Source organism: Cupriavidus pauculus (assembly GCF_022179805.1).
In the GTDB taxonomy this organism is placed as follows: Bacteria; Pseudomonadota; Gammaproteobacteria; order Burkholderiales; family Burkholderiaceae; genus Cupriavidus; species Cupriavidus pauculus_E.
The window spans coordinates 281114-336935 of the sequence record NZ_BPUO01000002.1 but is presented as its reverse complement, the minus strand read 5'-3'; the positions used below and the strand labels follow the sequence as shown (position 1 = coordinate 336935).

55 protein-coding genes (2 of these 55 cut by a window edge) are annotated in these 55822 nt (G+C 66.2%); 25 read left to right on the top strand and 30 right to left on the bottom strand.

Going from position 1 to position 55822, the window contains the following annotated elements; genetic code table 11:
- The 7 genes from MFF62_RS05165 to MFF62_RS05135 form a co-directional block, all read right to left on the bottom strand.
- Positions 1-557, bottom strand: the 5' portion of a protein-coding gene (locus MFF62_RS05165; RefSeq protein WP_238260861.1) for a 3-hydroxyacyl-CoA dehydrogenase. Its footprint begins 202 nt before the window's first position; 557 of the gene's 759 nt are visible here — the first part of the coding sequence; the start codon lies at positions 555-557; its stop codon lies beyond the left edge, outside the window.
- Between the two features lie 190 nt (positions 558-747).
- Complete coding sequence (gene adk, locus MFF62_RS05160) at positions 748-1413, bottom strand: adenylate kinase (protein ID WP_238260859.1); 666 nt, start codon at positions 1411-1413, stop codon at positions 748-750.
- Between the two features lie 404 nt (positions 1414-1817).
- A complete protein-coding gene (gene kdsB / locus MFF62_RS05155; RefSeq protein WP_238260857.1) occupies positions 1818-2627 on the bottom strand; it encodes a 3-deoxy-manno-octulosonate cytidylyltransferase in 810 nt (269 codons plus the stop codon).
- 69 nt (positions 2628-2696) lie between these two features.
- Positions 2697-2897, bottom strand: a complete 201-nt coding sequence (locus MFF62_RS05150) for a Trm112 family protein (protein ID WP_101680194.1) — start codon at positions 2895-2897, stop codon at positions 2697-2699.
- Positions 2878-3996 (bottom strand): tetraacyldisaccharide 4'-kinase, encoded by a 1119-nt coding sequence (gene lpxK, locus MFF62_RS05145; protein WP_238260855.1) that lies wholly within the window; start codon positions 3994-3996, stop codon positions 2878-2880. Before lpxK ends, MFF62_RS05150 begins: the two co-directional genes overlap by 20 nt.
- Positions 3997-4133: 137 nt before the next feature.
- Complete coding sequence (locus tag MFF62_RS05140; RefSeq protein WP_238260853.1) at positions 4134-4565, bottom strand: ExbD/TolR family protein; 432 nt, start codon at positions 4563-4565, stop codon at positions 4134-4136.
- Positions 4566-4583: 18 nt separating this feature from the next.
- Positions 4584-5204 carry a MotA/TolQ/ExbB proton channel family protein gene (locus MFF62_RS05135; RefSeq protein WP_238260851.1) on the bottom strand — a complete coding sequence of 207 codons (621 nt, stop codon included), beginning with the start codon at positions 5202-5204 and terminating at the stop codon, positions 4584-4586.
- A 1012-nt stretch (positions 5205-6216) separates the two neighbouring features.
- Between MFF62_RS05135 and xseA the strand changes: the two genes are divergently transcribed.
- Both xseA and sodB read left to right on the top strand, forming a co-directional pair.
- Complete coding sequence (gene xseA / locus MFF62_RS05130) at positions 6217-7602, top strand: exodeoxyribonuclease VII large subunit (protein WP_238260849.1); 1386 nt, start codon at positions 6217-6219, stop codon at positions 7600-7602.
- A gap of 180 nt (positions 7603-7782) precedes the next feature.
- A complete protein-coding gene (gene sodB / locus MFF62_RS05125; protein ID WP_238260847.1) occupies positions 7783-8361 on the top strand; it encodes a superoxide dismutase in 579 nt (192 codons plus the stop codon).
- A gap of 84 nt (positions 8362-8445) precedes the next feature.
- On the opposite strand, the gene MFF62_RS05120 is transcribed toward sodB, so the two are convergent.
- The 6 genes from MFF62_RS05120 to MFF62_RS05095 form a co-directional block, all read right to left on the bottom strand.
- A complete protein-coding gene (locus MFF62_RS05120) occupies positions 8446-9390 on the bottom strand; it encodes a tripartite tricarboxylate transporter substrate binding protein (RefSeq protein WP_404990675.1) in 945 nt (314 codons plus the stop codon).
- Positions 9391-9486: 96 nt separating this feature from the next.
- The gene (eno, locus tag MFF62_RS05115) at positions 9487-10785 is read right to left on the bottom strand and encodes a phosphopyruvate hydratase (RefSeq protein ID WP_238260843.1); all 1299 of its coding nucleotides are present in this window, start codon (positions 10783-10785) and stop codon (positions 9487-9489) included.
- 10 nt (positions 10786-10795) lie between these two features.
- On the bottom strand, positions 10796-12214 hold the full coding sequence (gene pyk, locus MFF62_RS05110; protein ID WP_238260841.1) for a pyruvate kinase: 1419 nt from the start codon (positions 12212-12214) through the stop codon (positions 10796-10798).
- Positions 12215-12226: 12 nt separating this feature from the next.
- A complete protein-coding gene (locus MFF62_RS05105) occupies positions 12227-13498 on the bottom strand; it encodes a glycerate kinase type-2 family protein (protein WP_238260838.1) in 1272 nt (423 codons plus the stop codon).
- Between the two features lie 11 nt (positions 13499-13509).
- Positions 13510-14865 (bottom strand): dicarboxylate/amino acid:cation symporter, encoded by a 1356-nt coding sequence (locus tag MFF62_RS05100; RefSeq protein ID WP_238260837.1) that lies wholly within the window; start codon positions 14863-14865, stop codon positions 13510-13512.
- A 184-nt stretch (positions 14866-15049) separates the two neighbouring features.
- On the bottom strand, positions 15050-16138 hold the full coding sequence (locus MFF62_RS05095; protein ID WP_238260835.1) for a tartrate dehydrogenase: 1089 nt from the start codon (positions 16136-16138) through the stop codon (positions 15050-15052).
- Positions 16139-16283: 145 nt separating this feature from the next.
- Between MFF62_RS05095 and MFF62_RS05090 the strand changes: the two genes are divergently transcribed.
- Positions 16284-17219: a LysR family transcriptional regulator gene (locus tag MFF62_RS05090; protein WP_238260833.1), complete on the top strand. Its 936-nt coding sequence runs from the start codon at positions 16284-16286 to the stop codon at positions 17217-17219.
- On the opposite strand, the gene MFF62_RS05085 is transcribed toward MFF62_RS05090, so the two are convergent.
- Positions 17216-18127: a LysR family transcriptional regulator gene (locus tag MFF62_RS05085; protein WP_238260829.1), complete on the bottom strand. Its 912-nt coding sequence runs from the start codon at positions 18125-18127 to the stop codon at positions 17216-17218. The two genes, MFF62_RS05090 and MFF62_RS05085, sit on opposite strands and share 4 nt — an antisense overlap.
- A 157-nt stretch (positions 18128-18284) precedes the next feature.
- On the opposite strand from MFF62_RS05085, the gene MFF62_RS05080 reads away from it, so the two are divergent.
- Positions 18285-18935 (top strand): DsbA family protein, encoded by a 651-nt coding sequence (locus MFF62_RS05080; protein WP_238260828.1) that lies wholly within the window; start codon positions 18285-18287, stop codon positions 18933-18935.
- A 74-nt stretch (positions 18936-19009) separates the two neighbouring features.
- Here MFF62_RS05080 and MFF62_RS05075 read toward each other — a convergent pair whose 3' ends face one another.
- The 7 genes from MFF62_RS05075 to MFF62_RS05045 all read right to left on the bottom strand — a co-directional run bounded on the left by MFF62_RS05075 (position 19010) and on the right by MFF62_RS05045 (position 26218).
- Positions 19010-19987: an LLM class oxidoreductase gene (locus tag MFF62_RS05075; protein WP_238260826.1), complete on the bottom strand. Its 978-nt coding sequence runs from the start codon at positions 19985-19987 to the stop codon at positions 19010-19012.
- Complete coding sequence (locus tag MFF62_RS05070) at positions 19968-20162, bottom strand: hypothetical protein (RefSeq protein ID WP_238260824.1); 195 nt, start codon at positions 20160-20162, stop codon at positions 19968-19970. Before MFF62_RS05070 ends, MFF62_RS05075 begins: the two co-directional genes overlap by 20 nt.
- 9 nt (positions 20163-20171) lie before the next feature.
- Positions 20172-21161 (bottom strand): enoyl-CoA hydratase/isomerase family protein, encoded by a 990-nt coding sequence (locus tag MFF62_RS05065; protein WP_238260822.1) that lies wholly within the window; start codon positions 21159-21161, stop codon positions 20172-20174.
- A gap of 285 nt (positions 21162-21446) precedes the next feature.
- Positions 21447-22745: a DUF1254 domain-containing protein gene (locus MFF62_RS05060; protein ID WP_238260820.1), complete on the bottom strand. Its 1299-nt coding sequence runs from the start codon at positions 22743-22745 to the stop codon at positions 21447-21449.
- A 26-nt stretch (positions 22746-22771) separates the two neighbouring features.
- Complete coding sequence (locus MFF62_RS05055; RefSeq protein WP_238260818.1) at positions 22772-23785, bottom strand: Bug family tripartite tricarboxylate transporter substrate binding protein; 1014 nt, start codon at positions 23783-23785, stop codon at positions 22772-22774.
- A gap of 12 nt (positions 23786-23797) precedes the next feature.
- Positions 23798-25051, bottom strand: coding sequence for an alkyl sulfatase dimerization domain-containing protein (locus MFF62_RS05050; RefSeq protein ID WP_238260816.1), 1254 nt, complete (start codon positions 25049-25051; stop codon positions 23798-23800).
- Positions 25052-25252: 201 nt separating this feature from the next.
- Positions 25253-26218 carry a LysR family transcriptional regulator gene (locus tag MFF62_RS05045; RefSeq protein ID WP_238260814.1) on the bottom strand — a complete coding sequence of 322 codons (966 nt, stop codon included), beginning with the start codon at positions 26216-26218 and terminating at the stop codon, positions 25253-25255.
- Positions 26219-26413: 195 nt separating this feature from the next.
- On the opposite strand from MFF62_RS05045, the gene MFF62_RS05040 reads away from it, so the two are divergent.
- From MFF62_RS05040 to MFF62_RS05015, 6 genes are all read left to right on the top strand, one after another.
- Positions 26414-27631, top strand: coding sequence for a CaiB/BaiF CoA transferase family protein (locus MFF62_RS05040; RefSeq protein WP_238260812.1), 1218 nt, complete (start codon positions 26414-26416; stop codon positions 27629-27631).
- On the top strand, positions 27628-28344 hold the full coding sequence (locus MFF62_RS05035) for an enoyl-CoA hydratase/isomerase family protein (RefSeq protein WP_238260810.1): 717 nt from the start codon (positions 27628-27630) through the stop codon (positions 28342-28344). Before MFF62_RS05040 ends, MFF62_RS05035 begins: the two co-directional genes overlap by 4 nt.
- Positions 28337-29542: an acyl-CoA dehydrogenase family protein gene (locus MFF62_RS05030; RefSeq protein ID WP_238260808.1), complete on the top strand. Its 1206-nt coding sequence runs from the start codon at positions 28337-28339 to the stop codon at positions 29540-29542. Before MFF62_RS05035 ends, MFF62_RS05030 begins: the two co-directional genes overlap by 8 nt.
- Before the next feature lie 8 nt (positions 29543-29550).
- Positions 29551-30723: an acyl-CoA dehydrogenase family protein gene (locus MFF62_RS05025; protein WP_238260806.1), complete on the top strand. Its 1173-nt coding sequence runs from the start codon at positions 29551-29553 to the stop codon at positions 30721-30723.
- Positions 30724-30816: 93 nt separating this feature from the next.
- Positions 30817-31824 (top strand): Bug family tripartite tricarboxylate transporter substrate binding protein, encoded by a 1008-nt coding sequence (locus tag MFF62_RS05020; RefSeq protein WP_238260804.1) that lies wholly within the window; start codon positions 30817-30819, stop codon positions 31822-31824.
- Between the two features lie 151 nt (positions 31825-31975).
- Entirely contained in the window at positions 31976-33022 is a 1047-nt protein-coding gene (locus tag MFF62_RS05015) for a porin (RefSeq protein ID WP_283205314.1), read from the top strand.
- A gap of 41 nt (positions 33023-33063) precedes the next feature.
- Here MFF62_RS05015 and MFF62_RS05010 read toward each other — a convergent pair whose 3' ends face one another.
- Both MFF62_RS05010 and MFF62_RS05005 read right to left on the bottom strand, forming a co-directional pair.
- Positions 33064-33942: a DMT family transporter gene (locus MFF62_RS05010; protein ID WP_238260800.1), complete on the bottom strand. Its 879-nt coding sequence runs from the start codon at positions 33940-33942 to the stop codon at positions 33064-33066.
- Positions 33939-34997, bottom strand: a complete 1059-nt coding sequence (locus MFF62_RS05005; RefSeq protein ID WP_238260798.1) for a LysR family transcriptional regulator — start codon at positions 34995-34997, stop codon at positions 33939-33941. Before MFF62_RS05005 ends, MFF62_RS05010 begins: the two co-directional genes overlap by 4 nt.
- A gap of 168 nt (positions 34998-35165) precedes the next feature.
- Between MFF62_RS05005 and MFF62_RS05000 the strand changes: the two genes are divergently transcribed.
- Positions 35166-36830, top strand: a complete 1665-nt coding sequence (locus MFF62_RS05000; protein WP_238260796.1) for an FAD-dependent oxidoreductase — start codon at positions 35166-35168, stop codon at positions 36828-36830.
- On the opposite strand, the gene MFF62_RS04995 is transcribed toward MFF62_RS05000, so the two are convergent.
- Both MFF62_RS04995 and MFF62_RS04990 read right to left on the bottom strand, forming a co-directional pair.
- Positions 36815-37576 carry a sensor histidine kinase gene (locus MFF62_RS04995; RefSeq protein ID WP_238260794.1) on the bottom strand — a complete coding sequence of 254 codons (762 nt, stop codon included), beginning with the start codon at positions 37574-37576 and terminating at the stop codon, positions 36815-36817. The two genes, MFF62_RS05000 and MFF62_RS04995, sit on opposite strands and share 16 nt — an antisense overlap.
- A 2-nt stretch (positions 37577-37578) precedes the next feature.
- On the bottom strand, positions 37579-38193 hold the full coding sequence (locus MFF62_RS04990; protein WP_238260791.1) for a flavodoxin family protein: 615 nt from the start codon (positions 38191-38193) through the stop codon (positions 37579-37581).
- A 505-nt stretch (positions 38194-38698) separates the two neighbouring features.
- Between MFF62_RS04990 and MFF62_RS04985 the strand changes: the two genes are divergently transcribed.
- From MFF62_RS04985 to pdxR, 4 genes are all read left to right on the top strand, one after another.
- Positions 38699-39670, top strand: a complete 972-nt coding sequence (locus MFF62_RS04985) for a GlxA family transcriptional regulator (RefSeq protein ID WP_238260789.1) — start codon at positions 38699-38701, stop codon at positions 39668-39670.
- 198 nt (positions 39671-39868) lie between these two features.
- Positions 39869-40621: an SDR family oxidoreductase gene (locus MFF62_RS04980; RefSeq protein ID WP_238261216.1), complete on the top strand. Its 753-nt coding sequence runs from the start codon at positions 39869-39871 to the stop codon at positions 40619-40621.
- Between the two features lie 11 nt (positions 40622-40632).
- A complete protein-coding gene (locus tag MFF62_RS04975) occupies positions 40633-41133 on the top strand; it encodes an Ohr family peroxiredoxin (RefSeq protein ID WP_238260788.1) in 501 nt (166 codons plus the stop codon).
- An 18-nt stretch (positions 41134-41151) separates the two neighbouring features.
- Positions 41152-42699, top strand: coding sequence for a MocR-like pyridoxine biosynthesis transcription factor PdxR (gene pdxR / locus MFF62_RS04970; RefSeq protein WP_238260786.1), 1548 nt, complete (start codon positions 41152-41154; stop codon positions 42697-42699).
- Here pdxR and flgE read toward each other — a convergent pair.
- Positions 42656-43879 carry a flagellar hook protein FlgE gene (gene flgE / locus MFF62_RS04965; RefSeq protein WP_238260785.1) on the bottom strand — a complete coding sequence of 408 codons (1224 nt, stop codon included), beginning with the start codon at positions 43877-43879 and terminating at the stop codon, positions 42656-42658. The two genes, pdxR and flgE, sit on opposite strands and share 44 nt — an antisense overlap.
- Positions 43880-44288: 409 nt before the next feature.
- On the opposite strand from flgE, the gene MFF62_RS04960 reads away from it, so the two are divergent.
- The 4 genes from MFF62_RS04960 (at position 44289) to MFF62_RS04945 (ending at position 47580) form a co-directional block, all read left to right on the top strand.
- Positions 44289-44768 (top strand): carboxymuconolactone decarboxylase family protein, encoded by a 480-nt coding sequence (locus MFF62_RS04960; protein WP_238260783.1) that lies wholly within the window; start codon positions 44289-44291, stop codon positions 44766-44768.
- A 4-nt stretch (positions 44769-44772) separates the two neighbouring features.
- The gene (locus tag MFF62_RS04955) at positions 44773-45180 is read left to right on the top strand and encodes a cupin domain-containing protein (RefSeq protein WP_238260781.1); all 408 of its coding nucleotides are present in this window, start codon (positions 44773-44775) and stop codon (positions 45178-45180) included.
- Between the two features lie 162 nt (positions 45181-45342).
- Positions 45343-46551 (top strand): NAD(P)/FAD-dependent oxidoreductase, encoded by a 1209-nt coding sequence (locus MFF62_RS04950; RefSeq protein ID WP_238260779.1) that lies wholly within the window; start codon positions 45343-45345, stop codon positions 46549-46551.
- A gap of 282 nt (positions 46552-46833) precedes the next feature.
- Positions 46834-47580 carry a response regulator transcription factor gene (locus MFF62_RS04945; protein ID WP_238260777.1) on the top strand — a complete coding sequence of 249 codons (747 nt, stop codon included), beginning with the start codon at positions 46834-46836 and terminating at the stop codon, positions 47578-47580.
- Positions 47581-47625: 45 nt separating this feature from the next.
- Here the strand turns inward: MFF62_RS04945 and MFF62_RS04940 are convergent, their stop codons facing one another.
- Genes MFF62_RS04940 through MFF62_RS04930 form a run of 3 tightly spaced genes read right to left on the bottom strand, consistent with a single transcriptional unit; the run spans position 47626 to position 50463 of the window.
- Positions 47626-48846, bottom strand: a complete 1221-nt coding sequence (locus tag MFF62_RS04940) for a DUF3734 domain-containing protein (RefSeq protein WP_238260776.1) — start codon at positions 48844-48846, stop codon at positions 47626-47628.
- A 57-nt stretch (positions 48847-48903) separates the two neighbouring features.
- The gene (locus tag MFF62_RS04935; protein ID WP_238260773.1) at positions 48904-49686 is read right to left on the bottom strand and encodes a 3-hydroxybutyrate dehydrogenase; all 783 of its coding nucleotides are present in this window, start codon (positions 49684-49686) and stop codon (positions 48904-48906) included.
- Between the two features lie 33 nt (positions 49687-49719).
- Positions 49720-50463: an acetoacetate decarboxylase gene (locus tag MFF62_RS04930; protein WP_238260771.1), complete on the bottom strand. Its 744-nt coding sequence runs from the start codon at positions 50461-50463 to the stop codon at positions 49720-49722.
- 299 nt (positions 50464-50762) lie between these two features.
- Here MFF62_RS04930 and MFF62_RS04925 point away from each other — a divergent pair, with 299 nt between their 5' ends.
- The 6 genes from MFF62_RS04925 to MFF62_RS04900 all read left to right on the top strand — a co-directional run bounded on the left by MFF62_RS04925 (position 50763) and on the right by MFF62_RS04900 (position 55439).
- A complete protein-coding gene (locus MFF62_RS04925; RefSeq protein WP_238261214.1) occupies positions 50763-51290 on the top strand; it encodes a GNAT family N-acetyltransferase in 528 nt (175 codons plus the stop codon).
- 785 nt (positions 51291-52075) lie between these two features.
- Positions 52076-52972, top strand: coding sequence for a hypothetical protein (locus tag MFF62_RS04920; RefSeq protein ID WP_238260769.1), 897 nt, complete (start codon positions 52076-52078; stop codon positions 52970-52972).
- A 13-nt stretch (positions 52973-52985) separates the two neighbouring features.
- The gene (locus MFF62_RS04915) at positions 52986-53543 is read left to right on the top strand and encodes an AAA family ATPase (protein ID WP_238260767.1); all 558 of its coding nucleotides are present in this window, start codon (positions 52986-52988) and stop codon (positions 53541-53543) included.
- Positions 53540-53758 (top strand): DUF6434 domain-containing protein, encoded by a 219-nt coding sequence (locus MFF62_RS04910; protein WP_238260765.1) that lies wholly within the window; start codon positions 53540-53542, stop codon positions 53756-53758. Before MFF62_RS04915 ends, MFF62_RS04910 begins: the two co-directional genes overlap by 4 nt.
- 197 nt (positions 53759-53955) lie before the next feature.
- Entirely contained in the window at positions 53956-54984 is a 1029-nt protein-coding gene (locus tag MFF62_RS04905; protein ID WP_238260763.1) for a CAP domain-containing protein, read from the top strand.
- A gap of 149 nt (positions 54985-55133) precedes the next feature.
- Positions 55134-55439 (top strand): putative quinol monooxygenase, encoded by a 306-nt coding sequence (locus tag MFF62_RS04900; protein ID WP_238260761.1) that lies wholly within the window; start codon positions 55134-55136, stop codon positions 55437-55439.
- Between the two features lie 66 nt (positions 55440-55505).
- On the opposite strand, the gene MFF62_RS04895 is transcribed toward MFF62_RS04900, so the two are convergent.
- Positions 55506-55822: the 3' portion of a 3-hydroxybutyrate dehydrogenase gene (locus MFF62_RS04895; RefSeq protein ID WP_238260759.1), read on the bottom strand. The gene runs 460 nt beyond the window's last position; the window shows 317 of its 777 coding nt (coding positions 461-777); the start codon falls outside the window, past its right edge; its stop codon occupies positions 55506-55508.

The following is a 55822-nucleotide window of genomic DNA, read 5'->3' as shown; positions in this document are numbered from 1 at the left end:
ATCGTCATGCAGCGCACGCCGTCGCGCGACAGGTCGCGCGCGATGGCCAGTGTCATGCCGACCACGCCGCCCTTCGACGCCGCATAGGCAGCCTGGCCGATCTGGCCGTCGAATGCCGCCACCGAGGCGGTATTGATGATCACGCCGCGCTCGCCTTCGGCGTCGGGCGTGTTCTGCACCATGGCCGCTGCGGCCAGGCGCGTCATGTTGAACGTGCCGATCAGGTTGACGCGGATGGTCTTCTCGAACGCGTCGAGCGGATGCGGGCCGTTCTTGCCCACCGTCTTCGATGCCACCGCGATACCTGCACAATTGATCAGGCCGGACACCCTGCCAAGCTTCTGTGCCGCTTCGACCACGGCTTGCCCGTCGGCTTCGGAGGCGACGTCGCACTTCACGAACTGGCCGCCCAGTTCCTGCGCCAGTGCCGTGCCGGCTGCCTCGTTGAGGTCGGCGATGACCACCTTGCCGCCGGCCTGCGCCAGCATGCGTGCCGATCCGGCGCCCAGTCCCGACGCGCCGCCGGTGACGATGAATACGTTGCCCTGGATGTCCATCCGTCTGTCTCCTTGTTGGTCTGTTTTGATCTCGATGATGCTGAGTGCCGTTTACGTTAACGTAAATCAGTGGCGCTTGTCAGCCCTTGTTCACCCCCATACGTCCCCATTTGGCCCTCATCGGACCGCAAAAACAAAAACGGCCCAGGATATTCCTGAGCCGTTTCCGGGGTACTGCCTGGCAGGGAGATTACTTCAGCGCTTCGAACACGCTGGCCGTGATCTTGTCCACATCGCCGACGCCCGCGATCTTGCGGTACTTCGGCGGTGCCACCTTGGCCGACGCGTCGCCCTTGTTGGCCCAGTCGGAGTAGTAGTCCACCAGCGGACGCGTCTGCTGCGAGTACACGTCCAGGCGCTTGCGTACCGTTTCTTCCTTGTCGTCGTCACGCTGGATCAGCGCTTCGCCGGTCACGTCGTCAACGTTTTCCACCTTCGGCGGGTTGTAGCGCACATGGTACGTACGGCCCGATGCCATGTGCACGCGGCGGCCGCTCATGCGCTCGATGATGGCGTCGAACGGCACATCGATTTCCAGCACGTAGTCGATGGCCACGCCGGCTTCCTTCATGGCCTCGGCCTGCGGGATCGTGCGCGGGAAACCGTCGAACAGGTAGCCCTTTTCGCAGTCGCATTCCTTAAGACGGTCCTTCACCAGGCCGATAATGATGTCATCCGACACCAGCCCGCCGGCATCCATCACCTTCTTGGCTTCGATGCCCAGCGGCGTACCGGCCTTCACCGCAGCGCGCAGCATGTCGCCCGTGGAGATTTGCGGAATGCCGAACTTCTCGCAGATGAACTTGGCTTGCGTGCCTTTGCCGGCGCCAGGCGCGCCCAACAGGATCAAACGCATTTACGGGTCCTCAAGGTATTTGAATTCGGTCTGGCGGGAGCTATGGAAGGAGGGTACCGCCGCAAGTTGACGCGGGACTTACGCCCGGCCATACCCGGCGTGAAGGCCAGGGCACATGCCGGCGTCCGCTCATGCGCGGTGCCCGAAGCGCGGCGTCGGCTGCCTGTCGTGCGAGTTGCGGCGATGAAAGCTGGCGGCCATGCAACTGGCGACGAAGGTCGGCGGCGCGCATCCGGGCGGGCTCGATCTCTATCTCCCCACCGAGCCTTTACAGTCGTGGGTTGCACGGCTGCGGGCTCTGTATCGGCAGGCATTATGCCATGGGCAAAGCCGGTTCGGCCTTCGTCCAGGTTGCAGCAGTATGAACTCCAGCGTGAAACTGCGGTCTACGCCGCCCCCCTGGGTCAGGGGCCGTCCTGCGCCATGCCTTGGGCCCACAGCGCGCGCACGCGCTCCAGGTCCGCCGGCGTGTCCACGCCAGGCGCCGGCGCGGCGGCCGTAACCATCACTCCGATCCGCTCGCCGTGCCACATCGCGCGCAGCTGCTCCAGCGCCTCGACCTGTTCGATCGCCGAGATGGCCAGCGTGGGGAATCGGCGCAGGAAGCCGGCACGATAGGCGTAGATGCCGACATGCCGCAGCACGGGCATGGCCGGCATCGGCACCTGGGCCGACGCGGCGGGTTGCGTCGGCACGGTGCTCCATGCGTCGCGTGCCCACGGAATCGGCGCGCGAGAGAAGTACAGCGCGCGGCCCGCGTTGTCGCACACCACTTTCACCACGTTGGGATTGAAGACGTCGGCCACGTCATCGAGCGGATGGGCCGCCGTGGCGATGGCGCAGTCCGGGTGCGCGGCCAGATGCAGCGCCACCTCGTCGATCAGGCTCGGCTCGATCAGCGGTTCGTCGCCCTGCACGTTGACGACGATCGCGTCGTCGGCCAGGCCCAGCAGCGCCGCTACTTCCGACAGCCGGTCAGTGCCCGAAGGGTGGTCGGCGCGCGTGATCACGGCTTCCACGCCGCGCGCGGCGCAGGCAGCCGCCACTTCGGCGGCATCCGTGGCCACAACGGTGCGCTGGGCCGACGACGCATGCGCACGTTCGGCGACGCGCACGATCATCGGGTGGCCGCCGATGTCGGCCAGCGGCTTGTTCGGCAGCCGGGTGGAGGCCAGCCGGGCCGGGATGACGACGGTAAATGCGGGAATGCTCATGATGATTGCCTGACTGCTTGCCGGCCGATGGGCGGGTTGTCGCGCTATCGGCGGCAGGTCATTGGTCCGTCAGTTGCCAGACGGTTCCACGGGCACCACGCGGCCCGGCACCGACTGGCGCGCTTCGTCGGCCAGCATGACCGGAATGCCGTCGCGAATCGGATAGGCCAGCTTGTCGGCGTGGCAGATCAGTTCCTGGGCGGCGCGGTCGTATTCCAGCTTGCCCTTGCACAGCGGGCAGACGAGGATTTCAAGCAGCCGGTTGTCCATCCTGGTGTTCCTTGTCGAGACCGGTCGTCGTGCCCGTGGCACTGGATTGCCCCGTGGTAACGGGCGTGGCGACGGCCGGATTGCGCGCCATCACGGCGCGGCGGATTTTATCGATCAGGCCCGCGTCGATCACGGGCGTGGTGGGGACGACCCAGATCCTCGGGTCGTCGAAGCGCTCGCATTTTACGGCATCCTTCTCGGTGATCAGGATCACGTCGGCGTTGAGCGCCTGGTCATTGCCGGCGAACGGGTCTTCGGCAAAGTCATAGTGGTCGGGCAGCGGCAGTGTGGCCGGCGTCAGCCCCGCATGGCGCAGGCTGGCGAAGAACCGCTCCGGATTGCCGATGCCGGCCGCCGCCAGCACGCGTTTGCCCGCGAACTGCGCAACCGGGCGTGCCATCGTCGGGTCGTTGAGCTGCCAGGCATCGTCGAGTTCGAGTCGCATGCCGTAGACGTCGGGCTTGTCGGGCGTGGCCTTGAAGTTCGGATCGTTGATCAGCGTGGCGTCGCGCGGCCGGCTCAGCGGCTCGCGCAGCGGGCCGGCCGGCAGCAGCATGCCGTTGCCGCCCATGCGGGCGTCGAACATCACGATCTCGAAATCGCGCTGCAGCCGGTAGTGTTGCAGGCCGTCGTCGAGCAGCAGCACATTGACGCCCGGATGCGAGATCAGCATCGTCTGTGCGCACAGCGCGCGGTCCGGGAAGACCCACACCGGTACATCGGTGGCGCGTGCGATCAGCAGCGGTTCGTCGCCCACATCCGCCGCCTTCGACGTCGGCTTGACCCGGCGCGGGTGTGTCAGCTTCACGCCATAGCCGCGCGACACCACACCCGGACGCAGGCCCGCTTCGGATAATGCCTGCGCCAGCGCGATCACGGCGGGCGTCTTGCCGGTGCCGCCTACGGTCACGTTGCCGACCACGATCACGGGCATGGGCAGGCGCGTCGACTTGAACCAGCCTTGGGCGTAGCCAAGCCGGCGGATGCGCGCGATCAGGCCGAACACCAGCGACAACGGCCACATCAGCCAGGCAAACCAGCCGCGGCGCTGCCACTGATCGGTGACGAAGTCGGCTAGGGCGTGTCGGGAAGCGGGCATGAGCGGAGGGAGAAAAGGGCAGTGCCACCCTGGGGTGGCACCGGCCGGATGCAGACATTATGGGCATTGCCCAGCGCATGGGGCAAGCTTGCCGCCCGATCCGGCCTATTCGTACGCCGGCGGCGCCGGCGCACGCTTCAGCGCTGCTGCGAGCTTTGCGTGGCGAAGGTCAGGCGCGACAGGCCGGCCACGCGCGCGGCCTCCATCACGTTGATCACCGCCTGGTGCGTGGCCTGGGCGTCGGCATTGACGATCACCACGGGCTGCGGCCCGCTGCCGGCGGGGCCAGCCGCGCTACGCAGCTGGTCCGCCAGGCTGGTCACGTCCTTCTGCTCCAGCACCTGCTTGTTGACGGAATAGACCCCACGGGCCGACACCGATACGACGATTTCGGTCGGATGCTGCTGCGCCCGGTCGGAATCGGCGGTGGGCAGCTGGATCTGCAGTTCGGTAAAGCGCGAGTACGTGGTCGTGATCATCAGGAAGATCAGGATCACGAGCAACACGTCGATGAGCGGGATCAGGTTGATCTCCGGCTCCTCGCGCCGCTGGCGGGAACGGAAACGCATGGCGTGCTCCCGGCCGCGTCAGGCCCGCCGCTGCGGCAGGATGGCGTCGAGGAACGCCGTGGCACGGAATTCCAGCTCGGCCACGTAGTCGTCCACCAGCCGGCGGAAATAGCGCCAGAAAATCAGTGCCGGAATCGCCACGATCAGGCCGAAAGCGGTGTTGTAGAGCGCCACGGAAATGCCGTGCGCCAGCTGTTCGGGGTTGGCGCCGGTGCCGCCCTGGTTGCCGAAGATCTCGATCATGCCGATGACCGTGCCCAGCAGGCCCATCAGCGGCGCCACCGAGGCAATCGTGCCCAGCGCGTTCAGGTAGCGTTCCAGCTCGTGCGCCACGACGCGGCCGGCTTCTTCCACCACGTCCTTGGCGGCGTCACGCGACGTCTGCGGCTGCAACACCACGTGGCGCAGGCCGGCGGCCAGCACGCGGCCGAGCGGCGAATTCTTTTCGAGATTGTTGACGACCTCGGGCGTGGCCTTGCGCTGCTGGGCGGCGGAGAGCGCCTCCTCGTACAGCTTGGGCGGCAGGATCTTGCTGCGCTTGAGGGAAATGAAACGTTCGACGATCAGCGCCAGTGCGATGACCGAGGCGAGCAGCAGCGGCCAGATCGGCCAGCCGGCCGCTTGAATGATGGAAAACACGTGGACCCCCGAGATTCTACGAAAGCGACAGACCCGAAATGGAAAAGCTGGAACAACAACGCGGCAGCCTTGGCGCACGCTGGTTGCCGCGCACGCACTGGCAATGCTCGAAAAAATTCAGGCGCCACTCTAACCCGCGCGCCGGGCACGCGGCAAGCCGGGCAAGTGTGCCGTGTCTGCGGCTTTCCACACTGACGCGGGACAGGATTGTGGACGGTTTGTGGAAAGCTGTCTGAAAAGCCACCTAACCCCTTGATTGCAAAGGGTGCATCACGCGCTGCCTGTTTTTTGTGCAATCGGGCTGCACCAGGCCGGTTCTGCGATTTTGCCCATGCCCGCGTCGATTCGGGCGCCTGGTGGCACCTGTCGCAACCGATCTTTCCACAATCAACCGGGACAGTGCTGTGGATCGGCTGTGGAAAGATGCCGAAGAATTCAGGCAAGTCATTGATCCATAAGGGAATGCAACTGGTTGCCTAAAAAACGGGCAAGGCGGGCGGCTTCGGTGCCCTGCAAAGCCGGCGCAGCGCCGTGCATTTTCCACATCAAATCCGGAAAGGATTGTGGAACGGCTGTGGACAACCCGGGGAGAAGGCGCCTAACCCCTTGATTCGTATCGACGTATACGTACTTGCTCAGAAATCGGGCAATTTGCCGGGCCGGGCGGCCGGTGTGGCAAGGTCGACATTCGATGCCCAGGTCGTTGCTCCAGCGGTGGTCGGGGCGCGACGTATACGTTGTCCACAGGCGAGACGCTTGACAAATCCATTATCCAAAGCTTCTGTGGATAACTTTGTGAACAAGCGCCGGGTGGTTTTGGTAAGTCGTTGACGCGTAAGGTTTTCTCTTACATTGCCTGTTTTTTGGTCCCATCGGAAAATTCAACAGAATCAAAGGCTTGTACCGGTTTATGCGGATCGGGGGGAAGCATGGGTGCGTTACCGGTTGCCTCTTGACATAGCGGTTATGCTGTGGACATGTCCATCTCACGCCGCCTGTGCGGCCGTGCCCCATGCCAGAGAACGAGAACCTTTCGCGTTTTGCGCCGTCGCAGCCGCCCACCCGTACGCGCGAAGTGATCCCGGTCAGCGAACTCAACCATGCGATTGCCGGCGTACTGGAACGCAGCTTTCCGCTGGCCTGGGTGCGAGGCGAAATTTCCAACTTCACGCGCGCGGCCAGCGGCCACTGGTACTTCTCGCTGAAGGATGCGCGTGCGCAAATTCGCTGTGTGATGTTCCGGGGGCGCAACCAGCATGTCGACTTCACGCCGCGCGAAGGCGAGGCCGTCGAAGTGCGTGCTGTGGTGTCGATGTACGAGGCGCGCGGCGAGTTGCAACTGGGCGTGGAAGCCATGCGCCGCGCGGGACTCGGCAATCTCTACGAGGCATTCCTGCGACTCAAGGAAAAACTTGCGCAGGCCGGTCTGTTCGATACCGAACGTAAACGACCGATTCCGAGCCATCCACGCACGATCGGCGTGGTGACGTCGCTGCAAGCAGCGGCCATGCGCGATGTGCTGACCACGCTGCAGCGCCGCGCGCCGCACGTGCCGGTGGTGGTATACCCAGTGCCAGTGCAGGGCGCCGGCGCGGCCGAGAAGATTGCGGCCATGCTGGACCTGGCTAGCACACGCGACGAATGCGACGTGCTGATCCTGTGCCGGGGCGGCGGCAGCATCGAGGACCTGTGGTCGTTCAACGAGGAAGTGGTGGCGCATGCGATTGCGCGCAGCCGCGTGCCCGTGGTGTCCGGCGTGGGTCACGAAACCGATTTCACGATTGCCGACTTCGTGGCCGACGTGCGCGCGCCCACGCCCACCGGCGCGGCCGAACTGGTCAGCCCGGACCGCGCGCACCTGCTGCAGGCGGCACGCCGCGCGCGCGACGCGCTGGCGCAATCCATGGACCGCCAGCTCGAACGCCGCGCGCAGCACCTGCAATGGCTGGCGCGGCAGTTGCGCAGCCCGCAGGCGCAGATCCAGGAGCGCCGCGCCAACGTCGACAATCTGGCGCGACACTTGCGTGCGGCATTGCGTGACACGGTGTCGGCCCAACGCCATCGGCACGATGTGCTGGCCATGCGCTGGCGTGCCTGCAAGCCCGATATCGGCGCGGAACGCATCACGCTGGACCGCCTGTCGGCGCGCATGGACGCCGCGCTGGAGCGGCGTCATGAACGCGAAACCCAACGGCTGGCGCGCGCCGCCGGGGCGCTGGAACTGCTGGCCCCGCAGCGCACGCTTGAACGCGGGTACGCGGTGCTGCTGGACCAGCGCGGCCGGGCGCTGCGGTCGCCCAATGAATTGCGGGCCGGCAGCATTGTCGAGGCCCATCTGGCGGACGGCACGGCCGACATCGAAATCGCCGGCGTACAGGCCAAACTGGCCGCATTCTGAGCGGATTCGGAGCCGATTCGCATGACTCGGTTGCGACTGATTCTCACTCGATAACAATGGTCCCCTGAGCGGCCGCAGGGGAAACTAACATGAGGTCAGGGGGCTTTCCGGCGCCGTTTGCGCGGGTCTGGCAAGTCACCTACAATCGGCCATTCTCCCCACCAAAACCGAGACAGAACAATGGAACACACGCTCCCTCCTCTCCCGTACGCGCATGACGCCCTGGCTCCGCACATCTCCAAGGAGACCCTGGAGTTCCATCATGACAAGCACCACCAGACGTACGTCACGAACCTGAACAACCTGATCAAGGGCACCGAGTTCGAGAACTCGACGCTGGAAGAAATCACCAAGAAGTCGTCGGGCGGTATCTTCAACAACGCAGCCCAGGTCTGGAACCACACGTTCTACTGGGAATCGATGAAGCCGAACGGCGGCGGCCAGCCGACCGGTGCCCTGGCTGACGCGATCAACGCCAAGTGGGGTTCGTTCGACAAGTTCAAGGAAGAATTCACGAAGACGGCCGTCGGCACCTTCGGTTCGGGCTGGGCCTGGCTGGTCAAGAAGACCGACGGCTCGCTGGACCTGGTGTCCACCTCGAACGCCGCCACGCCGCTGACCACCGACGCCAAGCCGCTGCTGACCTGCGACGTGTGGGAACACGCCTACTACATCGACTACCGCAATGCCCGTCCGAAGTACGTCGAGGCATTCTGGAACGTCGTGAACTGGGACTTTGCTGCGAAGAACTTCGCCTGAGTCTAGCTATTGCAGACAGCGTCTGCAAGGCAGTGAAAAAAGCCCTCCTAGCGAGGGCTTTTTCTTTGTGGGTTGGCGCGTCGCCTACTCGATGGTGACGTTGCCCTCCTTGACCAGCACGGCAAACTTGCCCGTCTCGTCGTTGATCCGTTTGGCGAACGCCTCGGGCGTGCTCGACATTGGCTCTGCCCCTGCAGCGATCATGCGCTGCTGGAAGTCTGGCGAACTGACGATGCGGACGATTTCGGCGTTCAGTCGGGTCACGATTGGCTTGGGTGTGGCGGCCGGTGCGAGGACGCCGAACCAGGTGCCGATGTCGAAGCCCTTGAGACCGGATTCTTCCATCGTGGGTACGTCCGGTAGCGCGCTGGACCGCTTGGCTGTGGTCACCGCCAGTGCCTTGAGCTTGCCGCTCTTGATATGCGGCAGCACCGTCGTCAGCGTGTCGAACGACATCGTCACTTGCCCGCCCAGCAGGTCGGTGGTCAGCGGGCCGCTGCCCTTGTAGGGCACGTGCAGCAGCTTGGCGCCGGTGGTGGCCTGGAACTGGGTGCCGATCAGGTGTTGCGCCGTGCCGTTGCCGTTCGAGCCGTATGACAGTTCGGGCGACGCCTTCTTTGCCAGTGTCACCAGTTCGGCTACGTTCCGGGCCGGCGTCTTCGCGCTGTTGATGACGAGCACGTTGGGCACCATCGCCAGCGTGGATACGGGCACCAGATCCTTCTGGAAGCTGTAGGGCAGCTTCTTGTAGACCGACGTGGCGATCGTATGATGCAAGGCGCCCATCAGCAGCGTGTAGCCATCGGGTTTGGCCTTGGCGACATAGTCGGCGCCCACGGTGGCACCGGCACCGGGCCGGTTCTCGACGATGACTGGCTGGCCCAGCGCCTTCGACAACTGGTCGCCGAGCGTGCGCGCCAGGATGTCCGTGGTGCCGCCCGATGGGAACGGCACCACAAGGCTGATGGGTTTGGCCGGCCAGTCCTGCGCCATGGCCGTGGATGCGCCGCAGACGCCGGCGGCAAACATCGTGAGGCCCAGGATGCGGCCGACGGTGCGGTTGGTGATGGTACGCATGGTTGTCTCCTCTGGTTGTTGTGGTGGGAATGCGTGTGGTGCCTATGCCTAGACCGATACCGGGAACGCGGCGCGGCCCGCGAAGGTGGCCGCGCAGCCGAGTTCCGCTTCGATGTAGAGCAGCCGGTTGTACTTGGCGACACGATCGGAGCGCGACAGCGAGCCCGTCTTGATCTGCGTGGCGGCCGTGCAGACGCTGAGGTCCGCGATCGTCGTGTCTTCGGTCTCGCCGGAACGGTGCGACATCACCGACGCGTAGCCCGCCCGACGGGCCATCTCGATGGCGGCCAGTGTCTCGGTCAACGTGCCGATCTGGTTCGGCTTGATCAGGATGGCGTTGGCCACGCCGCAATCGATGCCTTCCTGGAGGATGGCGGTGTTGGTGACGAACAGGTCATCGCCTACCAGCTGCACGCGCTGGCCCAGGCGCTCGGTCAGCAGCTTCCAGCCTTGCCAGTCGCCTTCGGCCATGCCGTCCTCGATCGTGACGATCGGGTACTGCGACACCCAGCCGGCAAGCAGGTCGACAAAGCCGCCAGCGTCGTAGCTGCGCTGTTCGGCGTGCAGCGCATAGCGCCCGTCGCGATAGAACTCAGAACTGGCGACGTCGAGCCCCAGCGCGATGTCGCGCGCGGGCTGGAAGCCGGCGGCCTCGATGGCCTGCATGATGACCTCCAGCGCCTGTTCGTTCGACTTCAGGTCGGGCGCAAAGCCGCCTTCGTCGCCCACGGCGGTGGAGAAGCCGCGCTGCTTCAATAACGCCTTGAGCGTGTGGAAGACTTCGGCGCCCCAGCGGACGGCTTCCGAGAGCGACGGTGCACCCACGGGCACGATCATGAATTCCTGCATGTCGACGCTGTTGTCGGCATGCGCGCCGCCATTGATGATGTTCATCATCGGCATGGGCAGGCGCATGGTCTGACTGTCGCCGCCGATCGAACCACCAATCGATCGATAGAGCGGCACACCGGCCGATGCCGCCGCCGCTCGCGCAGCAGCCAGCGAGACGGCCAGCAGCGCGTTGGCGCCCAGGCGCGACTTGTCGGGTGTGCCGTCGAGCCGGGTCAGGCATTGGTCGATCTCGGCCTGCTCCGCTATCTGCATGCCGGCCAGAGTGCGCGCGATATCGACGTTGATATGGCCAACGGCCTTGCGCACACCCTTGCCGGCATAGCGCTGGCGGTCACCGTCGCGCAGTTCGATGGCTTCGCGGGCACCGGTGGAGGCGCCGGACGGTGCCGCCGCAAAGCCTTCGCTGCCGTCGGCCAGCAGCACCTGCGCGGCCACGGTGGGGTTGCCGCGCGAATCGAGGATCTCGTAGCCGCGCACTTCCTGGATCACTGACATGTTGTGTCCCTTACTGGACCTGCGCGATGCGCAGCAGGTTGGTGGTGCCGGCAACCGTGAACGGCAGGCCGGCGGATATCACGATCGACTGGCCGCGCTCGCCAAAGCGTTCCTTCACCACGGTGCGGCTGGCCAGTTCGGTCATCTCCAGTACATCGACCACTTCGTGGCAGAGCACGGCGTGAACGCCCCAGGCCAGCGCGAGCCGGCGCGCCGTGGCAATGCGCGGCGTCATGCCGAGGATGGGCACCTCGGGGCGCTCGCGCGCCATGCGTAGCGCGGAATAGCCCGAGCTGGTGTAGGCCACCGTGGCCGGCACCTTGAGCAGCCCCGCCACATGGCGCACCGCATAGCCGATGGCGTCCGCGGCCTCGGCGCGCGGCGGGGTGTGCGATGCCTGGATGGCGTCGTGGTACAGGGGGTCGGATTCGGTGCGCGTGATGATGCTGTTCATCATCGTCACGGCCTCCACGGGAAAGCGGCCCGAAGCCGATTCGGCCGACAGCATCACGGCATCGGCACCGTCGTAGACCGCGGTGGCCACATCGGAGGCTTCCGCGCGTGTGGGCACCGGCGCGGCGATCATCGATTCCAGCATCTGCGTGGCCACGATGACCGGCTTGCCGGCCTTCCGGCAGGCGCGCACAATCTGCTTCTGCAGCGACGGCACCTGCTCGGCAGGCATCTCCACACCCAGGTCGCCCCGCGCAACCATCACCGCATCGGCCTCGGCCACGATGGCGTCGAGGCTCTGGATCGCGGCAGGCTTCTCCAGCTTGGCGACGATGCCCGCGCGATCCCCCACGATGGCCTTGATCTCCTGGATGTCCTCGGGGCGCTGCACGAACGACAGCGCAATCCAGTCCACGCCAAGCGTGAGCCCGAAGTCGAGGTCGCGGCGGTCCTTTTCCGTCATGGCCGAGAGCGGCAGCACCACGCCAGGCACGTTGACGCCCTTGCGGTCGGATAGCTGGCCGCCGTTGACGACCGTGGTTTCGGCAAAGTCGCTGCCGCAACGGATCACACGCAGACGGATCTTGCCGTCATCGAGCAGCAGTTCCGCGCCTTCGCGCAGCGCGGCGAAGATCTCGGGGTGGGGCAGGCTGACGCGGGTGGCGCTGCCCGGCGCATCCTTGTCGAGGTCGAGGCGGAACGATGCTTCCGCCGCAAGCTGGATCGGGCCATCGGCAAACGTGCCGATGCGCAGCTTGGGGCCTTGCAGGTCCAGCAGCACGCCGATGGGGCGGCCACGCTGCTGCTCGATGGCGCGGATCGTATCGAGCCGCTGGCGGTGGTCGTCGTGGCTGCCGTGGCTGAAGTTCAGGCGGAACACATCGGCACCCGCGTCGAACAGGGCATCGATGGTCTCGGGTGACGTGCTGGCGGGACCCAGCGTAGCCACGATCTTCGCATTGCGAAGGCGTCTCATGGTGATACTCCATCAGGGCGCGATCAGGATCGCGCGGAAATCGTTGACGTTGGTCAGGGTGGGGCCGGTGATGACGGCGTCCCCCAGTGCTTCGAAGAAACCGTGTCCGTCGTTGTTGGCCAGCGCGTCCTGGGGGCGGATGCCCAGGGCCCAGGCGCGCCGCAACGTGTCGGGTGTCACGATGGCGCCGGCAATCTCTTCCTGGCCGTCCACACCATCGGTGTCGCCAGCCAGCGCATGAATGCGCGTGTCGCCGCGCAGTGCCAGCGCCAGGGCCAGCAGGAATTCGACGTTGCGGCCCCCGCGCCCCTTGCCACGAACGGTGACGGTGGTTTCGCCGCCGGACAGCAGCACGCAAGGCGTGGGAAACAACTGGTGGCTGGCCGATTCCAGCGCCAGCGACCCGAGCACGAGCCCGACATCGCGCGCCTCGCCCTCGATGGCATCGCCCAGCAGATGCACGGACAGTCCCGCGTCTTGCGCAACGCAGGCCGCCGCCTGCAGTGCCATGCGCGGTGTGGCGATCAGCGTGGTGTCGATGCGCGGCAACCTGGCATCGCCGGGTTTGACGGTTTCGGCCACGTCCGACTCCAGTACACGCATGACGTGCGCGGGCAGCGTCAGGCCGTAGCGGCGGACCACGTCGAGCGCGTCATGGCGCGTGGTGGGGTCCGGCACGGTGGGCCCCGACGCGATATCGATCGGATCGTCGCCGGGGACATCGGACAGCAGCAGGTTGCAGACGCGCGCCGGGTAGCAGGCGGCCGCCAGGCGCCCGCCCTTGATGGCCGACAGATGGCGCCGCACGCAGTTCATCTCGGTGATCGTGGCGCCACACTTGAGCAGTGCCCGATTGACGGCCTGCTTGTCTTCGAGCGAGATGCCCGCCAGCGGCAGGGGCAGCAATGACGATCCGCCGCCGGAGATCAGGCTCACCACCAGATCGTCGCCGGTTAGCCCGGACACCAGTTCGAGCATGCGGCGCGCGGCGTCGTGGCCGGCGGTGTCGGGCACCGGATGCGCGGCCTCGACGATCTCGATGCGCTCGCATGGCACGGCATACCCGTAGCGTGTGACCACCAGACCTTCCAGCGGCCACGGCCAGGCGGCTTCGAATGCCTGCGCCATGGCTGCCGATGCCTTGCCGGCACCGATCACGATCGTGCGTCCCTTTGGGCGTTCGGGCAGATGGCGTGCCAGCGTTTGCGACGGCTGCGCGGCGGCGATGGCGGCGTCGAACATGCGGCGCAGCAACGCGCGGGCCTGTGTGTTGTCGATGGTCATCGTCGTCGGCCTCAGTGCATCAGTCCGGCGTGGGCATCAGCGGCGCGAGACAGGCGCGTTCCCAGCGAGGGTGCTTCCACGGGCTCCACCAGCACTTCAGGGTCGTCCACGAGCTTGCCGTCGAGCGCGTCTTCCAGTTGCTTCTGGTCGATGGCGCCCACCCAGCGGGCGATGGCCAGTGTCCCTACCGCATTGCCGATCGTGTTGGTGAGGGCACGTGCTTCGGACATGAAGCGGTCCACGCCGAGCAGCAACACCATGCCCGCGACAGGAATCTTGCCCATCGATGCCAGCGTCGCCGCCAGCGTGATGAAGCCGGAGCCCGTGACGCCGGCCGAGCCCTTGGACGTCAGCAGCAACACCCCTAGCACCACGAGCTGGTCGGTCATCGTCAGCGGGGTGTTGGTCGCCTGGGCAATGAAGATGGCGGCCATCGTGTAGTAGATGCACTGGCCGTCGGGATTGAACGTGAGGCCGGCCGGTACGACCAGGCCCACGACGGGCTTCGACACGCCCGCGTTTTCCAGCTTGCGCATCAACTGCGGCACCACCGATTCCGACGAACTGGTGCCCAGCACCGTGAACAGCTCGTCGCGGATGTAGCGCAGGAATTTCCACAGGCTGAAGCCCGCCAGCCGCGCTACCCCGCCCAGCACGATCACCACGAACAGGAAGCAGGTGAGGTACATGGTGCCCATCAGCTTGCCCAGCGACACCACCGACCCCAGGCCGTACTTGCCGACTGTGAAAGCCATGGCGCCGAACGCGGCCAGCGGCGCCAGGCGCATCACCATGCCCACCACCGAGAAGATGCCGTGTGTGAACGAATCGAGAAAGTCGACCACGGGCTTGGCGCGTGGGCCTATATGCGACAGGGCGATGCCGAACAGCGTGGCAAACACCAGGATCTGGAGGATGTCGTTGCGCGCCAGCGAATCGATCACGCTGGTCGGCACCATGTTCATCACGAAGTCGATGAACGAGTGCGGCTTCTCGGCAGCATGGGTGTAGTTGGCAATGGCCTTGGCGTCCAAATGCGCCGCGTCGACGTTCATGCCGGCACCCGGCTGCACGAGGTTCACGACAATCAGGCCAAGGGCCAGCGCAAACGTGGAGAGAATCTCGAAGTAGAGCAGCGCGCGAACGCCCACGCGGCCCAGTTCCTTCATGTTCTCCATGCGGGCGATGCCGAGCACCACGGTGGCGAAGATTATCGGCGCAAAGACCATCTTGATGAGCTTGATGAATACGTCGCCAAATGGCTTGAGGCTGCTGCCGAGATCGGGGTAGAACACGCCCAGCGCAATGCCGGCCGATACGCCGAGCAAGACTTGCACGTACAACTTGCCCAATAGCCGCTGAATCATGGCTGTCTCCTGATGATTCGAGGGATTCGCCTGCGGTCGAAGGCTCTGCTGGCCGTTGTCGATTACCCGCAAGGGCGCAGACGCATGCACGGGACGCGCGTCTGCCAGCGCCCGGCGATGGCCGGGCGCGAAGGGTGTGGCAGGTAGAGTGGCGGGTGGCCGCCTGATGGCGGCCGCCTCCGCCTTAAGCTGCCTTGGCCTGCTTGGCTGCAGCCAGGAAGTCGCAGACCGCCTTGGTGACGTCAACCGTCTTGGCCTTGCCGCCGAGATCGCCGGTGTGCAGCGCCGGGTTGGCGGTCACGGCTTCGATGGCGGCCATCACGCGCTGCGCGGCGGCGTTCTCGCCCAGGTGTTCGAGCAGCATGACCACCGACCAGAACGTGCCGACCGGGTTGGCCAGGCCCTTGCCCATGATGTCGAAGGCCGAGCCGTGGATCGGCTCGAACATCGACGGATAGCGTCGCTCCGGGTCGATGTTGCCGGTGGGCGCGATGCCCAGGCTGCCGGCCAGCGCCGCAGCGAGATCGCTCAGGATGTCGGCGTGCAGGTTGGTGGCGACGATGGTGTCCAGCGTTTTGGGCCGGTTCACCATGCGTGCGGTGGCGGCGTCAACGAGTTCCTTGTCCCACGTGACGTCGGGGAAGTCCTTGGCTACCTGCACGGCCACTTCGTCCCACATGACCATGGCATGGCGCTGGGCATTGGACTTGGTGATGACCGTCAGCAGCTTGCGCGGACGCGACTGCGCCAGCTTGAACGCGAAGCGCAGGATGCGCTCGACGCCGACGCGCGTCATCATCGATACGTCGGTGGCGGCCTCGATCGGATGGCCCTGGTGCACGCGTCCGCCCACGCCCGAGTATTCGCCTTCAGAGTTCTCGCGCACGATCACCCAGTTCAGGTCTTCCGGCGCGCAGCGCTTGAGCGGGCCGTCGATGCCGGGCAGGATGCGCGTCGGGCGTACGTTGGCGTACTGGTCAAAGCCCTGGCAGATCTTGAGTCGCAGGCCCCACAGCGTGATGTGATCGGGAATCTGGTTGTCGCCGGCGGAGCCGAACAGGATGGCGTCCTTGTCGCGCAGGGCGTCCAGGCCATCGGCCGGCATCATCACGCCGTGCTGGCGATAGTAGTCGCCGCCCCAGTCGAAGTTCTCGAACTCGAAGCGGAAGTCGGCGCCAGCGGCCGCCAGCGCTTCCATGACTTCACGGCCGGCGGGAACCACTTCCTTGCCAATGCCGTCACCCGGGATGGTTGCAATCTTGTACGTCTTCATCTTTCGTCTCCTGTCTTGCTGTCTGGTCTGTCGATCTGGTGCCTTCACCGCTGCTGAGAGCGTTGGACGGATTCTGGACGGTGGACGAAGTTTTGGATCGCGACTAAAGTTAAACCATTATTAACCTGCAGGTTGAAAGTGAGACATGGCTGCCCCTAGCGCTATCCAGCCCGCCGAGCTGGGCTTCTTCACGACATTGGCGACGGCCGGCAGCCTCAGCGCTGCGGCACGGGACCTTGGCATCACGACGGCAGCCGTCAGCAAGCGGCTCGGGCAGATGGAAACCCGCATCGGCATGCCGCTGGTGACACGTACCACGCGGCGCATGAGCCTGACGCCGGAAGGGGAGGTGTTGCTGGAACATGCCCGGCGCATCCTTGGTGAACTGGACGACCTGCAGCAGTTGCTGACCAGCGCCAAGGGCCGGCCGAGCGGCCTGCTGCGCGTCAATGCCACGCTGGGGTTCGGGCGCATGCATGTGGCGCCGGTTATCGCCGAGTACAGCCGGATGTACCCGGAGGTCGACGTCCAGCTACAACTTTCAGCAGACCCGCCGCCGCTCAGTGAAGACGCGTTCGATGTCTGCGTGCGATTCGGCGAGCCTCCCGACGCCCGCATCGTGGCGCGCAAACTGGCCCCGAACCGGCGCCTGCTGGTGGCCTCGCCGCGTTATCTGCGCGAGCACGGCACGCCGCAAACGCCCGACGACCTGCGGCGCCACAACTGCATTGGCATCCGCCAGGGCAGCGACGCCTACGGGGTATGGCGGCTGACGCCGGTGAAGGGCTCGAAGGCGCGCACCGAAGCGATCCACGTTCGCGGAAACCTCACCACCAACGATGGCGAGATTGCTGTGAACTGGGCGTTGGAGGGGCACGGCATCGTGCTGCGCGCCGAATGGGATGTCGACCGCTATCTCCGCAGCGGACGGCTGGTGCAGGTGCTGCCGCAGTATGCGACGCCGGAAGCCAACATCTACGCGGTCTACCAGCAGCGGCACCAGTTGTCGTCGCGCATCAGGCTGTTCGTGGATTACCTTGGCAAGGCATTCGCGGCGTTCGGCCAGACGGATCCGGCCTAGTCCTCGAACTTCTCCACCAGAAAATCCACGAACGCCCGTACCCGCGTCGACATGTGCCGGGCGTGCGGGTACAGCAGCATGAACGGGCGCGAGCTGCCGCCGAAATCCATCATGATTTCCACCAGCGAGCCGTTGCGCAGGTCTTCCTCCACGACGAAGCGGTAGGTCTGGAACAGTCCGGCGCCGGCGCGCGCCAGCGTGGCGCCGCCCAGCACGTCTTCCGATGCCGAGTACGTGCCGGTGGTCACCACTTCGGTATCCTCGCCGTCCACGCGGAACTGCCACGGTATGCGGCGGCCGCTGCTTGGGAGTTCGAACTGGATGCAGTCGTGCGCGAGCAGTTCTTCCAGTGACTTCGGTGTGCCATGGCGCTTCAGGTAGGCCGGGGTGGCCACGACGACCAGTTCGGCATCTTCCAGCTTGCGGGCGATCAGTCCCGAGTCGTCCGGGACGCGGCCACGGATGGACAGGTCATAGCGGTCGTCGGAGAAATCCACGTTCCGGTTGCTGATGTGCACGTCGAGCTGGACTTCGGGATAGCGCTCCCGGAACGCCGGCAGTATCGGCAACACGCGATAGTGGGCATACGGCGTGGGCATGCTGATGCGTAGGCGCCCGGCGGGCGTTGCATGCTGGCCGCTGATCTGCCGCTCGGCTTCCACCAGTTGCGCCAGGGCCGTGCGGCTTTGCTCGAAATACGTCCTGCCTTCGTCCGTCAGGCGGATCTGGCGTGTGGTGCGCACGAACAGCCGCACGTTGAGACGTTCTTCCAGCCGCGACACGCTGCGGCTCACCGCGGCGGGCGTCACGCCGGCGGCGACGGCCGCCGAGGTGAAGCTGCTGAGTTCGGCGGCCAGGCAGAACAGTTCGATGCTGCCAAGCTGGAGATCGTCAAATTGTCGCTTCATGGTTTTTTGACACCGTGTAATGACTGTTGTTGGCGCTGCGTTCTTCAATGCCAGGCCCGACGTCGCCAGAATCCTCCGGTCGATGTTCGGACATTGTAGTGAAAACGCGTCACCGGTCGCACTGTCGCCGATGACCTCCCATGAAATGAGAAAAAGAATGGAATTGATTTATATCGGCGATCCGATGTGCTCGTGGTGCTACGGATTCGGCAAGGAAATGACGGAAGTACAGGCGCGCCACCCCGAACTGCCCATGCGGATCGTGGTGGGTGGCCTGCGCGCTGGCGCCACCGACGTGCTGGACGACGCCGGCAAGCGCTTCCGGCTGCAGCACTGGGCCCGCGTGGAGCAGGCCAGCGGGCTGCCGTTCAATCGCGACGCACTGATGGCCCGTCAGGGCTTTGTCTACGACACCGAGCCAATCTGCCGGGCCGTGGTGACCGCGCGCCGTCTGACGCCGGAGGCCGATCTGCTGGCCGTATTCCGCGCATTGCAGCACGCGTTCTACGTGGATGGCCTGGTCACTACCGATGGCGAAGTTCTCGCGCAGGCGGCGACGGCAGCCCTGGCGAAGCAGGGCCAGCAGATCGACGTGGCAGCGTTTGTGGCGGAATGGGCCAGCCAGGACGCCATCGCCGAAGCCGCCGCGGATTTCCGTACGGCACGGTCCTGGGGGATCAACAGCTTCCCCGCGCTCGCGCTGCGCAACGGCAACGAGCTGTATGAGGTGGTGGGCGGCTACGCTTCCGCCGACGCCATCGATGCGGCGCTGCAGCGCGTTGTGGCGAAGATCAGCGCCACGGCCTGACGCTGCGTAGAAATAAAGAGGCTCTCCCGCCGGCGGTGCCGGCGAGGAGAGCCAGAAGTCTCAAGCCAGAAGGATCAATCCGTTCCCAGGGCCGGAAAGCGCGGAACGACATGCGTTGCCAGTTCCTCGATCACGGCTTCCGCAGGGCGATTGCCATACTTGAGGTTGAACAGCACGTGGTTGGCACCCGCCCGTTCCAGCACTTCCAGATGCCGCATCAGCCAGCTCCGTCCCAGGCGATGGCCGCCGTGGATCGGCGTGGGCGAGATATCGGGATCGGCCGTCAGGTCGATGTGATAGGGCTGGGCAAACGGCTTGAACGCACCGGGCGACACCGTTTCGACCGTGCTGTGCCATTGGCGGATCAGGTCCACCTGGATGTCCATGCGACGCGGATACGTGATCCAGCCATCGGACTTGCGGGCAATCCAGTCGACCGACTGCTGGCTGTTGCCGGTGACGATCAGCGGCACGCGGCTGGCAACTGGCTTGGGCACGACATCCGCGTCACGCAGCACGCCATAGGTCCCGTTGATCTGCGGATACTGGTTGGCCCATGCGGTCCGCAGATAGGCCACCTGTTCCTGGAACAGCGCGCCGCGTTCGGCGTGTTCCACGCCAAAGGCCGGGAATTCCACTGCGCGGTCGCCCGAGGCGATGCCCATCACGAGCCGTCCTTCGGACAGGCGGTCGATGCTGGCAGCCGCCTTGGCCGTGTGCAGCGGATGACGTAGCGGCAGCACGATGGCGGCGGTGAACAGTGCGATGTCGGTCGTCTGGCCGGTGACATACCCAAGCCAGGCCCACGGATCATGGATCTGACCGAGGTCACCGAACGATGGGTCCCGCAGCGGCACGTCGCGAACGCCGAGTGCCGCGAATCGCGCCTGCTCGGCGACTTTGGCCAGGCGGATCTGGTCGGCCATCGTCGGCGCATCGCCCTGGTAGGACTCGATCGCGAACAGCACACCCAACGTCAGCCGGCCGGGCGCGAACATCCGCGAGAAGCCGGGGTTGGCCTGAGGCCGGATATCAGCGGCTGGATTCAGCATGGCGGCCTCCGTGCGTGGGTGCGTGGGCGTGGGTGTGTTCGACGGCTCCCTTGCGCCACACGAACGTATAGGGGATCTCGTTCAGAGCCGCCGCGTCGAGCGATGTGCCACGCGGCAGTTCGTCGGCCCAGTGGTCTTGCGACAGACCGGAATTATTGGAGGCTATGGTGGTCATGGCTGCGCCTTACTTGCCGAGGTTGCCAGTGGCCTGGCCCAGGTTCTTCTCGATGTCGCCGGGCTTCTGCAGGCCCTGCTCGACAAGCTTCTTCAGGCGGGCTTGCGTTTCGGGGCGGCCTACCGATGCGATGAAGGCATCCCAGATCGGCTGCATTTCCGCGTCGGGCGGCAGGCTGGCCACATCGACCAGACGCTTGGTGTCGACGATGGCCTGCCGGTCGAACGATGCAATGCGGCGCGCCAGGCCATCCACGAACTTGTCGAGCTTGGCATCGGGCAGGGCGCGATTCACATAGCCGTAGCGCTCGGCGATGTCGCCATTGATGTCGTCGGAGCCAATCAGGATTTCGATGGCGCGGCCGCGACCGACGAGTCGCGGAAGCCGCGCCTGGGGTCCGCCGCCGGCCACGAGCCCGGCGCCGACTTCCCATTGCGACAGCACCGCCTTCTCGCGGCTGGCAAAGCGCATGTCGGTTGCCAGGATCAACTCGCTGCCGATGCCGGTGGCACGGCCGCGAATCGAGGAAATCGTCACCACGGGCAGACGGGCAATGCGCACCATCATGTCGGGCACCGGGTGCATGCCCGTGGGGCCAGGCTTCATGCCTGTGGATTCTTCCAGCGGGGTGAGCAGGTCGTAGTGCGCGGAGAAATAGCCCGGTACCGCGCTATCGAACACCACTACCTTGACCTCCTTGTCCGCCTCGATCTGCCCGACGATGGCGGCCAGTTCGCGCACCTCGTTCGGGCCGATGATATTGAGCGGGGGATTTGCGAGGGTGACCTTCCAGTAAGCCGGCGTGACGCGCGTCAGGCGAACGTGCGCTTTCGCCGTTGCCGTGGCGGCCGGTGCGGCTGCCGTGGCGGCGTTCGCCGGTGCGGAGCCGGCCGCGTGGGCATGTGGCGCATACGCACCGGCGCCGATGATCATGGAGGCGGCCGCGACGGTAATGGCTCGGGCGATGCTGGTGCGTGCTGCAAGTTGGGAAGTACGCATGATGGTCACCTTTTTCTGGATGGATACGGGCATCCGGCAGCGCTTGTTCGGAACGTTTTCGTTCGCGTGCTGCCGTTTGAGAACAGCCTATATGGCGGGATGCCACCCAAACAGATGTGAACCAGTACAAGACTTTTGCGTCTTGAGAACGTATCCGGCCCGGCAAGCGATGCTGTGTGGTCCGAGCCACCACCCGGACATCACACGTCACCGTTCTTCGGGTCTAGCGGCAGCCGGGATTGTCGACAAAGACGAAATTCGTCGACGGGCTGCACGCTGGCCGTCTTATCCAGACAGGCGTTCGGTATCCGGCATGACAAAGCGGTGCTCGATCAGGTCGGATTGCGGATGGTAGTACCGCAAGGCCATGGCAAATCGTCCGCGTGGCGCGGGTAGCCAGTTGGCCGCGCCTTCCGCGGGGGGCTCGCACTGGATGCTGAGATCGAGGGACCCGTCGGCGTTGCGCGTCAGGCCCGGCGTGCGGTCGCCAATGGCGTAGCGCTGGATCGGATTGGCGGTGAAGAAGCGTCGTCCGTCCGGCTCGAATTCGTACATCGACAGCGACCAGAACGCGTTCACGGGCATCTGGGCCGGCACATGCAGCCGGTAGCGGTGGGCGCCGTCGAGCGTCTGGCCATCGCCATCGGTCAAGGCGCTGGCGTAGATGGCTTCCGCACGTTCAAGCGCGCCCAGGCCCACCAGCGAGATGTAGGCGCGATACACGTAGTCGTCGCCAAAGTTGCCGATATGGTCCATGCCGCTGAACCACGACCCACGTGGCCCGCTTCGGCGGATGCTGCCCTTGGGCGGATGCTCCAGGTCGTGGCGCAGCGCGGGCCACAGGCGCGTCCATGCCTCCTGCATCGCTGGCGACAGCCTGTCCCACGCGGCAAGGTCGCCGGCGCGGATGCCCAGGTCGTCGAACGCGGCCACCATCGCGGCTTCATGCGCGGGCACGCGATTGCGCGCCAGGGCCTCGTTGACCAGGGACAGGTACGCGGCAGGACGGGTCTCGTCGGGCGTGGTCTGGAAGCGCGTGGCCGGGGCCGGGTCGGTGGCGAGCGTCATGTCGGCCTGAAGGGCGTGCACGCGCGCAAGGTCTTCGGGACCATCGACGAGTACGCGGGCCAGCAGCCAGACGTCATTGCACGGCGCGCGCACCAGGGTGGCGTGCTGGGGCAGATTGGCCGTTGCATGAGCGTGATGGTCGGGGCCGGCGATGACGAACACATGCGCGCCCGGGCCATTGGTGCGCGGCCCCAGGCAGGCAAAGTTGTTGGTGAAGGCATCCATCAGTGCCACGCTGTAGTAGCGCTCGCCCATGTCGGGCACGGTCAGCGTGGCGGGTCCGTTGGACAGGTCGAGCCACGCCGATGAGTAGAGCGTGTCGTTGTTGGGCATCGTCACCTGGCGGGCGCGGTCGTCCAGCAGTTGCCGGTTGTGATGCAGCTGGTTGGCCGGCTTGCCGCGTGTGGTCTCGTGCTGGGTGAAGCGCCAGCGGGTGCGTGCCAGGTCGTGCAGCGGAAACGTGTAGATGAAGGCGTCATGGATGCGCTGGTCCAGCGCGGTGCGGCTTGTCGTCATGCGGGGTCTTCCTTGACTTTGAATGGTCAGTCCACAGTGATGTGGTTGGTGCGAATCACGTTGCCCCAGGCCAGGACATCGTCGCGAACCGTCTGTGCAAACTGTGCGGCGGTCTTGATCGGCGGATCGGCCATGTTCATCTGCACGAATCGCTCGCGCATGTCGGCGCTGGCCAGTGCGCGGTTCACCTCGGCGTTGAGTCGCTGGACGATGGCATCGGGCGTGCCCGCCGGTGCGAACAGGCCGTACCAGCTATTGGTGTCGAACGGGTAACCCTGCTCGGTCATCGTGAGTACGTCCGGCGTGGCCGAGCCGCGACGTGTGCCGCTGATGGCCAGCGCCCGCAGCTTGCCGGCGCGGATCAGCGGCAGTGACGATGATGTATCCACCCATCCCACCTTCACGATCCCGCCCTGCATGTCGTTCAGGATCTGCGGCACGGTCTTGTACGGCACGTGGCGCATGCGGATGCCGGTCTGCATGCGCAGCGCCTCCATGGTCAGGTGGCCGCCGGAACCGATGCCCCACGACGCGTAGTCGTAGGCATCGGGCCGTGCCCGCACGTGCGCGACGAATTCCTTCAGGTTGCGCGCCGGAAAGTCGGGCGTCACCACCAGGAAGTTGCCGCCCGCGCCCACTTGCGCGATGGGCGCGAGGTCGCGCAGCCCGTCGTAAGACATCTTCGGTTGAAGGGTCTGGTTGATGACCACGGTGGCGGCGTAGGTGAACAGCAGCGTCTGGCCGTCCGGCGCCGCCTTGGCGACGATGTCGTTGCCGATGATGCCGGTGGCGCCGGGCTTGTTGTCGATCACGAAGGGCTGGCCCAGCCGCTTGCCGATGGCTTCCGCCAGTGGCCGGGCGAAGAGGTCGGGGCCACTGCCGGCCGATGCCGGCACCACCAGCCGGATCGGACGCGCGGGCCATGTGGCCGTGGCGTGGGCCGGGCGCAGCGCAAGGCCCGCGCCCATCATGGCGAGCAGCCGCAGGGCATCGCGCCGGCTGCGAACGGATGTGTCGTCGAGATGCGTAGGCAGGGTCATGACGGGCGCGCCTCAGTGAATGCCGAAGTTGTCGTCCGACCCGGCTTCCAGCACCATCGCCGCCGCCACGAACAGGCTGCGCGACACGTAGCTGCGAACCTGTTTGGCGCGCACGCGCAGCCACTCGGCCTTGAGCTGGCGCGCCTCCTGCACGTGCGGCGAATCCCCGGACGCCTGCGCCAGCAGGTCGATCACATGCAGGGCTAGCTGGGTGTCGCCGCGTTCGGCCAGCGCGCGGGCGTGGCGCACCACGGCGGCGTGATCGGAGATGGCCGCCGCAATCTCGCTGGCCACCGCCGTGGGGCTGGCCGGATGCAACGTGGTGGCGTTGCGGTCCCACCAGCCGTTCTCGGAGCGGTAGATATCGCGCGCGATATAGCTGGGGTCGCCGTAGGTGGGCTGCATCCATGGCTGTTCGAACAGATCGGCCGGCGGCTGCAGCGCGGCAAGCATTTCGCGCTCGTTGCACCCCGCATTCATCAGCCGCACCACTTCCTCGCGCATCCAGCGCAGGGCCGCCGCCGTGTGCAGCAGCACGTGCTGGCAGGTTTCCTCGCCGTGCAGCGTGGCGCCAAATTCGCGCACCACGGTCTCGGGCTGCAGGCTGGCCAGGCGTTCCAGCGTCTCGGCCCAGCGCACGGTGTCGCGCATGGTGCGGAACGGTGTGCCGATATTGGGGATGGAATCGATGATCGCCGGGCCGCCGTACAGCAGCCGGATACCGGGCAGCCACACGGCTACGGCGTCATCGGTCTCCGAAGGCGCCCACAGGATCTCGGCACGGCGGCTGCCGTGTCCCACGGTGATGCCGTCGTCGAACGTCTCGGTGGGCATGCTCTGCCGCAGCTTGCCGGCCAGCACACCGCTGCCGTGGCGGAACTGCACCTCGGCCATGCGTTCCTGCATGCGCATCGTTTCGCCATAGCGACGCTGGCGGGCCAGTACGTTGACGTGGGCCAGGATGCGTGGCGCCGCATCGCCGCGCTTTGCCGCGTGGTCGATCCATTGCTTCACGCCGGCGTTGTAGCCCAGGTGCCCGTGGCTGTAGCAGATCGCCAGCACGGGCAGGTCGGTCTGGGTGCGCAGCACGTCGATCATGCCGGCCGTCACGCCGCCGCCGGGACCGCTGTCGACGACCAGCAGGCCGCCGCCCACATCGGCCACGAAACTCTGGCCCTGGCCGTGCAGCAACCAGATACCGTCTCCAATGGCGTCGATGCCGCGGCCCGTGATCAGCGCGGCGGGACGATCCTCGATTGCGTTCATGTGCTTCCCCCTCCCAGTTGGCGAAGGGGTATTCACGCGCAGATGCAGGACTATAGGCAGTGGGGAAAATCCCGGCGCGGCCCGGCGCTGCACCCGCCGGCGCAATGCTGGCGCGCCCTGGCGGGTGTTACGGAATTTCAGGTGTGAACCAGCGGTTAACGCCCGCTGCTGGCAGGGAGTTCCCGCCGGGGCAACGCTGCGTTAGCTGGCCAATGCCGGCACCGGCGGCACCAGCGGCGTTTGCCGGCGCAGCGGGCTGTCGGGCATCTTGCTCAGGTAGTGCACTTCGCGGCGCAATAGTTTGGCGAACTGTTCGGCGACGGGCGTCATCGGCGAATCGGCGCGGTAGATCAGGCTGACGGCGTGGCTGGGCAGCGGGTCTTCGATCGGCAAGGCCACCAGGTTGGCATTGGCCAGGCGGCCGGGCACCAGCTGGCGCGGCAGCAGGCACAGCAGCGCGCGGTCTTCGAGCAGCGTCTGGATCATGCCGATGGTGTCGCAGCGCACGGCCACGCGCGGCAGCGGTAGGCCGCGGGCCCGGAAGGCGTCCATGATGGCGGCGCCGGGACCATGCATGCGCTGCCCCGTCAGCACCCACTCCGAGCCCACCAGCTCGCGCAGGGTTCGGGCATCGCGCAGCGGATGTTCGCGATGCGCCACCACCACCGAATCATTGTTGTAGAGCGGTTCGCTGACGAATTCCCGCTCGATGCCCTCGTCGGGAATGGGGCTCAGGGCCATGTCCATCGCGCCGGCACGCAGGTCCGTCAGGTGGGCGGGATACACGCCGCTTTCGATGCACACCTGCACGTCGGGATGCTGCGTCCGAAAGCGCTTGAGCACCGCCGGCAGCAGCAGATGTGCCGGCCCGCCCGTGGCGCCGATGCGCACCACGCCGTTACGCGTGCCAAGCATCTGGGCCATTTCATCGGCGGCCTTGCGGGCCTCGCTGGCAATCAGTTGGGCGCGGCGCAGGAACGCCTCGCCGTAGCGCGAGAGCACGATGCCACGCGTGGTACGCGTCAGCAGTGGCACATGCAGCTCTTCCTCAAGCTGGCGGATGCTCTTGGTGATGGCCGGGGCCGACACGTCGCGCGCCTTGGCGCCGGCACGGATGCTGCCGTGCTCGGCCACGGCGATGAAGTCCTGAACCTGGCTCAGTCGCATGGTGTTGTCTCCTGTCGCTAGGCGCTCGTGGTGACGCCCTGCGCGCCAGCATAGCGCCAACCGGACGCCTGCGGGATAACCCGTGGTGCTAACCACTGGTTTACGCCGCAGCGATCTGGGGAGCTGCCGCATCCGATGCACGTGCCGCATGATCCGTTTCCATCGATGCCCACACGGCATGCATACGGAAACAGGATGCACACCCATCAAGACTTGCCGCTGGCCGGCATTCGCGTGGCGGAATTCGGCCAGTTCATCGCGGCACCCGGCGCGGCGATGTTGCTGGCGGACCTGGGCGCCGACGTCATCAAGGTAGAACCGCTGCGTGGCGACAGCGCGCGGCGTTTCGACGGCACCAGCAACCAGAGCCCGATGTTCCTGGCCTACAACCGGGGCAAGCGCGCCATCGCGCTCGACCTGCGCCAGCCGGCGGGCGCGCAGGCGGCGCGGCAACTGGCGATGTCGTGCGACGTGGTGCTGCACAACGCGAGGCCCGGTTCGATGGAGTCGCTGGGCCTGGACGCCGCCACGTTGCGCCAGGCGCGTCCCGAGCTGGTGCACGCCAGCGTGACTGGCTTCGGCACGCGTGGCCCGTCGCGCCTGCGGCCCGGGCTGGACATCGCCGCGCAGGCGGAAAGCGGCATGATGTCGGTGACCGGCGAGGCCGGCGGCCAGCCGCTGAAGGCCGGCTTTGCGCTGATCGATGCCGCCACGGCGCTGGCCACTTCCAACGCCATCGTGGCGGCATTGTTCCGGCGCTTTCGTACCGGCCTTGGCGATACGATCGAAACGTCGCTGCTGACCGTGGGCGTGCATCTGCAGGCCCAGCTCTGGGCGGAATACCAGTGCTCCGGCGCGCTGCCGGTGCGTAGCGGCAACAGCCAGCCCAAGGCCGCACCGGCGGCCGATGTCATCGCCGTGGCGGACGGCCACCTGGTGCTGTCCGCCTACCTGGACGAACACTGGGCGCGGTTGTGCACGGCCATCGGCCAGCCCGCGCTGGCCACCGATGCCCGCTTCGCCAGCAACCCGCTGCGGGTGCTGAACCGGCCGGCCATGCTGGCCATCCTGCACGACGCCCTGCGCGGCCATACCGGCGAGGAAGCGCGCGCGTTGCTCGAACGGCATCAGGTGGTGGTGGGCGTGGTGCGCGACTACCGCCAGGTCGAAGCCAGCGCTGACGTGCGCGCCAACGACCTGCTGATGGCCGTGGCCGATGGACTCGGCGGCCAGCTCACCCTGCCGAGCCTGCCGTTCCAGATGGGATCGGTACCTCGTGCAACGGACCCCGTGGTGCCGCGTCTCGGCCAGCACACGGTAGAAGTGCTCGGCGAGCTGGGCTACACCGCCGATGCCATCGACGCGATGGCCGCCGAGGGTGCCGTCGGCGTCGAGCAAGGAGCACAGGCATGACAAATTCATCTTCCGTGCTCGTGTCCCGCCACGAAGGCTGGGCGGAAATCATCCTGAACCGCCCCGAGACCCGCAATGCCATCGACATGTCCACCGCCGAAGCGCTGGCCGAAGCCATCGCGTTGCTGGAAGCCGATGCCGAGGTGCGGGCCATCGTGCTGCGCGGCGCGCAGGGCGCGTTCTGCTCGGGGCTGGATCTCCAGGCGCTGAAGCAGCATCCGGATGGCATGGCCGGCTTTGCCGCGCGCTGGGATCGCGTGCATGCCGGGCTCATCTCCAGCCGCAAGGCGTGGATCGTTGCGCTGGAGCGCCATGCGGTCAACGGCGGCGCGGCGTTGGCACTGGCGGGCGACCTGCTGGTGTGTGGAGAGGGGGCATTCATGCAGATTGCCGAGATCCGCATCGGCATGAATGCGCCGCGCAATATCGCCTGGCTGGCCTTGCGGCACGGCGAAGCGGTGGCTGCCCGGCTGTGCCTGCTGGGCGACCGGGTGCCGTCGGCGGATCTGCTGCGCCTGGGCATCGCCACCGAGGTGGTGGCTGACGCCGACGTGGTCGAGCGTGCGCGAGCGATGGCGGCAACCGTGGCCGGCTGCGCGGCCGGCACCGTGCGCGAAATCAAGGGCACGCTGCGCGCCGCCAGCGCGCGCATGGCGGCGGCGCAATGGTTCGATGCCTGCCGCGATACCGGTGTGGAGGTGCGGCATGGATGATTTCGATACGTTGCGCCAAGAGGTGCGTGCCTTCGTCGCCGAGGCGCTGCCGCATCGCGTCCGCGAGAAGGTCCGGCTCGGGCTTGAAGTGGGCAAGGAGGAAATGGTGGACTGGCAGCGCCGTCTGGCCGAACGCGGCTGGCTGGCGCCGCACTGGCCGCGTGCATGGCAAGGCCAGGACTGGAGCGCCGCAAGGCGCGCGGTGCTGCAGGAGGAGCTGGTGCTGGCGCATGCACCGGAGACCGGCGGGATCTCCATCGAGATGATCGGGCCGATCCTGATCCGTCACGGCACGCCCGCCCAGCAGCAGCATTTCCTGCCGCGCATCCTGAGCCAGGAACACTGGTGGTGCCAGGGGTACTCCGAACCGAACGCGGGGTCGGACCTGGCGTCGCTGACCACGCGCGCCGTGCGCAAGACTCGTGCGGATGGCTCGGCGTACTACGTGGTCAATGGCAGCAAGATCTGGACGTCGTACGCGCAATACGCGGACTGGATCTTCTGCCTCGTGCGTACCGACGTGGATGCCCGCGCGCAGGAGGGCATCAGCTTCCTGCTGATCGACATGCGTAGCCCGGGCGTCAGCGTGCGGCCCCTGATCGGCATCCATGGCTGGCACCTGTTCAACCAGGTGTTCCTCGATGACGTCGAGGTGCCGGTGGAGATGCGCGTCGGCGAGGAAAACGCCGGATGGTCCATCGCCAAGTCGCTGCTGGAACACGAGCGGCTGAACCTGTCGCGCGTGGCCGAGAACCGCAGGCGGCTGGCCAAGGTGCGGGCCATCGGCAATGAGGTCGAGGAGGCTGGCGAACCGCTGATGCAACGCCCGTGGTTCGCACGGCGCTTCCATGCGCTGGAAGTCCGGCTGGAGACGCTGGCGGCCACGGTGCTGCGTTTCCGTCGGCTGGAACGGCAGGGCGCGGCGCTGGGGCCCGAGACCGGCATGCTCAAGCTGATCGGCAGCCAGTTGATCCAGGACATCGAGAACCTGGCCGTCGATGCATTGGGACCTGACACGCTGGCCTACGACAGGATCGCGCATTTCGAGCCCGCCGAACCCGGCGCGCAGGAGACGGGGCGGTCGCCCTATGCGGCGGCGGCATCGGCGCGGCGCTTTGTGACGCGCGGCTACACGATTGCCGGCGGCACCAGCGAGATCCAGCACGAGTTGCTGGCCAAGCAGGTGCTCGGGCTCTGAGCCCATCAATGATGACGACACGGACAACCATGGTGGAAGACGACGATATCGAGGCACGTCGCATGTTGCTGGACAGCGTGCGGCGCTACGTGGAACGCGACTACCGCTTTGCGCAGCGCAAGGCGGCCATGGACGCGCCGCAAGGCTTCTCGCGTGCGGCGTGGCGGCAGTTTGCCGACATGGGCTGGCTGTCGCTGGGGCTGCCGGAAGCCTGCGGCGGGGCCGGCAGCGTGATGGACCAGGTGGCGCTGGCCGAGGCCCTGGGCCGGGCCTTGCCGGTGGAGCCGTGGTTGCCCAACACGGCCTTGTGCGCCCCGCTGCTGGCGGCATCGGACCTGGCGCCGCAACGCGTGCTGGCGCAGGACATCGTCGAGGGCCGCTTGCTGGCGGCGTTGGCGGGATACGAGAGGCAAGGGCGTCACGATGCGTTCGACATCGCCACGCAGGCGCGTCAGCGGCCGGACGGCCAGTGGCAGATCGATGGCGCCAAGACGCTGGTGCTGGGCGGGGGCTGCGCCGACCTGCTGCTGGTGCTGGCGCGCACGGGCGGCGAGCGGCGCGACACGCTGGGCCTGACGCTGTTCGCGGTGCCTGCTGGCACGCGGGGCCTCAGTGTGCAGGCGCTGCCCACGTACGACGGTCGCCAGACCGCCACGGTGGCATTGCGACGCGTGATGGTTGCCGACGACACGCGCGTCGGCCCGGTCGATGGCGCGTGGCCACTGGTCGAGGCGGTCATCGACCGCGCCACGGTCATCGCTTGCGCGGATGCCGTGGGCGCCATGGCGCGCGCATTGGAGCTGACGCGCGACTACGCGGTGACGCGCCGGCAGTTCGGACGCGCCTTGAGCGCCAACCAGGTGGTGCGCCATCGGCTGGTGGACCTGTTCGTGAGCATCGAGCAGTCGCGGGCAATCACCGAGGTCGCCGCGGCGGCTCTGGATGGCGATGCTGTCGCGCGCCGGCACGCGGTGTCCTGCGCCAAGGCCTTCGTTTCCACGGCGGGTCGGGCGCTTGGCGAGGACGCCGTGCAGCTGCACGGGGCCATCGGCATGACCGAGGAAGTGGAAGTCGGGCACTGCTACAAGCGGCTCGCCGCGCATGCCAACCTGTTCGGCGATGCCGACTGGCATCTGGCACGGCTGTCGGCCATCGAATCCGTGGCGCAGGCAGTCGCCTGAGCCGCATCACACCAGGCGCGCGAGACGCCTGTTCATGACGTGCCGGCCATGTACCGGCAATAACGGCCAATGTGCCGTGACGGAGACAGCAACATGCACAGCCAGACATCCGGTGTCCGCGTGGCCTTGCCGGCCATTGCCGCGACGCTGGCGGTGTTGTCCGGCGTGAGCCCCGCTCATGCCGAGACCGCACCCGCGCCCTATCCAACCCGTCCGATTCGCCTGCTGGTGCCGTCCGGTGCAGGCAGCGTGACCGACCAGACCGCCCGGCTGGTGGCCGAGCGGCTGACGGCTTCGCTGGGCAAGCCGGTGGTGGTGGACAACCGCCCCGGCGCCAACGGCATCATCGCCAGCGAACTCGCGGCACGCGCCGAACCCGATGGCTACACGCTGCTGTTCACGTACTCGGCCACGATGACCGTGAACCCGTGGACCACGGCCAACTTGCCGTATGACCCGGTGAAGGATTTCACGCCCATCGCGCGGCCCAGCGCGCCGGGCGGCAACCTGCTCGCGGTGACCTCCACGGTGCCGGTGCGCAACCTCAAGGAACTGATTGCCTACGTCAAGGCCAGCCCCACCGAACTGGCGTACTGCTCCTGGGGCGTGGGCTCGGGCGGGCACCTGGCGATGGAATACCTGAAGGCGAAGACCGGCATCCGCGTACGGCACGTGCCGTACAAGACGGCCGTCCAGTGCACCAACGACCTGGCGGCCGGACACGTGACCATCGCCTTCACCGACTCGGCATCAGCCATTCCGCATCTCAAGTCGGGCCGGATTCGCGGCATCGCCGTCTCGGGCCCCGAACGCATGCTGCCCGCGCCCGATGTGCCGACCATGAGCGAGCAGGGCGTGCCATTCGACCAGGCGAGCTGGCTGGCGCTGTTCGGTCCCAGGGGTCTGCCCGCACCCATCGTCGCGCGGCTCAATGCCGAGGTGAACCGCATCCTGCAGTCCCGCGAGGAGCAGCAGCGCTTTGCCACGATGTACCTGCGGCCCGGCAAGCCCTCTACGCCGGAGGAACTGGGGCAACTGGTGCGTGCGGACCTGGCGGCGTGGGGCGACGTGGTCAAGCTCGCCGGCGTGACACCGCAATAGTCCGGCAGCCGGACCGGCCGGATCACCCGGCACACAGGCACATACGACACACATAAAGAAAACAAACAGAACGGGAGACAGCAGCGTGAGCAATCGGAGCAGCAGCGAGAGGAGCAGTGACGCAAACAGTGGGAAGGGCAGCCGGCGCGGTATCGCGCGATACGTCGTCGGCGCGGGTCTGGTACTGACCTGCGGCAGCGCGATGGCCATGACAATGCAGTTGTTCGGCGTGGTCGACGCATCGATCGAATATGCCAAGGGCTCGCAAAGCGTGGTGCGCATGCGCGAGGGCCAGCAGGCGGCATCGCGCTGGGGCCTGCGCGGCATCGAGGACCTGGGCGGTGGCACCAAGGCCAACTTCCTGATCGAGTCCGGTTTCAATATCGATACCGGCGCCGAATTCTTCGGCAATGGCCGGCTGTTTGGCCGGCAGTCGTGGTTGGGGCTGTCCAACGACACCTGGGGCGAAATCCGCCTGGGCCGACAGTACACGCCGTCGTTCTACGCCTTGCTGAGGCTGGACCCGTTCCTGCTGAACGGCATGGTCTCGCCATTCAACCTGCTCAGTGCCACGGCATCGCAGGGGACCGGGCATGTCGCCTATGGCGCGCGCTTCGACAATGCCGTGCAGTACTTCTCGCCAAGCTGGGGCGGGCTGACGGTAGGTGCCGCCGTGGCGCCCGGCGAGGTGCCGGGCAACCCGCGCTCGGGCACCAACTTTGGCATGAACGCGATGTACGAGGCCGGCAACGCCTACGCGTTCTACAGCTACCAGGGCATGTACACCGGCACCAACGTGCCGCAGGTGCCCACGGCGCTGACGTCGAACCACTTCCTGGGCGGGTCCTACCGGTTCAAGCCGGTGGAGTTGGGGGTGCTGTTCGCGCAGGCCAGCAGCCGGCTGGCCAATACGCGGGTGGCCCGCCACTACGGCGTGACCTTCAGCTGGAACGTGACGCAGAAGGACACGTTCAAGGCGGTGGCGATCAAGCGCCAGATACTGGGCGGCGGCGAACGGCCGTGGAGCATGACGCTGGGTTGGGATCACGACCTCAGCAAGCGCACCACGGCCTACCTGCGTGCGGTCTACGTCCATAACAGCCCGGGCGGCAGCGTGACCAACAACAGCATCGCCATCGATCCGGGCAGTGGTGATGACGCGCGGTCGATCAGCATCGGCCTGCGGCATCGCTTCTGATCGCTGGCCATCCCGGGGCGGGTGCATCCCGCCCCATTCCCCTAGCCTTGCCGCACCGTCCGGCGCCACAGCACCGGCCCCACCGATGCCAGCGCCACGCCGGCCACGATCAGCGTGCAGGCGACGAAGATCGGCGACCAGTCGCGTCCGGTGACCTTGCCGGCCAGCGCCAGGCACAGCATCGACAGCACCGGGGTGCTGTAGCCGAGAATGCCGATCTGCGCGGCGTTGCCCAGGCGCATCGCGCGATCCCACAGCACGAACGAGATGCCGAGCGGACCCAGGCCGATGGCCAGCACCCATGCCATGTCATTGCCCGTGAGCGCGTAGCGCGGCTCGAACAGGAAGTGGCTGGCGATGGCCAGCAGGCCGGCGCCCAGGCAGAAGCCGCCGACGGCCCACGACGAGAACGGCGGCAGCCAGCGCGCGCCCAGCGAGTAGACCGCCCATACGATGGCGGCCAGCAGTGCCATGCCATAGCCGGCCAGATGAGTGGCGTGGGCCGCGTTGAACGTGAGCGTGCCGGTGCCGGAGGTAATGGCGATCAAGCAGCCGCCAAAGCCGAGCAGGGCGCCCGCGAGCTTGGCCGCGCAATCGACGCCGCGCCACACCGTGGTGCCCAGCAGCACCAGGATCAGCGGCCAGAGGTAGTTGATCAGGTTGGCCTCGGCAATCGGGGCCAACCGGAACGCCATGATCAATCCCGCGTTGTAGACGAACAGGCAGGCCACGCCGAAGGCCAGCGTGCGCGGCGGCACGCGCCAGTCGCGCACGCGATGCAGGCACGTGGCACTGCCCAGGCATAGTGCCAGCCCCGTGAGCAACATCGGCGGCACGTCGGGGGCATGCGACACCAGCGTCGCGAACGACGCCCACAGTACGATTGCGCCAGCGGCGCACAGCCAGGCGGCCAGCGTCATGCCACGGCTCCCAGCGCCGGTGCAGCGTCGTCGTTGGCGTCGGCTTCCACGTTGAAATCGGTCATGCAGTTCAGGTTGAGAGCGCGGATGTGTTCGGTCATGAAGTCGATGAAGACCCGGATGCGGGTGGGTAGATGCTGGCGGCTCAGGTAGCAGATGTAGTGGCCGCGGTCGTCGGGCGCGTGCCGCGCCAGCGCGCTGACCAGTTCGCCGCGCGCCAGGTGATCGCAGATCTGGTAGCTGGCCATCTGGGCGATGCCCCAGCCTTCAAGCACGGCGTGCAGCACCAGGTCGGCGTCGTTGAACGTCATGCGGGCGCGCGGCATGAACTTGCGCACGATGCCGTCCACCTTGAACTCCCATTCGAACACGCGCCCGCTGGCAAAGCGGAAGTTGATGCATTCATGCTGCGCCAGGTCGTCCAGTGTCTGCGGCAGCCCGTGCCGGGCCACGTAGGACGGCGCCGCGCACAACGCCATCTGCATCGGGATCAGCTGCTTGGCGATGATGCTGGAGTCCTCGTTGCGGCCGTTGCGGAACGCCACGTCGATCTGTTCCGACGCGAAGTCGGTGGGCCGGTCGTCAAGCAGCAGGTCGATGGCGATGTCCGGATACGCCTTCACGAACTTGTCCAGCAGCGGTGCCACGATCTTCCGGCCGAAGCCGACCGTGGAGCTGATGCGCACCAGGCCGCGCGGCGGGCCCTGGCGCAGCTCCAGCATGTCGTTCATCGCCTCGACGATGTGCGTGACGCCCTGGTGGCAGTTGTCGAAGAAGCGCTGGCCCTCGCGCGTCAGCTGCGTGGTGCGCGTGGTGCGCAGGAACAGCCGGGTGCTCAGTTGCGTTTCCAGCTTCTGCACGTTGCGGCTGACCGCCGAGCGGCCGATCCCCAGGCGCTCGCCGGCTTTTGCGAAGCTACCCTCGCTGGCCACGGCCATGAACGCCATGATGCCCGCGTAGCTCGCGGCAAAGCTGGTCGACAGCGCATCGGCGCGGTTCGGCAGGCTGAGCCGGAAATTGCGGTCCGACTGGTCGTCCGGCGGCGTCGCTTCCATTTCTACTTTCCCCATGGCATTCCCCAAGATCGGCACTTCCCTCTATCGTTCATTCGGCCCATGCCGTCATACCCAGGTCGTATGCGGTCAACCCGTGGCATGACTGAAGTTTCCCGGTGCCGGCTGCTACGCTGCAGTCCAGTAAAAACCACCACGGCATCGTCAGTCATGCAACCCTCCGAACACGCTCCCGCCGCCGCGCCGGTGGCGCCGATGAACCGGCTCCAGATGTACCCGCGACTCTCCGACGCCGACATCGCGCGTATCGCGCCCTATGGCCGCGAGCAGTCGTGGCGCGCGGGCGAACTCGTGGTGCGCACCGGCGATCCGGCCATGGGCCTGATCCTGGTGCTCGAAGGCCGCGTGCACATCGTGCAGCGCGACGGCATCGGTGACAGCGCGCTGGTGGTGGAACACGGCCCCGGCAACTTCCTGGCCGAGATCGGCCAGCTTTCGGGCACGCCCGAACTGGTCGACGGCATCGCGGTGGAGGACGTGCGCGCGCTGGTCGTGCGTCCGTCGTGCCTGCGTTCGCTGGTGGTGGCCGAAGCCACGCTGGGCGAGGTCATCATGCAGGCGATGATGCAGCGCCGTACCGCGCTGATCCAGCGCGGGCGCGGGCCCACGCTGATTGGCCGGGGCGGCGATCCGGCCATGCTCGACCTGCAGGCGCTCCTGCGCCGCAACAACTACCCGTATTCCATCGTCGACATCGACGCCGATGCCGAGTCGGCCGCCGTGCCGGCCAGGTTCGACGCCCACGATGCGGACCTGCCGCTGGTCATCTGCCCCAATGGCACCGTGCTGCGGCGCCCCGACACCATGCAGGTGCTGTCGTGCCTGGGCCTGCTGCCACGGATCGACACCAGTCACATCTATGACGTGGCGATCATCGGCGCCGGCCCGGCTGGCTTGGCGTCGGCGGTGTACGCGGCGTCGGAGGGCCTGCGCGTGATCGTGCTCGATGCACTGGCGCCCGGCGGCCAGGCTGGTGCCAGCGCGCGCATCGAGAACTACCTCGGTTTCCCGGCCGGCATCTCGGGTCATACGCTGACCACCAATGCCTACGCGCAGGCGCAAAAGTTTGGCGCGCACATCGCGTGTCCGGTCGAGATCGAACGGCTCGACTGCGGTGCGGTGCACCGGCTGCGCACGCGTGCCGGCGATACCGTGCAGGCACGCACCGTGATCGTCGCCAGTGGCGCCGCGTACCGCCGGCCACCGATTCCGCGCCGCGCCGAATTCGAGGGCCGAGGCGTCTACTACTGGGCCTCGCCGGTGGAAGCGCGGCTCTGTGCCGGGCGCGAGGTGATCCTCGTGGGCGGCGGCAACTCGGCGGGCCAGGCGGCGGTGTTCCTGGGCACCCATGCCGCGCACGTGCATGTGGTGATCCGGGGCGAGAGCCTGGACGCCAGCATGTCGCGCTACCTGATCGACCGCATCGGCGCGCAGCCCAATATCACCGTGCATGCGCGCACGGAACTGACGAGCCTGACCGGGGATACCCAACTGGACGGCGCCGTGCTGCGGCATCGCGACACTGGCGTGGAGACGGCCATGGCGGTACGGCATGTGTTCCTGTTCACGGGCGCGGAGCCGAATACGGCATGGCTGGGCGGTTGTCATGTCGGCGTCGATGCCAAGGGCTTCGTGTTGACCGGCATGCAGGCCGGGCTGGCCACCCATACGCTGGAAACCGGCGTGCCGGGCATCTTTGCCATCGGCGACGTGCGGTCGGGCTCCACCAAGCGCGTGGCAACGGCGGTTGGCGAGGGCGCGGCGGTGGTGTCGCAGATCCACGGCTATCTGGCCGCCGCTCAGGACGCGGCCTGAGCGGTGCGGGGCAGGCGCACCACAAAGCGTGCGCCGCCTCCCGCGCAGTGCTCCGCGTGGATGCCGCCGCCGTGTTCGGTCGCGATCCGGTGGCAGATCGCCAGTCCCATGCCCATGCCTGCTTCCTTGGTCGTGTAGAACGCTTCGAACAACAGCGGCGCGGCGTCCGCCGCGATGCCGCAACCGTGATCGCTGATGGCCACCACATACGCATCCGCGTGCGCCGACAGCGCTACCGTCAGCTGGCGCGCGTCGGGCGGCGTGTCGGCCATGGCCTCGATGGCGTTGACCACGAGGTTGACGAACAACTGCTGCAGCGCGGCACGTTCGGCCATGACGGCACCGCCGTCGTCGTGCAGGTCTGCCGAGACGTCGATGCCATGCGTACGCAGGTCGTCGTCGAGCCAGTGCAGCGTGTCGCGCAGCAGCGCAGCCAGCGGCACTGCTTGCCGTGGCCGGGCCACGGGCGACGCCAGCGCGCGCAGTTCGGCCAGCAACGCGCCCGCGCGCTCGGCGTCGGCCACCAGCCGTTCCAGTGATGCCACCGCCGCGTCGATGTCCGGCGGATCGTGCCGCAGCCAGCGCAGCGCCGACTGGCCCCGTGTGGCCACCGATGCCACCGGTTGCGCCGCGTCGTGGACGATCATGGCCACGCAACGTCCCAGCAGCGCCAGCCGGTTGGCGTGCGCCGGGTCGCTTTGGTCGCTTTGGTTGCGTTGGTCGTGCGGATCGTCCCCGGCTTGCATGGCTAGACGGTCAACACGGTCTTGGCCAGTTCGGAGCGTCCCGCCGCCAGTTGCAGCGCCACGCGGGCCACGCGTGCGCCCAGGTAGGCGGATGTCTTCAGGTCGGCAGCGGTGGCGCCCTGGTCGGCATTGACGTCGGCATCGGACTGGGCGGCGGCGCCAAGGAAGTAGCCATGGCGATTCATGGAATCTTCGTTCGACGTCGAATTGTTGTGTCCCGGCGGCAGGCCCAGGTTGACCCAGTGCATGCCCTGCTGCGCGGCGAAGATCGCCAGTTGCTGCAGCGTATTGAGCTTGTCGCCCGAGCGCGATGCCGCATTGGTGAAGCCGGCGGCCACCTTGTCCTTCCAGGCGCCCCGGGCGAACACCGTCTGCGCCGAGGCGTCCATGAACGCCTTGAACGGTGCCGACGCGCTGCCCATATAGGTGGGCGCGCCAAAGATGATGGCGTCCGCGTGGTCGAGATGGTCCCAGTGGGCGTCGACATCCTCCACCGGGACCAGCGTGCTTTGCACTCCCATCACGCTGCCAGCGCCGGCGTGCACCGCTTCGGCCTGTTTGCGCGTGTGGCCATAGCCGCTGTGGAACACCACGGCTACGCGTACTACGTGAGTCATTTTTTTCTCGCTGTTGGATTGACTGCCGGCATGCACAACACCCCTTGGCCGGACTCCAAAGGATGTTAATAAGCGCTTAATATGCAGTAAATGACGACGTTCCCGTTTTTTCTGCCAGACTGCCAGCCCGGTGCTGCCCACCGCACCACCGCTGTACGCGATTGGTGCGTTTGGGGAAACTTCGTCGCTCCGTTTGCCGTCTTGTGACAAGGCCGCCGGCTCACTAGACTCGCTCCCCTTGTCTTGTCGCTGACATACGGGAGCCGAACGATGACCGCATTGCCCACGCCTCGCTGCATGCCGCAGCGCTTGTCCGGCTTACAGCGGGCGCGACGGGCAAGGACCGGGGCCGCTGTTGCAATGCAGCAGCGCGCGCGCGTCGTGCTGACACGGCTGGAGTGCAAACTTGCGTGCGATTGCCCCATTGACTTAGCATCGCTCGATTACTGCACGACCTTCCATGCTTCAGAATCCATCGCCCCCTCCTTCGGGAAACATTGAAGACATGCCGCGCAACATCCTGTTCGTGGCATATCCCGACGTGAGCCTGCTCGACCTCGCCGGGCCCCAGACCGTGTTCTGGGCCGCCTCCAACTACGCGCGTGCCCGTGGCATGGCCGGCTACCGGTGCCATACCACCAGCTTCGGCGGCGGCATGGTGTCGACCGTGGAAGGCACGGCCATGGATTCGGTGTCGCTGCAGTCGTTCGACATGCGGCTGATCGATACCGTGATCGTGCCGGGGTCTCCCACCATCCTCGAAGTGGCGAAGAACGAGACCGCGCTGATCGACTGGCTGGCCGGGGCGTCCACGCGTATCCGGCGCATGGCGTCGGTGTGCAGCGGCGCGTTCCTGCTGGCGTTCGCCGGCCTGCTCGACGGACGGCGCGCCACCACCCACTGGGCCATGCTGGACCGGTTCCGCGAACTGTTTCCTACCGTGGACCTCGATCCGGACGCCATCTTCGTGCGGCAGCAGAACCTGTGGACGTCGGCCGGCGTGACCACCGGCATCGACCTGGCGCTGGCCATGGTGGAGGCCGACTACGGCCACGAGGTGGCGCTCAACGCGGCCAAGGAACTGGCGGTCTATATGAAGCGGCCTGGTGCCCAGCCGCAGTTGAGCGAGATCCTGATCTCGCAGAGCCGCCAGGTGCCCGTGTTCGAGTCGCTGCACCTGTGGATCGTGCAGAACCTGTCGAAAGAGGAACTGTCGGTCGAGCAACTGGCCGAGCACGTGGGCATGAGCCCCCGCAACTTTGCCCGCGTCTACAAGGAAAAGACCGGCCGCACGCCGGCCAAGGGTGTCGAGCATTTCAGGATGGAAGCCGCACGGCGCCAACTGCAGGACCTGAGCCGCCCCATCGAAGTGATTGCGCGCGACTGCGGCTTTGGCAGCGAGGAGCGCATGCGTGTGACGTTCCAGCGCCATTTCGGGCTGTCGCCCAGCGAATACCGCCTGAAGGTCAACCGCTAGGCCCCCGCCTGCACCCCGCGCACCGGTGTCCGGTGCGTCCCGCCCTGGCCCGCCGCGGCCCGTTTCAGCCCCGCCGATTCGATTGATGCAAAACAGGAAACATTGTGCGTTCGGCGCCGGTCTGGTGCCGGCGGGCGGTGGGACCTAGCATGCAAGCATGTGGAAATACATCCACAACCTGAGCATGGAGATTGCATGATGAAAATCGTTGTCATAGGGGGCACCGGCCTGATCGGCAAGAAAGTGGTGGCGCTGCTTGCCGCGCAGGGACACGAAGTACTGGCCGCCTCGCCGGGCACTGGCGTGAACGCGCTGACGGGCGAAGGCCTTGCGCCGGCACTGGCTGGCGCGCAGGTAGTGGTGGACGTGGCCAATTCGCCGTCGTTCGAAGACCAGGCCGTGCTGCACTTCTTCGAGACCTCGGGCCGCAACCTCGCGGCAGCCGAGAAGGCCGCCGGTGTGACGCACCATGTGGCGCTGTCGGTGGTGGGTACCGACAAGCTGGAGCAGAGCGGCTACTTCCGCGCCAAGAACGCGCAGGAAGCGCTGATCCGCAACGCGGGCATTCCGTACACGATCGTGCGCTCCACGCAGTTCCTGGAGTTCCTGGGCGGCATCGCGCAGTCGGCCGGAGAGGCCAACACCATCACGCTGACGACGGCGTCCATCCAGCCGATATCCTCCGACGACGTGGCGCAGGCCGTGGCCGATGCCGCGCTGGCCGCACCGGTCAACGGCAAGTTCGACATCGCCGGCCCCGAGCGTTTCCGCATGGACGATCTGGTGCAGCGCTACCTGGTGGCCATGGGCGACCCGCGCAAGGTCGAGGGCGACGCCGCCGCGCCGTATTTCGGTGCCACGCTGCAGGAAGGCACGCTCGTGCCGGAAGGCGAGGCTCGCCTGGGACACATCCGTTTCGAGGACTGGGTACGCCAACAAGCAAAAAAGTAGACGGAGACAACATGGATAACGAGAGGTTGCAACCTCCGCCGCTGTCGCTGCTCGATCGCTACAAGGGTCAAGGATTCACCGCGCTGTACACCACGACCGTCACGGTATCCGGTGGCGAGGCCGCGCATGGCCGCGCTTCCGGCATTGCCCGGTCCGACGATGGCAATCTCATCCTCGACCTGCGGTTGCCGGCGGCGCTGGGTGGCCCTGGCAGTGGCACGAATCCCGAGCAGTTGTTTGCCGCCGGCTATGCGGCCTGCTTCCACGGTGCCCTGAGCCTGCTGGCCAAGCGCGCGAAGATCGACATGACCCATGCCACGGTGTCGGTGGAAGTGTCGTTCGGCCGTGATCCGGTGGACGGCGGCTATGCGCTGATCGCCGAGATCCGCATCCGCATGCCGGGTGTGGCGCGGCACGATGCCGAGGAACTGGTGCGCAACACCGAGCGGCTTTGTCCCTACGCCAAGATGGCCCGCGAGGGCATACACAGCGTCGTGAGCGTCATCGACTGATTCGAGACTGATTCAACGATGTCCGCTCCCGTCCGGATGCCGGTGGTCTGGTCGTTGCCCCTCGACGCCAGGCCACCGGGAGAACCGTTGCAACAATGGCTGTACGAGGCGCTGCGCCAGGCCATCGTCAGCCGCCGTATCCTGCCGAACAGCCGCATGCCCAGCTCGCGCCGGCTGGCATCGCAATACCGCATGGCGCGCGGTACGGTGCAGGCCGCCTATGGCCGGCTGATTGCCGAAGGCTATCTGGTCAGCAGTGCCGGCAGCCACACGCGCGTGTGCGTCACGCTGCCCGAGCTACAGACCAGCATTGCGGTGGCCGTGCAGCACACGGCCGAGCCGATAGTGGACCGCCCGGTGGCGGGCGCGTGGATTGCACGGCTGGCCGAGGCCGAACCGGCGTTTCCGATGTCCACCTCGCTGGACGCTCCGCGCGCGTTTGCGCCGCACCGGTGCGACACGCGCAGCTTTCCGATCGATACCTGGCGCGCGATGCACCTGCGCCTGCTGCGGCCGTCGCGCATGGCCGAATTGACCGATGCCGATCCGCGCGGCGCCCGGCCGCTGCGGCAGGCCATTGCCGAGTACCTGCGCACGGCACGCGGCGTGGTGGCCGGCGAAGACGAAATCGTGGTGGTGTCGAGCGTGCAGCAGGCGTTCGATATCAGCCTGCGCATCCTGACGCGCCCCGATGATGCCGTCTGGATGGAAAACCCCGGCTATCCGGGCGCCAGGCAGCTTGCCATGGCCGCGGGCGTGCGCGTGGTCGACGTCGGCGTCGATGGCGACGGCATGCGCGTGGACGACGCGATAGCCCAGGTGCCCGATGCAAGGCTGGCCTACGTGACGCCGTCGCGCCATGCGCCGATGGGTGTGCCGCTGAGTGCGCCGCGTTGCCAGACCATCCTGGAATGGGCGCACGACTATCGATCGTTCCTCTTCGAGGACAGCCACGACAGCGACTTCCGCTTCGCGGAACAGCCCGGTCCGTCGCTCAAGCGCATGCTGGGCGGCACATCGAGCGTGATCCTGGCGGGCACGTTCAGCAAACTGCTGTTACCGGCGCTGCGCATTGCCTATGTGGCGTTGCCCCCGCAACTGGTGGAACCGTTCACGCGGGCGATGTCGCTGATGGCGCGTCATCCCAATACGCTGTCCCAGCTTGCGCTGGCGCACTTCATGATGGAAGGGCACCTCGACCGGCATATCCGCCGCACGCAGCGGCTGTACGCGGCGCGCGCCGAGGCGTTTGTGCACCATGGTCGCCGGCGCTGGCAGGGCGTCATCGAGGTGCCCGACATCCATGCCGGCCTGGATGTGGCGGTGCGGCTGGGCCAGGGCACGGATGAGCCGGGCACGGTGCGGCTGCTGCGCGACGCCGGTATCGATGTGGCGCCGCTGGCCAGGTATGCCGCCCCCGGCTCCGGGTTGCCGGCGGGCTTGCTGATGGGGTTTGCGCCGTTCACCGAGGACGAGATCGCGCGCGGCGCCATGAAGGTAGCGCGCGCGATCTCGCCGCGGATCAAAGGTTCACCAGCGTCTGCAGCACCGTATCCTGCGCCTTGATGGTCTGGGCGTTGGCCTGGTAGGTGCGCTGGGCGACGATCAGGTCCACGAGCTGCGCGGACATGTCGACGTTCGACGCCTCCACGTTGCCGGCTTCGAGCGTACCCATCGACCCGCCGGCCACGCCCAGCAGTTCCTGGCCCGAAGCGCCGGTGGCGGACCAGATGTTGTTGCCCTCGGGGTTCAGCCCTTCGAGGTTGCCGAACGTGGCCATCGCGATCTGGCCCAGCGACATCGTCTTGTCGTTCGAGAAGCGGCCCACGATCGTGCCGTCCTTCTCGATCGAGTAGGCCAGCAGCCCGCCCGACGCGTAGCCGTCCTCGTCCAGCATCTTGGTCTCGTTGTCGGCGCGGTATTGCGTGGTGCCCGTCATGTCGAAGTCCACGGTCAGCGGCGCGGCACCGTTCAGGGCCGCCAGGGTCAGCGTGGGATTGGCCGGCGTGGTGGACTGCATCACGCCGGCGTTGTCGAACGACAGCGTGACCGGCATGCCGGGTAGCGTATTGCCGGCCTCGTCGGTCACGTAGACGTTCCAGTCGGTGCCGCCGGGCACGCCCGGGGGCGCGGCGCTCTTGGCAAAGTACGCATTGAGCTGCCTGGCGTTACCGAGCGAGTCGTGCACGACGACCGGGCTGCGGTAGTTGAACATCGTGCTGTCGGGCAGGGCGCCCGGCGCGCTGGCGAACGGGTTCACGGGCACCGTGCCGCGCGAATCGAGCTGCATCTGCGCCGTGACCTGCGTGGCGGCGCGCGGCGGCATCTGCGCGTTGCTGAGCACCAGCGGCTGCGGCGCGCCCAGGCCGTTGGAGCCGGCCGGATAGCCGGTCACCTGCATGCCGGTGGCCAGGTGCACCAGGCGGCCATCGTCCTGGCGCTGCAGTTGGCCGTCGCGCGAGTAGAAGACGCCGCCATCGGCGCCCTGCAGGCGAAAGAACCCGTTGCCATTGCTGATGGCCAGGTCGAGCTGGCGGCCAGTAAAGGTGGGCGTGCCACCGCTGAACGCCTGTACGACCGAATTGGCGCGCACGCCCAGGCCAATGCGCGAGCCTGCGTAGACGTCAGAGAACAGCGCCTTCGATTGCTTGAAGCCCACCGTGTTGGCGTTGGCGATGTTGTTGCCGATTACATCCAGATTGGTGGCGGCAGCCTTGAGCCCGCTCACACCTTGACCGAATCCCATTGTTTCCCCTTGTTCCAGTACGTTGACGGTTGCATGCGTCACGGCCACAGCGGCATTCATGACTGCGAGCCGATTATCGGGAGCGGGGTCGGGCCGCGATTGATCCACTTTGCGGCTTTCTGGCTGGTCCAGTTCGGGTTTCTTCACTGGTCCGGAGAGCAGGCATGGAATGTCCGTCCAATTCCTCCCGATCCGGTGACTGGCGACGGTGCCCGCCGGACATGACGGACTTGTCATGAAGCGGGGTGCCGCACGATTGGTGTCGAACCGGCAACAGAGTGGGCACCACGGCGGCACTACCGGCATGCGGCGCCGCACACTACGATTGAATCCAAGCGGTTCCCTGGCAAAACGTCTTGTCCTGGGTTCGGCGAGCTTTTCAACCCCAAGGCCCAAGCAGGAGAGACACATGACCCAACGTTTGAACTACTTTCAGGAATCGCCGGAACTGACCAAGAAGCTCGTGGAGCTGGGCGGACTGTTCCAGAAGACCACGCTGGAGCAGCATCTTCGCGAACTGGTCGAGGTTCGCGCCTCGCAACTGAATGGCTGCGGCTTCTGCGTGGACATGCACATCAAGCAGGCCAAGATCCATGGCGAGCGCGAACTGCGCCTGCACCACGTGGCCATCTGGCGCGAGTCGCCGCTGTTCTCGCCGCGCGAGCGCGCGGCACTGGCCTGGACCGAGGTGCTCACGAACCTGCCGGCGCAAGGCGTGCCCGATGACATCTTCGAGCGCGTGCGCGGCCAGTTCTCGGAAAAGGAACTGTCGGACCTGACGTTCCAGGTGGGCGCGATCAACGCGTGGAACCGCCTCAACGTGGCCTTCCGCCCGGTGCCGGGTTCGCTGGACAAGATGTTCGGCCTGGACAAGGCCGGCCTGGAGTGAAGCCATGAGGCGCATCCTTTCCATCGCGGCCGTGGCCGCTGCCGCGTGCGTGATGCTGGCCCAGCCGGCCAGTGCCGCGCCGCCCGAGGTCAAGGTCACGCCGCTGACCACCCAGGCGCTGCCCGAGTATCCGGGCAAGGAAGTCGAGATGATCATGGTGGAGTACCCGCCCGGCGGCTACGACCCCGTGCATCGCCACGATGCGCACGGCTTCATCTACGTGCTCGAAGGCACCATCGTGATGGGCGTGAAGGGCGGCAAGGAAGTCACGCTCAAGCCTGGCCAGACCTTTCATGAAGGCCCGGACGACATCCATACCGTCGGACGCAACGCCAGCAAGACCAAGCCGGCCAAGTTCATCGTGTTCCTGATCAAGAAGCAGGGCGCGCCGATCCTGACGCTGGAGAAGTAGCAGCCACGTCCCCCCGAAAGCCGGCGGGCGTCCCGTTCCGGGCGCCCGCCGCGCGCACCACCGTACCGCAGTTCCACCCGTCACGACTCCGCCGGCACCTGCCATGCGGCCGGCGACGTTCGTCCTGTGCTCCTGTGCAAACAAATAGTTGAGGTCATCAAAATGAAGCGAAAGATCCTGATCGTTGGCGGCGGATTCGCCGGTCTCTGGACAGCCCTCGGTGCGGCGCGCGTTGTCGACCTGCAAGGCGACAAGGCCGCGGATATCGAGATCACGCTGGTGTCGCCCCGGGCCGCGCTGCATGTGCGTCCGCGCCTGCACGAAGCGCATCCCGAGCAGATGGCCGTGCCGTTCCTGCCGCTGCTCGATAGCGTGGGCGTGAAGTTCATCGAAGGCAGCGTCGAGCGCATCCACCCGGGCGATCACAGCGTCGACATCGCGCTGGCCGCCGGCGGCACCACCGCCGTGAGCTATGACCGCATGGTGCTGACCAGCGGCAGTCGCCTGTTCCGTCCGCCCCTGCCGGGCCTGGCCGAGCACGCGTTCGCCGTGGACCAGATCGACGAGGCCGTGAAGCTGCGCGCGCACCTGGAAGGGCTGGCATCGCAGCCGGACTCCGCCGCGCGCAATACGTTCGTGGTGGTGGGCGGCGGCTTCACGGGCCTGGAAGTGGCCACCGAGCTGCCCGACCGCCTGCGCGCTATCTTCGGCGACACGATGCGCCCGCGCATCGTGGTGGTGGAACGTGCCGATGCGATTGGTCCCGACCTGGGCCCCGGCCCGCGCCCGCAGATCACCGAAGCGCTGGAGCAACTGGGCATCGAGACGCGCGTGGGTGGCGGCGTGGTGTCGTTCGACGCGCGCGGCGTGGTGACGGGCACTGGCGAGCGCATCGACGCCGCCACGGTGATCTGGACTGGCGGCATGGTGGCCAGCGCGCTGACCGCGCAGGTGGGGCCGGAAGTGGATCGCCAGGGCCGCCTGGAAGTGACCCCCGACCTGCGCGTGTCGGGTGCCAAGGACATCTTCGGCGCGGGCGACGTGGTGCGCGCGCTGACCGACGACGAAGGCCACTACTCGCTGATGTCGTGCCAGCACGCGCTGTTCATGGGCCGCTTTGCGGGCCATAACGTGGCGGCCGACCTGCTGGGCCTGCCCACCAAGGCGTATCGCCAGGAGTTCTACGCCACCTGCCTGGACCTGGGCGCCTGGGGCGCGGTGTACACCGAAGGGTGGGACCGCGACGTCAAGCTGACCCATGCCGAAGGCAAGGCACGCAAGCTGCTGATCAACACGGAATGGATCTATCCGCCCGCGCCGATCCGCGAACAGGCACTCGCGGCCGGCAATCCGGAGATTACCTACGCGTAGCGCTTCGCGTATCGATCATTGTTCGGTCCCGTTGGCCGACGCCTTCCACCTCCGGGGGCGTCGGTCTTTTTTTGGGCTGACGGAATTGGTACCGGCGGCTGACACCGGCGACTAGTAACGGCGATTGGTGCGTACGCGGAAACGCGGCTTCCACATTGCGTGTCTTGTTGCGCCATCGCCAGCTTTCTAGACTTCCAACATAGCGCCGCAACATGCCATGGCAGGCAGACGCGGTGAGTGCACTCCCTTCCTGCAGAGATACCGGAGCCCATCGTGAATGCCATGACAACCAAGCCAGGCCGCGGCCGCGAAGCCATAGAACCCGTGGTCTACATCGTCGACGACGATCCTGACCTGAACGACGCGCTGGCCGACCTGCTGCGCTCGGTGGGCATTCGCTCGCGGTCGTTCCTGTCGGCCGATGCCATCCTGTCGGCATCGTTCGACGCCGCGCCAGGTTGCGTGGTCATGGACGTGCGCCTGCGCGGAGCCAATGGCCTGGAAGTGCAGCGCGAGCTGAAACGGCGCGGCGTGTGCCTGCCCGTGGTGTTCATCACGGGCCATGGCGACATCGAGATGACGGTGCGGGCCATGAAAGCCGGCGCGCTGGACTTCCTGCCCAAGCCGTTCCGCGACCAGGATTTCCTGGACGCCGTGACCGAGGCGATTGCCGTGGACCGCAGCAAGCGCCACGCGCTGCAATGCGGCGACGACCTGCGCGCGCGCTACGCCACGCTGAGCGGCCGCGAGCGCGAGGTGATGACGATGGCTGTATCGGGGCTCATGAACAAGCAGATCGCCGGCAAGATCGGCATCAGCGAGGTCACGATCAAGATTCACCGCAGCCGCGCCATGCGCAAGATGGCTGCACGTACGTTTGCCGACCTGGTGAAGATGGCGATCGAACTGGGCCTGCAGCCGGCCACTGAGCCAACCTTCCTGGCCCTGACCACGCCGGCGTCGCTGGCGTCCGCACTGACACCGCGTCCGGGCATGAACGCGGTGCAGCCGCAACTGATGGTGGCTTGAAGTGCTGGGCTGGGTGGTGGCCTGGGTGCTGGTCTGGCTGGTGATCTACTGACCGGCGGCCTCGGCGTGACGCCGATGAATATCGTGCGTGACGAACGGATGCTCGTGCGTCGGCATGGCCAGCCACTCCGGATGCAGCAGCGTGCCGCGGATATCGTCGAGTCCGCTGTTCCAGTGTTCGCGCATCGTCAGCGGGCCGAACTGGAAGTCCTTGGCGCTGCCTTCGAATGACTTGTCGCGGTAGATCAGCTGGATCACGTTGCGCCGGGCATCGCACGCCGAGGCGGCGGCACGCTGGTAGGCATCGCTCTCGCGCTGCGCTTCAGGGACCAGCGCCAGCACGTCATTGAGCAGGCGTCGGTAGTTCTGCTGCTCGCTCATGATGTCGGTGATGAAGCGGGTGCGGCTGGAATACTGGACATCCTTCTGGCGCGTGGTCACCGCATCGAGCGTCTGGGGCAGCGGCCCGCGCGCGCTCCACAGGTCCACCTGGAAGATCAGCGCATTGCGGCGCGGCTTCTCGGTCAGGATGGCCTGCAGCGGCGTGTTGGACACCAGGCCGCCATCCCAGTAATACTCGCCATCGATCTCCACGGCCGGAAAACCCGGCGGCAACGCGCCCGACGCCATGAAGTGCTCGGCGCGCAGCCGGATCTTCGTATTGTCGAAGTAGGCGAAGTTGCCGTTGCGCACGTTCACGGCGCCCACCGACACGCGCATCTCGTCGGGCCGGTTGATCCGGTCGAAATCGGCAAAGCGTTCGAGCGTGGCCTTCAGCGGCCGCGTGTCGTAGTAGCTGGCGCTGTGCGCGGTGGCGGGCTGGACAAATCCGGCCGGCCACAGGCGCGGCGCGAAGAAGCCGTTCTGGCCCTCGGTGAGCGCGCGTGCTGCCTCGATGCCGTCGAACCAGATGCGCAATGGGTCTGGCCAGTGCTGCGCGCTGTCGGCGATGATCTCGTACGGCACCAGGCTGGGCAGCCACGGCTGCCGGCAGATATGCCGCCAGAATTCGCGCAGCCGCGCCACGCGGTGCTCGGGCGCATTACCGGCGATGATCGCCGCATTGAGCGCCCCGATCGAGATGCCGGCCACCCAGTTCGGTTCGATGCCGGCTTCGGCCAGGCCCTCGTACACCCCTGCCTGGTAGGACCCCAGCGCGCCGCCGCCCTGCAGCACCAGCGCCTTGACCGCGTAGTTGCTATCCACCGCAGTGCGTACCGTGGCGGCGCCGGAGGTACCCTGCAAGTCCTGTCTCTGCTGAAACATGTCTGCTCCTGTATGCCGGGCCGGGGCCGACCTCGCCCCGGCCGTATCCGGTTCCGCTTACTGCATGTACCAGCCGTGGCTCACCACGAACGACTGGCCCGTCAGCGCGGCCGACGGGAAGGCGGACAGGAACAGCGCGGTCTGCGCCACGTCTTCGACCGTGGTGAACACGCCATCGACGGTGCCGCCCAGCATCACGCGGCGCACCACTTCTTCCTCGCTGATACCCAGTTCGCGCGCCTGCTCGGGAATCTGCTTGTCCACCAGCGGCGTACGCACGAAGCCCGGGCAGATCACGTGCGAGCGCACGTTGTGCTCGCCGCCTTCCTTGGCCACCACGCGTGCCAGGCCCAGCAGGCCGTGCTTGGCAGCCACGTAGGCGCACTTGAGCGGCGACGCCTCGTGCGAATGCACCGAGCCCATGTAGATGACGGTGCCGCCGCGGTTGTCGCGGTACATGTGGCGCAGCGCCGCGCGGGTGGTCAGGAACGCGCCGTCCAGATGGATGGCTTGCATGCGCTTCCAGTCGGCAAAGCTGTATTCGTGGATCGGATTGACGATCTGGATGCCGGCGTTCGACACCAGGATGTCGACGCCGCCAAAGCGGTTGGCCACGGTTTCGGTGGCGCTGTCGACGGCCTCTTCGTTGGTGACGTCCATCGCCACGCCCATGGCGATGCCGCCATCGGCCTCGATGCCCCGCGCCACGCGGGTGGCGGCTTCCTCATTGAGATCGGCCACGGCCACGGCCGCGCCTTCCTTGGCCAGCAGTTCCGCAATGGCCTTGCCAATGCCGCTGGCGGCGCCCGTGACGATCGCCGATTTGCCTTGAAGCTTCATTTTTCTTGACTCCGATGAATTGAGGAGAGCCGGTTACGGCTGCAGGTAATCGAAGACGACCTCGCCCAGTCCCAGGGTCAGGTCGGCAACGTAATGCTTGGCGCCCAGCACTTCGAGCACGGGCAGCGAGGCCACCGGCGCGAGTGCGTGCGGAAACAGGGACAGCGCCGCTGGGCCGGTCCAGGCGCCCTTGACGTCGACGTCCTTCAGGAAAAAGCAGACCAGCTCGCAGACGCGCGCGGTGCCATCGACGTGCGGCAGGATCTTCAGCAGGTAGTTGGGGGTGTTGGCCAGCGCGTCGCGCACCTGGCTGGGCGGGATGCAGTGGTGCTTGTAGCCCATGGTGCCGGTGGCCACGCGCACCGGGCCGTAGTCGAGCGTGCCCAGCAGCGTGTCCTTTTCCACCGCGAGACGCGGGCTGGCGAGCTTCTTCGGAAAGCCCCAGATCTCGCGCCCGCCCGCCAGCGGCGGATGGTCGTCCAGGAACATCGCATGGGTGTAGTTGCCGGCCTGGCCCCGGAAGGTCACCGGAATGACCTGGCCCGATTCCGTGTAGTCGCCGAAGCCCGTGGAATCGGGCATGCGGATGAACTCGTAGTGCACCACCGGATCGGCAACCTCCAGCGGCTCGGGCACCACGGCCCGCAGCAGCTCCGGATCGGTGCGATAGGAAATGACGAAGTATTCCCGCTGCAGGAACCGGTAAGGTCCCATCGGATAGGCGGGGCTGCATAGCGGCGTGGCGTACGCGCGCTCCCGGATGGTCTGGATGTCCATGCGTGGCCTCCTGAACGATGCCGTGCCGCGCCGCCACTGTCCCCATGACATTGCTGCAGCGCGGGCCGGATCATTCTGAAAGCCGGATCCGGAGGCGGCTATCACCCAAGAGTATTGGAGCGGGAATGCTCACGTATGACATTCGGGGCGGAACAGGGCCTGCGGTGATCGCGGAGGCACTGGGACTCCCGCCGCGTGGCCACGTTGACAAGTCCACACGTCTGCTCTAGCTTGCGAAAGCCCGCGCGCTCCGCGTGGCGCTCGTGTACCTGAACAACAACAACCCAAAGGGGAAACGGATGATTGGCACTGTTACGGTGCGTCGCGTCGGCGCGGACGAAGCGCAGGCGTGCGTCGACGGGCTGGCGGATGTACTGGTCGACTGTGTGGAAGGGGGCGCGTCGGTAAGCTTCATGCTGCCGATCGGCCGGGACAAGGCAACCGCGTTCTGGCGCAATGTCGCCGACGATGTGGCACGTGGCGGGCGGGTGCTGCTCGTCGCCGAGGACGAAGCGGGACAGATCGTCGGCACGGTGCAGGTCATCACCGCGCAACCGGAAAACCAGCCGCATCGCGCCGACATCGCCAAGATGCTCGTGCACCGCCGCGCCCGCCGCAACGGCATCGCGCAGCAACTGATGATCGCCGCCGAGGCCGCCGCCCGGGAAGAAGGCAAAACCGTCCTCGTCCTGGATACCGTGACGGGCGGCGATGCGGAACGGCTGTATCAGCGTGTGGGCTGGCAACGCGTTGGCGATGTGCCCAACTACGCGTTGATGCCGACCGGCGAACTGTGCGGCACGACGTTCTATTGCAAGCAGGTTTGAGTGGTTTGCTTTCGCCTGGACTTGAACAGGCTGAGGGGTCGACAGTGCGGAAGCATCAATCCTTGCAATACGGGGCGTCACCGCCAAAGAAAGGGATTGAATATTCCCGCATGGCAATGGTTGACGAGATATCTCGTCTTCCCGATGAATTCGACTCCACGATACGGATGCTGCATTGGTTCCGGGTGCGATTCCTGGTGACCCGGTAGCTGCGTTCAGCCTGGGGTGTAAAGCTGAATGCCATCTTGCAGGAACTAACGCCAAGTCCCGCCCCCGACGAGTAAAGCGGCGATAGGTCCCCGAGCATGAAGGTCGTGAGTTGGCCAGCGCGGATAAAGACCTTTTGGGTTCCCTGTGGCTGGATATTCAGGCTCTTCGGACCCACACAGGTCTTTCCATCGTCGAAGACGAGCGGTTAAACGAAGTCCCCCGAGTAGCTGACTTCTACCGCAACCATGTCGGTGCGATCCGTAGGCTCGACATACTTGTTTCGAAACGGCCCGCATCCGGCCACCAGCAGCACCGAGAATGCAAGCACAACGATTTTTTTATTCATTTTTAGTGTTCAGTTTCCCAAGTGCCTGGGTCGAATTTGCCAAGCATAGGGTCGCTACCCTAGCATTGACCAATCACGCGATGGCGCACCCCGACGAGGGGTGTCATCCCGGCACAACACCTGAGCCCAGCGTTGATGTACGCATGGTGGCAGGCGGCTAGCCGGGTAACATCGTGGCTGCCATCTCAAGCGTGATGGACAACAATGCGACCATCAAAAGGCGTAAACAATGGAATCGGTGCAATGGGAATGTCGTCTCGGCAGGCGCGTTATCAAGGCGCCAATTCCAGGGTGGGGTGGGAGGCGTATCGGCCTGGCTATCCTGCTGGCGGTCGCTGCCGGGTCGGGGCACGCCGAATCGCCGGATGCGAGTGAATGGAAATATGCAATTGCGCCGTATCTCTGGTTACCCAACGTCAGCGGCGCCTTCAGCTTCTCCGGCAACGCATCGACGGGCGGCGGCAGGCTCGACACGGGCACCGGGCCGGACAGCTATCTCCAGTACCTGAAGTTCCTGGTGATGGTGCAGGCCGAAGCCAGCAAGGGCGACTGGGCGATCCTCGCCGATGCGGCATACCTCGACTTCAACAATCAGAGTTCCACGCTCAATACCGTCAGCTCGGCGAACGGCGTTCGGGTGGTCATCCCGCGCGAACTGGCGACGAGTACCGGCGCCAGCCTGAGCGGCGGGCTGTTCGGACTTTACGCGGCCTATACCGCAATGCGCGCGCCATGGGGCACGGTCGAGCCGCTCGGCGGCCTCAGGTACCTGAACATCAGCGCCAGCGCCAACTGGACGCTATCCGCGACGTTCACGCAGCAGGGCGCGACGCTGGCCACGCAGGGCAGCGTGGCGCAGACCGCCAATATCTGGGATGGCATCATCGGCGTTCGCGGACGACTCCGTATTGGCAACCATGACCGATGGTATGTGCCGTACTACATCGACGCCGGGACCGGCACTTCCCGATACACCGTGCAGGCGTCCACTGGCGCGGCCTATGCGGCAAGCTGGGGCGATGTGCAATTGACGTATCGCTACCTGACGTACCAGCTCCGCAGTGGTGACCTGGTTCAGAGGCTGACGCTGAAGGGCCCGATGCTGAGCGTGGCATTTCGCTTTTAGGGTCTCGTTCGGCATGCACATACTGATTACAGGCGCGGCAGGCTCTGGCACGTCTACCTTGGCGGCTGCGATTGCAGCAGCGATTCCTGCGCGTGCCATCGAAACGGACGACTACTTCTGGCGCCCCACGACCCCGCCGTACCAGCAGAAATTTGGTCACGAGGAGCGTCGTGTGGCATTGCTGAAAGACTTGCACGCCAGCCCGAATGCAGTCGTGGCAGGTGCCTTGATGGGCTGGGGTGAGACACTTGAGAATGCCTTCGGCCTTGTCGTATTCCTGTACGTACCGACCGCCGTTCGCCTGGCACGGTTGAATGACAGGGAGGAGCGCCGGTTTGGCAAGGCCGACCCCGAGTTCCTCGCATGGGCCGCACAATATGACGAAGGCACGGCGGAGGGCCGCAGTCTTGCGCGGCATCGCGAGTGGCTGGCGTCCCGAAAATGCCCCGTGCTCTGTCTGGAAGGCGACGACACGATCGAGGCGAGGCAGCAAGCAGTGCTTGCAGCGCGGCATTCTCTCCTAAGTTCGTCATCCCCGTTGGGTAATGAGACGTTCACGAATTCACAATGAAATTCGATTGGCACGGTGGCCAGATCACGCGGACTACGGTCGTGGACAAGTCCTATCGCAATACCCAGAACGTACGGCGATTCCTGATCGCCCAGTGCGGCCCGGACTTTGCGTTCGACCGCGCGTTGATGGCATGGATTCGCGAGGGTTCCAGCAAGACCATGGGCGACGTCGCCGACGAATGGCGGCGCAGGCAAGGTGAGGCCGAACGCTAGTGAAGAAGCCCCGGCGCAAGGCTGGGGCTGCCGGCCAGCAGGCCCGGCTGATCAGTGCGTGCACTGACGCCCCTCTTGCAGGGGATTTAGAAGTCACTTCTCATTGCCGTTCTCTGACCGGCTTCCAGTCTCTTGAACCGCGCTGATTCCATGCAATTCGGCCGGGCTCGCTCACGTCAATCACAAGAAAGAAAACAATGAAAAAGAAGTCCTCACTCTCAATGATTTCCGTTGCCGCGCTGCTTGCGCTTGCTGCCTGCGGTGGCGGTGGCGACAGCGGTGGTGGAACCATGCCGATCGTGGTGCCGCCGGCAACGGTGACCCCGCCGTCTTCGGTTGCGCCAGCCACCGATGTGCCGGCCGCAAGCTACACCGACAACCGCCTGCAGCTCTTTGCGCAGTTGAACGATTTCCGGGCGGCTGTCGGTGTGGGCAAGCTCAGGCAGGATTCCAAGCTCGATATAGCCGCTCAGGCTCATGCTGACTACATGAAGGCCAATCTGGTGGTTGCGCACGAAGAGCTCGCGACCAATACGGCCTACTACGAGGCGACCCCCCGCAGCCGTGCCACAAAGGCCGGTGTCGATGCGGCGCAATGGATCTCAGAAATTGCCAGCGGCACCACGATCCTCCCGGTTAGCCAGGTAGCAGCGTGCATGCGGATGACCAACACGGTGTACCACCTGCAAGGGATGACAGGTCCCGTCGAAACCGTCGGTCTTGGGCTGAATGATTGGTCCTGCTCGATCGATATGGCGGTGGTGACGCTCGGCGGTGTATCGGGGACGCCGCCGACCAACTCGCAACCGGTGGGAAATGGTCAGCAAATGGCTGCAAACGCCATCGGCGTGGCGCCGGTGGAAGGGTCTACCGTGGATGGCGCCATGGTCGCGGAAATCCCGCAACCTGCACCGGATATCGCAGCGCCCGGTCATCCGCTCATGGTGCGGGTGCGTGCTGATAAGTTCGCCGATGTGCTCACGGTGAGCAATTTCTCGCTGGTCGACAACCTTGGTGCTCCGATTCCGGGCCGCGTGCTTGTGGCGACCGGCGCGCTGGCCGGCTCGACGGCAACCGGCGCGCAGTCCGACGCGATGCTGTATCCGGGCGTGGCCTTCTTCATGCCGCTTAGCCCGCTTGCTGCCGGCAAGACCTACACGGCGACGTTCGCCGGTGCGCGTAACGGTGTTGCCATCTCGAAGAGCTGGACGTTCAAGACCAACTGATAGCGATCGGACGCGGGCGCATTTCGCGCCCGGTCCGTACGTATCAGCCCTTGACTCAAGGGGATGGCCTCCATGACATTCGGGCAGTCAGCGGAGCCCATTGTTGCTACAGCGTTTAGCCAGTTTGTTGTCTAAAGGAGGATCAACGCATGACCCTGCAATCCCAACCCGCCTACATCATCCGAATGCGCGCCAAGCCCGGCGCTGGCGACAAGCTGTTCGAACTGGCCACCATCGGCATGAAAAAGTCTGGCGCTTCCGACCGCTTCATCATTCTTCGTGAAGACGGGGATCCCGACGTGCTGTGGAACATCGAGGTGTTCCGGTCCGATGCCGCCAAGGATGCCTACGAGAACAGCGCGCTCGCTGACGAACTCCGCGACGAAATCCTTGAGCTTCTGGCCGAGCCGCCGATGCGGGTTGCGGCGCATCCGTACGCGGTCGCGCCCGAATGAGCTGACCGACAAAAAAAGCCCCGGCGCAAGGCCGGGGCTGTCAGTTCATCAAGTTGGGGAGGACGCTTACTGCGCCGTCCACCCACCATCCATGGCCCATGCCGCGCCGCGTACCTGGTCGCCGAACGGCGAGCACAGCATCAGCACGAGGTTGCCCAGTTGTTCCGGCGTGACAAATTGCCCCGAGGGCTGCTTGTCGGACAGCAGGCGAGCCTGCGCGGCGTCGGCGGTGATGCCGTCGCGCTGGGCGATGGTGTCGATCTGAGCGGCCACCAGCGGCGTCAGCACGAAGCCGGGGCAGATCGCGTTGCAGGTGATGCCGGTGGCGGCCGTTTCCAGCGCGGTCACCTTGGTCAGGCCCACGAGGCCGTGCTTGGCGGCTA

Excerpts from the sequence above, each read along its gene's own strand:
- adk (WP_238260859.1), bottom strand. The coding sequence starts at position 1,413 with ATGCGTTTGATCCTGTTGGGCGCGCCTGGCGCCGGCAAAGGCACGCAA.
- kdsB (WP_238260857.1), bottom strand. The coding sequence starts at position 2,627 with ATGAGCATTCCCGCATTTACCGTCGTCATCCCGGCCCGGCTGGCCTCC.
- MFF62_RS05150 (WP_101680194.1), bottom strand. The coding sequence starts at position 2,897 with ATGGACAACCGGCTGCTTGAAATCCTCGTCTGCCCGCTGTGCAAGGGC.
- lpxK (WP_238260855.1), bottom strand. The coding sequence starts at position 3,996 with ATGCCCGCTTCCCGACACGCCCTAGCCGACTTCGTCACCGATCAGTGG.
- MFF62_RS05140 (WP_238260853.1), bottom strand. The coding sequence starts at position 4,565 with ATGCGTTTCCGTTCCCGCCAGCGGCGCGAGGAGCCGGAGATCAACCTG.
- xseA (WP_238260849.1), top strand. The coding sequence starts at position 6,217 with ATGCCAGAGAACGAGAACCTTTCGCGTTTTGCGCCGTCGCAGCCGCCC.
- sodB (WP_238260847.1), top strand. The coding sequence starts at position 7,783 with ATGGAACACACGCTCCCTCCTCTCCCGTACGCGCATGACGCCCTGGCT.
- MFF62_RS05120 (WP_404990675.1), bottom strand. The coding sequence starts at position 9,390 with ATGTTTGCCGCCGGCGTCTGCGGCGCATCCACGGCCATGGCGCAGGAC.
- eno (WP_238260843.1), bottom strand. The coding sequence starts at position 10,785 with ATGTCAGTGATCCAGGAAGTGCGCGGCTACGAGATCCTCGATTCGCGC.
- pyk (WP_238260841.1), bottom strand. The coding sequence starts at position 12,214 with ATGAGACGCCTTCGCAATGCGAAGATCGTGGCTACGCTGGGTCCCGCC.
- MFF62_RS05105 (WP_238260838.1), bottom strand. The coding sequence starts at position 13,498 with ATGACCATCGACAACACACAGGCCCGCGCGTTGCTGCGCCGCATGTTC.
- MFF62_RS05100 (WP_238260837.1), bottom strand. The coding sequence starts at position 14,865 with ATGATTCAGCGGCTATTGGGCAAGTTGTACGTGCAAGTCTTGCTCGGC.
- MFF62_RS05095 (WP_238260835.1), bottom strand. The coding sequence starts at position 16,138 with ATGAAGACGTACAAGATTGCAACCATCCCGGGTGACGGCATTGGCAAG.
- MFF62_RS05090 (WP_238260833.1), top strand. The coding sequence starts at position 16,284 with ATGGCTGCCCCTAGCGCTATCCAGCCCGCCGAGCTGGGCTTCTTCACG.
- MFF62_RS05085 (WP_238260829.1), bottom strand. The coding sequence starts at position 18,127 with ATGAAGCGACAATTTGACGATCTCCAGCTTGGCAGCATCGAACTGTTC.
- MFF62_RS05080 (WP_238260828.1), top strand. The coding sequence starts at position 18,285 with ATGGAATTGATTTATATCGGCGATCCGATGTGCTCGTGGTGCTACGGA.
- MFF62_RS05075 (WP_238260826.1), bottom strand. The coding sequence starts at position 19,987 with ATGCTGAATCCAGCCGCTGATATCCGGCCTCAGGCCAACCCCGGCTTC.
- MFF62_RS05070 (WP_238260824.1), bottom strand. The coding sequence starts at position 20,162 with ATGACCACCATAGCCTCCAATAATTCCGGTCTGTCGCAAGACCACTGG.
- MFF62_RS05065 (WP_238260822.1), bottom strand. The coding sequence starts at position 21,161 with ATGCGTACTTCCCAACTTGCAGCACGCACCAGCATCGCCCGAGCCATT.
- MFF62_RS05060 (WP_238260820.1), bottom strand. The coding sequence starts at position 22,745 with ATGACGACAAGCCGCACCGCGCTGGACCAGCGCATCCATGACGCCTTC.
- MFF62_RS05055 (WP_238260818.1), bottom strand. The coding sequence starts at position 23,785 with ATGACCCTGCCTACGCATCTCGACGACACATCCGTTCGCAGCCGGCGC.
- MFF62_RS05050 (WP_238260816.1), bottom strand. The coding sequence starts at position 25,051 with ATGAACGCAATCGAGGATCGTCCCGCCGCGCTGATCACGGGCCGCGGC.
- MFF62_RS05045 (WP_238260814.1), bottom strand. The coding sequence starts at position 26,218 with ATGCGACTGAGCCAGGTTCAGGACTTCATCGCCGTGGCCGAGCACGGC.
- MFF62_RS05040 (WP_238260812.1), top strand. The coding sequence starts at position 26,414 with ATGCACACCCATCAAGACTTGCCGCTGGCCGGCATTCGCGTGGCGGAA.
- MFF62_RS05035 (WP_238260810.1), top strand. The coding sequence starts at position 27,628 with ATGACAAATTCATCTTCCGTGCTCGTGTCCCGCCACGAAGGCTGGGCG.
- MFF62_RS05030 (WP_238260808.1), top strand. The coding sequence starts at position 28,337 with ATGGATGATTTCGATACGTTGCGCCAAGAGGTGCGTGCCTTCGTCGCC.
- MFF62_RS05025 (WP_238260806.1), top strand. The coding sequence starts at position 29,551 with ATGATGACGACACGGACAACCATGGTGGAAGACGACGATATCGAGGCA.
- MFF62_RS05020 (WP_238260804.1), top strand. The coding sequence starts at position 30,817 with ATGCACAGCCAGACATCCGGTGTCCGCGTGGCCTTGCCGGCCATTGCC.
- MFF62_RS05010 (WP_238260800.1), bottom strand. The coding sequence starts at position 33,942 with ATGACGCTGGCCGCCTGGCTGTGCGCCGCTGGCGCAATCGTACTGTGG.
- MFF62_RS05005 (WP_238260798.1), bottom strand. The coding sequence starts at position 34,997 with ATGGAAGCGACGCCGCCGGACGACCAGTCGGACCGCAATTTCCGGCTC.
- MFF62_RS05000 (WP_238260796.1), top strand. The coding sequence starts at position 35,166 with ATGCAACCCTCCGAACACGCTCCCGCCGCCGCGCCGGTGGCGCCGATG.
- MFF62_RS04995 (WP_238260794.1), bottom strand. The coding sequence starts at position 37,576 with ATGCAAGCCGGGGACGATCCGCACGACCAACGCAACCAAAGCGACCAA.
- MFF62_RS04990 (WP_238260791.1), bottom strand. The coding sequence starts at position 38,193 with ATGACTCACGTAGTACGCGTAGCCGTGGTGTTCCACAGCGGCTATGGC.
- MFF62_RS04985 (WP_238260789.1), top strand. The coding sequence starts at position 38,699 with ATGCCGCGCAACATCCTGTTCGTGGCATATCCCGACGTGAGCCTGCTC.
- MFF62_RS04980 (WP_238261216.1), top strand. The coding sequence starts at position 39,869 with ATGAAAATCGTTGTCATAGGGGGCACCGGCCTGATCGGCAAGAAAGTG.
- MFF62_RS04975 (WP_238260788.1), top strand. The coding sequence starts at position 40,633 with ATGGATAACGAGAGGTTGCAACCTCCGCCGCTGTCGCTGCTCGATCGC.
- pdxR (WP_238260786.1), top strand. The coding sequence starts at position 41,152 with ATGTCCGCTCCCGTCCGGATGCCGGTGGTCTGGTCGTTGCCCCTCGAC.
- flgE (WP_238260785.1), bottom strand. The coding sequence starts at position 43,879 with ATGGGATTCGGTCAAGGTGTGAGCGGGCTCAAGGCTGCCGCCACCAAT.
- MFF62_RS04960 (WP_238260783.1), top strand. The coding sequence starts at position 44,289 with ATGACCCAACGTTTGAACTACTTTCAGGAATCGCCGGAACTGACCAAG.
- MFF62_RS04955 (WP_238260781.1), top strand. The coding sequence starts at position 44,773 with ATGAGGCGCATCCTTTCCATCGCGGCCGTGGCCGCTGCCGCGTGCGTG.
- MFF62_RS04950 (WP_238260779.1), top strand. The coding sequence starts at position 45,343 with ATGAAGCGAAAGATCCTGATCGTTGGCGGCGGATTCGCCGGTCTCTGG.
- MFF62_RS04945 (WP_238260777.1), top strand. The coding sequence starts at position 46,834 with ATGACAACCAAGCCAGGCCGCGGCCGCGAAGCCATAGAACCCGTGGTC.
- MFF62_RS04940 (WP_238260776.1), bottom strand. The coding sequence starts at position 48,846 with ATGTTTCAGCAGAGACAGGACTTGCAGGGTACCTCCGGCGCCGCCACG.
- MFF62_RS04935 (WP_238260773.1), bottom strand. The coding sequence starts at position 49,686 with ATGAAGCTTCAAGGCAAATCGGCGATCGTCACGGGCGCCGCCAGCGGC.
- MFF62_RS04930 (WP_238260771.1), bottom strand. The coding sequence starts at position 50,463 with ATGGACATCCAGACCATCCGGGAGCGCGCGTACGCCACGCCGCTATGC.
- MFF62_RS04925 (WP_238261214.1), top strand. The coding sequence starts at position 50,763 with ATGATTGGCACTGTTACGGTGCGTCGCGTCGGCGCGGACGAAGCGCAG.
- MFF62_RS04920 (WP_238260769.1), top strand. The coding sequence starts at position 52,076 with ATGGAATCGGTGCAATGGGAATGTCGTCTCGGCAGGCGCGTTATCAAG.
- MFF62_RS04915 (WP_238260767.1), top strand. The coding sequence starts at position 52,986 with ATGCACATACTGATTACAGGCGCGGCAGGCTCTGGCACGTCTACCTTG.
- MFF62_RS04910 (WP_238260765.1), top strand. The coding sequence starts at position 53,540 with ATGAAATTCGATTGGCACGGTGGCCAGATCACGCGGACTACGGTCGTG.
- MFF62_RS04905 (WP_238260763.1), top strand. The coding sequence starts at position 53,956 with ATGAAAAAGAAGTCCTCACTCTCAATGATTTCCGTTGCCGCGCTGCTT.
- MFF62_RS04900 (WP_238260761.1), top strand. The coding sequence starts at position 55,134 with ATGACCCTGCAATCCCAACCCGCCTACATCATCCGAATGCGCGCCAAG.